53 protein-coding genes and 1 pseudogene (2 of these 54 running past the window's edge) are annotated in these 55,238 nt (G+C 66.2%); 30 read left to right on the top strand and 24 right to left on the bottom strand.

Translation table 11 applies throughout. The annotated features are described in order from the left end of the window. The 4 genes in view from C4S73_RS17045 to C4S73_RS17030 are tightly spaced (at most 51 nt apart) and all read right to left on the bottom strand, a layout consistent with a single transcriptional unit that may run on beyond the window. Window positions 1-137 carry the 5' end (the start) of a glycosyltransferase family 4 protein gene (locus tag C4S73_RS17045; RefSeq protein WP_103873720.1) on the bottom strand. 931 nt of this gene lie to the left of the window's left edge, so the window shows 137 of its 1,068 coding nt (coding positions 1-137); it begins with the start codon at window positions 135-137; the stop codon falls past the left edge of the window. After that, complete coding sequence (locus tag C4S73_RS17040; protein WP_103873719.1) at window positions 134-535, bottom strand: 6-pyruvoyl trahydropterin synthase family protein; 402 nt, start codon at window positions 533-535, stop codon at window positions 134-136. The genes C4S73_RS17045 and C4S73_RS17040 overlap by 4 nt, the downstream gene beginning before the upstream one ends. A gap of 51 nt (window positions 536-586) precedes the next feature. Next, entirely contained in the window at window positions 587-1,045 is a 459-nt protein-coding gene (locus C4S73_RS17035) for a bleomycin resistance protein (RefSeq protein WP_200828035.1), read from the bottom strand. Further along, on the bottom strand, window positions 1,042-2,010 hold the full coding sequence (locus C4S73_RS17030) for a zinc-dependent alcohol dehydrogenase (RefSeq protein ID WP_103873717.1): 969 nt from the start codon (window positions 2,008-2,010) through the stop codon (window positions 1,042-1,044). Before C4S73_RS17030 ends, C4S73_RS17035 begins: the two co-directional genes overlap by 4 nt. A gap of 137 nt (window positions 2,011-2,147) precedes the next feature. On the opposite strand from C4S73_RS17030, the gene mdoH reads away from it, so the two are divergent. From mdoH to C4S73_RS17005, 5 genes are all read left to right on the top strand, one after another. Next, a complete protein-coding gene (gene mdoH / locus C4S73_RS17025) occupies window positions 2,148-3,965 on the top strand; it encodes a glucans biosynthesis glucosyltransferase MdoH (RefSeq protein WP_103873944.1) in 1,818 nt (605 codons plus the stop codon). Beyond that, window positions 3,962-4,720 carry an FkbM family methyltransferase gene (locus C4S73_RS17020; RefSeq protein ID WP_103873716.1) on the top strand — a complete coding sequence of 253 codons (759 nt, stop codon included), beginning with the start codon at window positions 3,962-3,964 and terminating at the stop codon, window positions 4,718-4,720. The genes mdoH and C4S73_RS17020 overlap by 4 nt, the downstream gene beginning before the upstream one ends. A 5-nt stretch (window positions 4,721-4,725) precedes the next feature. Then, window positions 4,726-5,712: a hypothetical protein gene (locus tag C4S73_RS17015; protein ID WP_103873715.1), complete on the top strand. Its 987-nt coding sequence runs from the start codon at window positions 4,726-4,728 to the stop codon at window positions 5,710-5,712. A gap of 283 nt (window positions 5,713-5,995) precedes the next feature. Then, window positions 5,996-6,775 carry a 2-oxo-tetronate isomerase gene (gene otnI / locus C4S73_RS17010; RefSeq protein WP_103873714.1) on the top strand — a complete coding sequence of 260 codons (780 nt, stop codon included), beginning with the start codon at window positions 5,996-5,998 and terminating at the stop codon, window positions 6,773-6,775. Beyond that, the gene (locus C4S73_RS17005; protein WP_103873713.1) at window positions 6,775-7,779 is read left to right on the top strand and encodes a glucokinase; all 1,005 of its coding nucleotides are present in this window, start codon (window positions 6,775-6,777) and stop codon (window positions 7,777-7,779) included. The genes otnI and C4S73_RS17005 overlap by 1 nt, the downstream gene beginning before the upstream one ends. A 303-nt stretch (window positions 7,780-8,082) precedes the next feature. Here C4S73_RS17005 and C4S73_RS17000 read toward each other — a convergent pair whose 3' ends face one another. Then, the gene (locus C4S73_RS17000; protein ID WP_244595638.1) at window positions 8,083-8,478 is read right to left on the bottom strand and encodes a hypothetical protein; all 396 of its coding nucleotides are present in this window, start codon (window positions 8,476-8,478) and stop codon (window positions 8,083-8,085) included. A gap of 176 nt (window positions 8,479-8,654) precedes the next feature. Between C4S73_RS17000 and C4S73_RS16995 the strand changes: the two genes are divergently transcribed. Together C4S73_RS16995 and C4S73_RS16990 are read left to right on the top strand one after the other, a co-directional pair. Next, on the top strand, window positions 8,655-10,478 hold the full coding sequence (locus C4S73_RS16995) for an ABC-F family ATP-binding cassette domain-containing protein (RefSeq protein WP_103873712.1): 1,824 nt from the start codon (window positions 8,655-8,657) through the stop codon (window positions 10,476-10,478). A 133-nt stretch (window positions 10,479-10,611) separates the two neighbouring features. Then, entirely contained in the window at window positions 10,612-11,358 is a 747-nt protein-coding gene (locus tag C4S73_RS16990; protein ID WP_103873711.1) for an SDR family oxidoreductase, read from the top strand. 229 nt (window positions 11,359-11,587) lie between these two features. Here the strand turns inward: C4S73_RS16990 and C4S73_RS16985 are convergent, their stop codons facing one another. Continuing rightward, the gene (locus C4S73_RS16985; protein WP_103873710.1) at window positions 11,588-12,481 is read right to left on the bottom strand and encodes a metallophosphoesterase family protein; all 894 of its coding nucleotides are present in this window, start codon (window positions 12,479-12,481) and stop codon (window positions 11,588-11,590) included. A gap of 92 nt (window positions 12,482-12,573) precedes the next feature. After that, window positions 12,574-12,810, bottom strand: coding sequence for a hypothetical protein (locus tag C4S73_RS29065; protein ID WP_425290355.1), 237 nt, complete (start codon window positions 12,808-12,810; stop codon window positions 12,574-12,576). Between the two features lie 300 nt (window positions 12,811-13,110). Here C4S73_RS29065 and C4S73_RS16975 point away from each other — a divergent pair, with 300 nt between their 5' ends. After that, window positions 13,111-13,623, top strand: coding sequence for an NUDIX domain-containing protein (locus tag C4S73_RS16975; RefSeq protein WP_103873708.1), 513 nt, complete (start codon window positions 13,111-13,113; stop codon window positions 13,621-13,623). Window positions 13,624-13,656: 33 nt separating this feature from the next. Here C4S73_RS16975 and C4S73_RS16970 read toward each other — a convergent pair whose 3' ends face one another. Next, window positions 13,657-14,703, bottom strand: coding sequence for a DUF1254 domain-containing protein (locus tag C4S73_RS16970; RefSeq protein WP_103873707.1), 1,047 nt, complete (start codon window positions 14,701-14,703; stop codon window positions 13,657-13,659). Between the two features lie 387 nt (window positions 14,704-15,090). Between C4S73_RS16970 and C4S73_RS16965 the strand changes: the two genes are divergently transcribed. Continuing rightward, window positions 15,091-15,597, top strand: a complete 507-nt coding sequence (locus C4S73_RS16965; protein WP_103873706.1) for a GNAT family N-acetyltransferase — start codon at window positions 15,091-15,093, stop codon at window positions 15,595-15,597. Between the two features lie 115 nt (window positions 15,598-15,712). Here C4S73_RS16965 and C4S73_RS16960 read toward each other — a convergent pair whose 3' ends face one another. The 4 genes from C4S73_RS16960 to C4S73_RS16945 all read right to left on the bottom strand — a co-directional run bounded on the left by C4S73_RS16960 (window position 15,713) and on the right by C4S73_RS16945 (window position 23,011). Beyond that, on the bottom strand, window positions 15,713-17,806 hold the full coding sequence (locus C4S73_RS16960; RefSeq protein ID WP_103873942.1) for a hypothetical protein: 2,094 nt from the start codon (window positions 17,804-17,806) through the stop codon (window positions 15,713-15,715). A 232-nt stretch (window positions 17,807-18,038) separates the two neighbouring features. Continuing rightward, entirely contained in the window at window positions 18,039-20,855 is a 2,817-nt protein-coding gene (locus C4S73_RS16955; RefSeq protein WP_425290354.1) for a DUF4159 domain-containing protein, read from the bottom strand. Window positions 20,856-21,027: 172 nt separating this feature from the next. After that, on the bottom strand, window positions 21,028-21,948 hold the full coding sequence (locus C4S73_RS16950) for a DUF58 domain-containing protein (RefSeq protein ID WP_103873705.1): 921 nt from the start codon (window positions 21,946-21,948) through the stop codon (window positions 21,028-21,030). Between the two features lie 28 nt (window positions 21,949-21,976). Then, complete coding sequence (locus C4S73_RS16945; protein ID WP_103873940.1) at window positions 21,977-23,011, bottom strand: AAA family ATPase; 1,035 nt, start codon at window positions 23,009-23,011, stop codon at window positions 21,977-21,979. Window positions 23,012-23,214: 203 nt separating this feature from the next. Here C4S73_RS16945 and C4S73_RS16940 point away from each other — a divergent pair, with 203 nt between their 5' ends. Genes C4S73_RS16940 through C4S73_RS16925 form a run of 4 tightly spaced genes read left to right on the top strand, consistent with a single transcriptional unit; the run spans window position 23,215 to window position 25,986 of the window. Further along, complete coding sequence (locus C4S73_RS16940) at window positions 23,215-23,805, top strand: DUF1285 domain-containing protein (RefSeq protein ID WP_103873939.1); 591 nt, start codon at window positions 23,215-23,217, stop codon at window positions 23,803-23,805. Next, window positions 23,802-24,470 carry a CoA pyrophosphatase gene (locus C4S73_RS16935; protein ID WP_103873704.1) on the top strand — a complete coding sequence of 223 codons (669 nt, stop codon included), beginning with the start codon at window positions 23,802-23,804 and terminating at the stop codon, window positions 24,468-24,470. Before C4S73_RS16940 ends, C4S73_RS16935 begins: the two co-directional genes overlap by 4 nt. Window positions 24,471-24,490: 20 nt before the next feature. After that, window positions 24,491-24,748, top strand: coding sequence for a DUF6111 family protein (locus C4S73_RS16930; protein ID WP_103873703.1), 258 nt, complete (start codon window positions 24,491-24,493; stop codon window positions 24,746-24,748). Continuing rightward, window positions 24,745-25,986 (top strand): CCA tRNA nucleotidyltransferase, encoded by a 1,242-nt coding sequence (locus tag C4S73_RS16925; protein WP_103873702.1) that lies wholly within the window; start codon window positions 24,745-24,747, stop codon window positions 25,984-25,986. Before C4S73_RS16930 ends, C4S73_RS16925 begins: the two co-directional genes overlap by 4 nt. Window positions 25,987-25,993: 7 nt before the next feature. On the opposite strand, the gene hemF is transcribed toward C4S73_RS16925, so the two are convergent. After that, window positions 25,994-26,884, bottom strand: a complete 891-nt coding sequence (hemF, locus tag C4S73_RS16920) for an oxygen-dependent coproporphyrinogen oxidase (RefSeq protein ID WP_103873701.1) — start codon at window positions 26,882-26,884, stop codon at window positions 25,994-25,996. Window positions 26,885-26,918: 34 nt separating this feature from the next. Next, window positions 26,919-27,416 (bottom strand): tRNA (cytidine(34)-2'-O)-methyltransferase, encoded by a 498-nt coding sequence (locus C4S73_RS16915; protein WP_103873938.1) that lies wholly within the window; start codon window positions 27,414-27,416, stop codon window positions 26,919-26,921. A 337-nt stretch (window positions 27,417-27,753) separates the two neighbouring features. Here C4S73_RS16915 and C4S73_RS16910 point away from each other — a divergent pair. The 10 genes and pseudogenes from C4S73_RS16910 to C4S73_RS16865 form a co-directional block, all read left to right on the top strand. Continuing rightward, window positions 27,754-27,939, top strand: a pseudogene (locus C4S73_RS16910) (helix-turn-helix domain-containing protein); the annotation flags it as partial. 162 nt (window positions 27,940-28,101) lie between these two features. Beyond that, window positions 28,102-29,340, top strand: coding sequence for an MFS transporter (locus tag C4S73_RS16905; RefSeq protein WP_103873699.1), 1,239 nt, complete (start codon window positions 28,102-28,104; stop codon window positions 29,338-29,340). 261 nt (window positions 29,341-29,601) lie between these two features. Beyond that, a complete protein-coding gene (locus C4S73_RS16900) occupies window positions 29,602-31,467 on the top strand; it encodes an ABC transporter ATP-binding protein (protein ID WP_103873698.1) in 1,866 nt (621 codons plus the stop codon). Window positions 31,468-31,658: 191 nt separating this feature from the next. After that, on the top strand, window positions 31,659-32,210 hold the full coding sequence (petA, locus tag C4S73_RS16895) for a ubiquinol-cytochrome c reductase iron-sulfur subunit (protein ID WP_280177611.1): 552 nt from the start codon (window positions 31,659-31,661) through the stop codon (window positions 32,208-32,210). A gap of 56 nt (window positions 32,211-32,266) precedes the next feature. Beyond that, on the top strand, window positions 32,267-33,550 hold the full coding sequence (locus tag C4S73_RS16890) for a cytochrome b (RefSeq protein ID WP_103873697.1): 1,284 nt from the start codon (window positions 32,267-32,269) through the stop codon (window positions 33,548-33,550). 6 nt (window positions 33,551-33,556) lie between these two features. Then, a complete protein-coding gene (locus C4S73_RS16885; protein WP_103873696.1) occupies window positions 33,557-34,441 on the top strand; it encodes a cytochrome c1 in 885 nt (294 codons plus the stop codon). A gap of 132 nt (window positions 34,442-34,573) precedes the next feature. Then, window positions 34,574-35,452, top strand: a complete 879-nt coding sequence (locus C4S73_RS16880) for an S-methyl-5'-thioadenosine phosphorylase (RefSeq protein ID WP_103873695.1) — start codon at window positions 34,574-34,576, stop codon at window positions 35,450-35,452. Window positions 35,453-35,526: 74 nt separating this feature from the next. After that, on the top strand, window positions 35,527-36,054 hold the full coding sequence (locus C4S73_RS16875; RefSeq protein WP_103873936.1) for an adenine phosphoribosyltransferase: 528 nt from the start codon (window positions 35,527-35,529) through the stop codon (window positions 36,052-36,054). A gap of 162 nt (window positions 36,055-36,216) precedes the next feature. After that, window positions 36,217-37,320 carry an S-methyl-5-thioribose-1-phosphate isomerase gene (mtnA, locus tag C4S73_RS16870; RefSeq protein WP_103873694.1) on the top strand — a complete coding sequence of 368 codons (1,104 nt, stop codon included), beginning with the start codon at window positions 36,217-36,219 and terminating at the stop codon, window positions 37,318-37,320. Then, window positions 37,320-37,964, top strand: a complete 645-nt coding sequence (locus C4S73_RS16865) for a class II aldolase/adducin family protein (RefSeq protein ID WP_103873935.1) — start codon at window positions 37,320-37,322, stop codon at window positions 37,962-37,964. Before mtnA ends, C4S73_RS16865 begins: the two co-directional genes overlap by 1 nt. 344 nt (window positions 37,965-38,308) lie before the next feature. Here C4S73_RS16865 and C4S73_RS16860 read toward each other — a convergent pair whose 3' ends face one another. The 3 genes from C4S73_RS16860 to ychF all read right to left on the bottom strand — a co-directional run bounded on the left by C4S73_RS16860 (window position 38,309) and on the right by ychF (window position 43,626). Next, window positions 38,309-40,930, bottom strand: a complete 2,622-nt coding sequence (locus tag C4S73_RS16860; RefSeq protein WP_103873693.1) for a glycerophosphodiester phosphodiesterase family protein — start codon at window positions 40,928-40,930, stop codon at window positions 38,309-38,311. A 489-nt stretch (window positions 40,931-41,419) separates the two neighbouring features. After that, on the bottom strand, window positions 41,420-42,433 hold the full coding sequence (locus C4S73_RS16855) for a MaoC family dehydratase (RefSeq protein ID WP_103873692.1): 1,014 nt from the start codon (window positions 42,431-42,433) through the stop codon (window positions 41,420-41,422). 95 nt (window positions 42,434-42,528) lie between these two features. Then, complete coding sequence (gene ychF, locus C4S73_RS16850) at window positions 42,529-43,626, bottom strand: redox-regulated ATPase YchF (RefSeq protein WP_103873691.1); 1,098 nt, start codon at window positions 43,624-43,626, stop codon at window positions 42,529-42,531. Window positions 43,627-43,841: 215 nt separating this feature from the next. Here ychF and C4S73_RS16845 point away from each other — a divergent pair, with 215 nt between their 5' ends. Beyond that, window positions 43,842-44,462 carry a DUF5666 domain-containing protein gene (locus C4S73_RS16845; protein WP_103873690.1) on the top strand — a complete coding sequence of 207 codons (621 nt, stop codon included), beginning with the start codon at window positions 43,842-43,844 and terminating at the stop codon, window positions 44,460-44,462. Window positions 44,463-45,228: 766 nt separating this feature from the next. Continuing rightward, entirely contained in the window at window positions 45,229-45,729 is a 501-nt protein-coding gene (locus C4S73_RS28680; RefSeq protein ID WP_425290353.1) for a cell wall hydrolase, read from the top strand. A 248-nt stretch (window positions 45,730-45,977) separates the two neighbouring features. On the opposite strand, the gene pth is transcribed toward C4S73_RS28680, so the two are convergent. The 7 genes from pth to C4S73_RS16805 all read right to left on the bottom strand — a co-directional run bounded on the left by pth (window position 45,978) and on the right by C4S73_RS16805 (window position 51,821). After that, window positions 45,978-46,592 (bottom strand): aminoacyl-tRNA hydrolase, encoded by a 615-nt coding sequence (gene pth, locus C4S73_RS16835; protein ID WP_103873688.1) that lies wholly within the window; start codon window positions 46,590-46,592, stop codon window positions 45,978-45,980. A 122-nt stretch (window positions 46,593-46,714) separates the two neighbouring features. Next, window positions 46,715-47,338: a 50S ribosomal protein L25/general stress protein Ctc gene (locus C4S73_RS16830; RefSeq protein WP_103873687.1), complete on the bottom strand. Its 624-nt coding sequence runs from the start codon at window positions 47,336-47,338 to the stop codon at window positions 46,715-46,717. A gap of 155 nt (window positions 47,339-47,493) precedes the next feature. Continuing rightward, window positions 47,494-48,057 (bottom strand): VUT family protein, encoded by a 564-nt coding sequence (locus C4S73_RS16825; RefSeq protein ID WP_103873686.1) that lies wholly within the window; start codon window positions 48,055-48,057, stop codon window positions 47,494-47,496. After that, complete coding sequence (gene queC, locus C4S73_RS16820; protein WP_103873685.1) at window positions 48,054-48,776, bottom strand: 7-cyano-7-deazaguanine synthase QueC; 723 nt, start codon at window positions 48,774-48,776, stop codon at window positions 48,054-48,056. The genes C4S73_RS16825 and queC overlap by 4 nt, the downstream gene beginning before the upstream one ends. 165 nt (window positions 48,777-48,941) lie before the next feature. Next, window positions 48,942-49,886, bottom strand: coding sequence for a ribose-phosphate pyrophosphokinase (locus C4S73_RS16815; RefSeq protein WP_103873684.1), 945 nt, complete (start codon window positions 49,884-49,886; stop codon window positions 48,942-48,944). Window positions 49,887-50,044: 158 nt separating this feature from the next. Next, window positions 50,045-50,605 carry a hypothetical protein gene (locus C4S73_RS16810; protein WP_146071375.1) on the bottom strand — a complete coding sequence of 187 codons (561 nt, stop codon included), beginning with the start codon at window positions 50,603-50,605 and terminating at the stop codon, window positions 50,045-50,047. 64 nt (window positions 50,606-50,669) lie between these two features. Beyond that, the gene (locus tag C4S73_RS16805; protein ID WP_103873682.1) at window positions 50,670-51,821 is read right to left on the bottom strand and encodes a M24 family metallopeptidase; all 1,152 of its coding nucleotides are present in this window, start codon (window positions 51,819-51,821) and stop codon (window positions 50,670-50,672) included. 167 nt (window positions 51,822-51,988) lie between these two features. Here C4S73_RS16805 and C4S73_RS16800 point away from each other — a divergent pair, with 167 nt between their 5' ends. From C4S73_RS16800 to C4S73_RS16780, 5 genes are all read left to right on the top strand, one after another. After that, complete coding sequence (locus C4S73_RS16800; protein WP_103873681.1) at window positions 51,989-52,243, top strand: accessory factor UbiK family protein; 255 nt, start codon at window positions 51,989-51,991, stop codon at window positions 52,241-52,243. Between the two features lie 319 nt (window positions 52,244-52,562). After that, on the top strand, window positions 52,563-53,069 hold the full coding sequence (locus tag C4S73_RS16795) for a type III secretion system chaperone family protein (RefSeq protein WP_103873680.1): 507 nt from the start codon (window positions 52,563-52,565) through the stop codon (window positions 53,067-53,069). Window positions 53,070-53,181: 112 nt separating this feature from the next. Further along, a complete protein-coding gene (gene proC / locus C4S73_RS16790; protein ID WP_103873679.1) occupies window positions 53,182-54,003 on the top strand; it encodes a pyrroline-5-carboxylate reductase in 822 nt (273 codons plus the stop codon). Between the two features lie 66 nt (window positions 54,004-54,069). Then, complete coding sequence (locus tag C4S73_RS16785) at window positions 54,070-54,807, top strand: TetR family transcriptional regulator (protein WP_103873678.1); 738 nt, start codon at window positions 54,070-54,072, stop codon at window positions 54,805-54,807. 106 nt (window positions 54,808-54,913) lie between these two features. Next, window positions 54,914-55,238: the 5' portion of a methyl-accepting chemotaxis protein gene (locus tag C4S73_RS16780; RefSeq protein WP_103873677.1), read on the top strand. Its footprint extends 1,694 nt past the window's final position; 325 of the gene's 2,019 nt are visible here — the first part of the coding sequence; its start codon is at window positions 54,914-54,916; the stop codon falls past the right edge of the window.

The raw sequence follows: 55,238 nt of genomic DNA, 5'->3' as shown, positions 1-55,238 counted from the left end.
GGGAAGGAGCCGGGCAGCGCGAGATGGCGGGCCTCGACGCCCGTTTCCTGCCATTCCGCCAGCAGCCTGCGGTCATAGCCGTATCCGCCGGTCGGGAGATCGATGTCGCCGGGGATGGCGAATACGATACGGCTCACGCGAGCGCGCCCTCGTAGGTCGCACGGGCGAGATCGGTCTCGTGCAGGGTGACGCGGATGCGGGCGAGCCCGGCGCCATCCTCGCCCAATGCGCCCGATGTCGCGGCGGCGGCCATGGCGTCGAAAATGTACCGGCAGAGGAATTCGGTCGTGGTGAGCACGCCTGCGAATTGCGGCAGCGCGTCGAGGTTCTGGTAGTTCAGGGGCTTCAGCGTCCTGTTCAGCACGTCGAGGGCCGCGCCGATATCGACCACGACGTTCTGGCGCGTCAGCTTCTCACGGAAGAAGGCGACGTCCACGACGAAGGTCGCGCCATGCATGTTCTGGGCGGGGCCGAAGAACGGATCGGGCAGGGAGTGGCCGATCATGATGCGGTCGCGGACTTCGACGGAGAACATGGGGAGATTCCAGTCAGAGAATTCGTGTGTTCGGAATTGGAGTTCGTGCCGTCAGGATTGACCGACAGGTCGACGGCCGATCGATTGCGAGAAGCGCAATAGATAGCCGTCAGGAGCCTGAACGAGAAATTGCCGGACGCCGGTCTCATGATCGCCGGCGCGATACCAGCGTTCTTCCGGGCCGAAGAAGATCGGGTAGCCCGCGCGGCTCAAAGCATCGAGCAGGGGCGTCAGTGCCGCGACGGTGATCTCGAAATTGATGCCGCGACCATAGGGCTTTTCGCGAGCGCCGGTGTCCCAGATGCCGCGCCGCTCGGCTGAACCGGTGTCGTATTCCTCGAGCATGAACTCGACGCCTTCGCGCTCGATCGCGGCAAAACCCTGCTCGGGGCGGTCGTAGACGATGCGGAAGCCGAGCAGGTCGCGCCAGAAGGCGAGGCTCGCCGGCAGCGAATCGATGTTCAGTTCGGGCACCAGCGCCGGGCGGGGCATGGCTCTCAAGGATGTCATGCGGGCGACTTATAGCGGAGTACTGCCGTCAGGCCAGCGCCACCGGAGCCGAGAAGGGCAGGCAATCGGCTCGGTGCATCCTCGAACGCGATCTCATCGCTAATGAGGCGATCCAGTCGGTCGTCCGCCAGCAGAGCCATCGCGGCGGCGCTGCGGCGCGCATAGTCCCAGCGCGGACGGCGCGACGGGGCGACCTGCCCGACCTGCGACGAAATCAGCTGTAGGCGCCTGGCATGGAAGGCGCCGCCGAGCGGAGCGGCGATCGCCCCATCGCCATACCAGCTGAGCTCGACGATCTTCGCCTCGGCGCCCGCGGCGGCGATCGCGGCTGCGAGACCGGCGGCCGTCGCGCTGGCGTGGAAAACGAGATCGGCTTCAGTCGGGGCGTTTTCCGGCAGGGCGAAGCCGAAGCCGAGCGCTGCGGCGATGTCTGCGCGCGACGGTTCCACATCGACCAGCGTGACCTCCGCGCCGGGCAGCCGCGCAGCGAGCCAGGCGACCAGCAGGCCCAGCACGCCGCCGCCGACCACGACGATGCGATCGGCCGGGCCTGAGCCCGCGTCCCAATGGGCATTGAGCGCGGTTTCCATATTGGCCGCCAGCACCGCGCGACGCGGCGGCAGGGCGTCCGGCACAAGGGTCAGGCGGTCGCGCGGCGCGACGAAACGATCCTGATGGGGATGCAGGCAGAACACGGTCCTGCCGATCATGTCGGAGGGGCCGGCTTCGACGGTTCCCACGGCGCAGTAGCCGTATTTGACCGGAAACGGGAAGGCGCCCTGCTGGAAGGGTGCGCGCATGCGCTCATGCTCGGACACCGGCACGCGCCCTTCGAAGACGAGCCGTTCGGTGCCGCGGCTGATGCCGCTCCAGAGCGTACGGACGAGACAGTCCTGCGGCCCCGGTTCAGGCAATTCGGCCTCGTTCAGGGCGCATTCACGCGCAGCTACATACCAAAGGGCCATGGCAGTCGAACTTGCGCTAGGCCGCAATGCCGGCTTTAGCTCCTGCACCATTTCAGCTCCTGCGCCATCTCGCAGCCTCCAGCCCGTCCTGTTGCCTTGCCCGCCACTTGCAGACTGATCGCATGACAGAGACCGCCATGAACCAGCGCCCCGCTCCGACCACGTTCCAGCCGGCAGCGCAAGGGGCCGAGGAATTGCGCGGTCTCACGCCGGCCGGCCTGCAGATGCGCGCGACGCTGAGCGCGCGGCGCTGGCTCGTGCTGGCGCTCAATCTCGTGACGTTCGCCGGCTTGCTCTACGGGCTGTCGCATGTGCTGCGCGCGGGCGGCTGGACGATGGCTGATATCGTCATCTTCGTCGCCTTCCTGTTCGGCGCGCCCTGGACGGTGCTCGGCTTCTGGAATGCCGTGATCGGGCTGTGGCTGCTGCATGCCACCGATGACGGGCTCGATCAGGTCGCGCCCTTTGCCGCTGCCGGCGAAGCTGCGGCGCCGATCGCGATCCGCACGGCGGTTCTGATGACCTTGCGCAATGAGGATCCCGAGCGTGCCTTCCGCCGGCTGCGCGTGGTCAAGGACAGTCTCGACGCGACGGGCGAGGGCGTCTGGTTCGACTATTTCGTGCTCTCCGACACCAATGATCCCGTCGTCGCGGCATCGGAGGAGCTGCTTGCGGCGGAGTGGGCAAGGGAAATCGGCGGTCCGGCCCGCGTCACCTATCGCCGCCGCATCGACAATGCCGGCTTCAAGGCTGGCAATGTCCGCGATTTTTGCGAGCGCTGGGGCGACCGCTATGAGCTGATGCTGCCGCTTGACGCCGACAGCGTGATGTCTGGCCCTGCGATCGTGAAGCTGGCGCGAATGATGCAGGCGTATCCGAAGCTCGGCATCCTGCAGAGCCTGGTCGTGGGTATGCCGAGCCAGTCCGCCTTCGCACGCATCTTCCAGTTCGGCATGCGGCAGGGCATGCGGCCCTACACCATGGGCTCGGCCTGGTGGATTGGCGAATGCGGCCCCTTCTGGGGGCATAACGCGATGGTTCGCATCGCGCCCTTCCGCGACGAATGCCATTTGCCGGTTCTGCCCGGCGGGCCGCCGCTCGGCGGGGCCGTCATGAGCCACGATCAGGTCGAGGCCACGTTGATGCGCCGCGCCGGCTACGAGGTCCGGGTGTTGCCGCAGGAGATGGGGAGCTGGGAGGAAAACCCGCCGACCATGCTCGAATTCGCCAAGCGCGATCTGCGCTGGTGCCTCGGCAACCTGCAATATCTCAAATTGCTCGACCTGCCCGGCCTGAAGCCGATGAGCCGCTTCCAGCTCATCTGGGCGATCCTGATGTTCTTGGGGTTGCCGGCCTGGACGCTGATGATCGCGCTTTTGCCGCTGAAGGTGATCGAGGATCGCGGGCTCGCGGATTATCCGGCCGGGCTTGCCGCCTTCCTCTATGTGCTGTTCTTCGCGATGTATCTCTCGCCCAAGCTCGCGGGCTTTGCCGATATCATGCTGACCAGGGGCGGAACGGCGCGCTATGGCGGCACTGTGCGCTTCATCGCGTCGGCGCTGATCGAGATCGTGTTCGCTTTCCTGCAGGGCGCGGTCTCCACCTTCCGGACCACGCTGTTCATGATCGGGCTTGCTTTCGGCCGCGCGAAGATCGGTTGGAACGGCCAGTCGCGCGATGCGCATGCGCTGTCCTTCGCGACGGCCTTCGCCGGCCTTTGGCCGCATCTCTTATTCGGGATCTATATCTTCGCGACGCTGCTCGTGCTGTCGCCGGCCGTGCTGATCTGGTCGCTGCCTTTGACCGCAGGCTATGTGCTGGCCATTCCCTTTGCCATGCTGACCGCGTGGCCCGCCCTTGGCGGCTGGCTCGCGCGTCGCGGGCTTTGCGGCATTCCCGAGGATTTCGAGCCACCAGCCGAGCTTGTGGCGATCACGACGGAGCCACGCGCATGAACGCCGTCGCCTATCCCAAGGGGACGGCAAAGGCACTCTCGCGCAGCCTGCGGGTCTATCACGGCGACAAGGCGCGCAATGCGGCGATGGACCGGCTCTATGCCGGCTTCCTGCGGCCGGGCGATCTCGCCTTCGACATCGGGGCCCATGTCGGCGATCGCATCTCGTCCTTCCGCCGGCTGGGAGCGCGGGTCGTCGCGCTGGAGCCGCAGCCCGGCCCGGCGCGCGCCATTCGGCTGATCCATGGGCGCGACCCGCAGGTGACGCTGCTCAAGGCGGCCTGCGGCGATCATGAGGGCACGATCACGCTGAAGATCAACAGCGCCAACCCGACGGTATCGACGGCATCCGCCGCCTTCATCGGCGCTGCCGCAGGCGCCGGAGGCTGGGAGGGGCAGGTCTGGGACCATGAGATCGCGGTACCCTGCACCACGCTGGACAACCTGATCGCGCGCCACGGTTTTCCATCCCTGCTCAAGATCGACGTGGAGGGTTTCGAGGCCCATGTCCTGGCGGGCTTGACCAAGGCCGTGCCGACGATCTCCTTCGAGTTCACCACGATCCAGCGCGATGTCGCCGAGGCGTGCCTCGCCCTGCTTGAAACGCTCGGCCCCTATCGCTTCAATGTCGCGCTGGGGGAAAGCCAGCGGCTTGAACTCGACGAACCCGCCAGTGCCGAAGCCATGGGCGGCTATCTGCGCGATCTGCCTCACTCCGCCAACTCCGGCGATGTCTACGCCATATTGAAGAGCTGAACCTGATGTCGAACTTCGCCTTCCCGCTTCGCGCCATCGCCCTGACGCTGACCCTCGCCTGCCATGCCCTGCCGGCACTGGCGGCGAGCGATGTCGCGGTCGAGGTCAAGAACGAGTCCGAGCCGGTACTCTGCGCCGAGAAGGACAACGTCACCATCAAGGCGATCTCGCCCGAGGTGCGGCGCTTCCAGATCGAGGCGGCCCATCCCGCCTATATCGCCGGGCTGACGCGTGACAATTGGGACGCCGACTGGACCGATTGCGACATGAAGGGTGATCCCGCCTTCGCCGCGCCCGTGCCGCCGCGCCGCGTGACCTTCTATGAGAGCATCGACTACTGGCTGGTCGGTTACACCTTCCCGACCTTCTGGCGCCCGGCCGATACAACTTTCCGCGTCGGCGACAGGGTCGAGAAGGGGCTGCATCTCGTGCAGCTCTGGAAGCTCGGCAAGGACAAGTCCTACGAGGTGCTGGTGGTTTATCCGCAGGATGGCTACTGGCGCGCCCGCCCGATGCCGCCGACCGGCCTCGGCTTCTCCTCCTACGGCTCGTCCTTCCTGTTCGGGCCGATCGAGACCGACGGCCGCCCCGTGGTGAACATCAAGGAGATCGAGTTCGATCCCAAGACGACCTCGTTCAAGATGAATTTCAAGGACGGTTCGGCCGGGACGCTCAAGCTCGACAGCGTCGACGAGAACCGCATGGTGCTCGACGCCGTGCTCGACAAGCCGGTGACCGGCGGCAAGGCCTTCATCGCGCTGCGCTCGATGTATGTCACCGAGTTCAACAACGACGTCGCCCGCATCGCCGTCCGCGAGCCCGGCGCCAAGGGCTGGCGCGAGGAGAAGCTGATGCCGTTCGCAGGCGGGAAGGCGACCGACATCTGGATGGGGCGCACGACGCATTCGCGGCACAACACCTCTTCGCCGGACATGGTCTTCCGCAATTTCTCGAAGGACCCGAACCCGCCGGCAAAGTCCGAGAAGAAATAGCGGCGCGCGCAATAGCGGTTCCGAGACCGTTTGATATCGTCCTCAGCCCTCATCCTGAGGAGCGTCGCAGGCGCGTCTCGAAGGATGGTCCAGATGGTTCGGGAGCCGCCTGAAGCATCCTTCGAGACGCCCGCTTCGCGGCTCCTTAGGATGAGGGCTCACGTCTCAAACGGTCTCCTGGGCATCTCGTGGCCGGAACGCATCGCGCCTCTGTCGCGTTGGTCAATGACGTGGGCGGCGCATCGCGCTAGCTTGCGGGTCCTGATCCAGCCTTGAGGCCGCTATGCCGCGTTTTGCCGCCAATCTTTCGATGATGTTCACCGAATGGGAGTTCCTCGACCGCTTCAAGGCCGCGGCCGAAGCCGGCTTCGAGGCCGTGGAGTTCCTGTTTCCCTATGAGCATGCCCCGGAGAAGGTCGGTCTTGCGCTGGCTGGCGGCGAGCTTGAGCAGGCGCTGTTCAACCTGCCGCCGGGCGATTTCGCCGGGGGGGAGCGCGGGATTGCCGCGCTCGTCGGCCGCGAGGATGAATTCCGCGCCTCGATCGAGACCGCGCTCGCCTATGTGCATGAGACCGGCGTCAAGCGGCTCCACATGATGGCCGGGCTGGTCGATCCGAAGGACCCGGCGGCGCAGGCGACCTACCGCGCCTCGATCGCCTATGCCGCCGACAAGCTGGCGGAGCACGATATCGACCTGCTGCTGGAGCCGATCAACGGCCGGGACATGCCGGGCTATTTCCTGAACGATTTCGATGCGGCGGCTGCCTATATCCGCGAGTCCGGGCGGCCCAACGTCAAGCTGCAGTTCGACATGTACCATTGCGAGCTGATCCATGGCGACGTTTCGGGCAAGCTGAAGGCACTGTATCCGCTCGTCGGACATGTGCAGATCGCGCGTGCGAACGGCCGCCACGAGCCCGACGCGTCGGGGCCGGATTATCCGCGTCTCTTCGCTGAGCTCGACGGGCTCGGCTATGACGGCTTCGTCGGCTGCGAATATCGCCCCGAAGCTGGGACTCTCGAAGGGCTGGGCTGGTTTTCCGAGTGGCGGAAGCCAGAGTGATGCGGCCGCCCATGATCTCCTACCCGGTTCTGGTCGCCGATATCGGCGGGACCAATTGCCGACTCTCGCTGGTTTCCGAACCCGGCGCGTCGCATCAGCCGCTGGCCCGGATCAGCACGGGCGGCCACCCGACGCCGGAAGCGGCGCTGGAAGCCGTGCTGACGACGCTGAGCCAGCGGCCGCGCGCCGCTGTCCTGGCCGTGGCCGGTCCGCTCGAAGGACGCCGCGCGCAGCTCACCAACGCCAACTGGCATTTCGACGGTCCGGAGCTCGCCAAGGCGCTGGGGCTGGAGCAAGGGCTGTTGGTCAATGATTTCGAGGCGCTTGCGGCTTCGCTGGCAGTGCTGGGTGATGGCGATCTGACGACGCTGGTGCCGGGCAAGCCCGATGCCGACGGCATCAAGCTGGTGCTGGGACCCGGCACGGGCTTCGGCGCGGCCGCTCTCCTGACGCGCGGCCATCGCGGCGTGCTGATCCCGACCGAGGCCGGGCACATCGGCATCGGCCCGGAAGATCCGACGGAAGAGAAGATCTGGCCGGCGCTGACCGCGGGCCTGCCGCGCGTCACGGTCGAGAGCCTGCTCAGCGGCGATGGCGTGGTGCGCTTCCACCGCGCGATCGCGCAAAGTTCGGGCATGCTGGAGGCCGATGTCAGCGCTGCCGATGTGACGAGGCTGGCGCTCGATGGCGATCCCGCTGCGCTGATGGCCGTGGTCTGCTTCTGGCGCCTGCTGGCGCGGGTCGCGGGCGATCTTGCACTGACGTTCAAGGCGACTGGCGGGGTCTATATCGCCGGCGGCATCGTGCCGCGCCTGCTGCCGCTCGCCGACCTTGCGACGGTTCAGGCGGTTTTCGCAGGCAAGCCGCCTATGGAGGATCTGGCCGCCGGTTTCGCGCTCCATGTCATCACGGCGCAGGATGCAGCCGAGCAGGGGCTTGCCGCGATCGCGGAGACACCTCAGCGCTTCGGCCTCGACGATCCCAGGCGGTTGTGGTTCGGCTGAAGCCAGAGCGCGATGATTTGATCTGGAAAGAGCGCCGTCATCCCGGACAAGCGGCTTTAGCCGCGCAGATCCGGGATCCATCATAGGGAGCAGAGCTCTAGGATGGATCCCGGGTCGACCTGCGGTCGCCCAGGATGACGGCGCGTTTCCAAGCAAAATCATCAAGCTTGAGGCCGCTGAAGCCTTGCACATCCCGCCTACAGCATCGGACCAAATACCGTATTCGGTCCGATGCTGTAGGTCTTTGATTTTGCATCGGCTTCTTCCGAAAACCGCGTTCCACTTTTCGGGCCGATGCTCTAGCTATTTCAGGCGTTGCGCCTTCAGGGACTGGCCGACAACGCCGCCCGCGCGCCGTCGTGCCGGCCGCTTGGCCTTGATCGCGGCGACATCCTCCGGCTGGGGATGAGCGCCGCGCTCTATGAGTTCGAGCGTGTATTCCTCATAGGTCAGGCCGAGCGCCTCGGCGCGCTCCTGGCGGCGCAGGGCAATCGCAGGTGGCTTGCGCCAGGCCTTGCGGTATGCGGTCCGCCACTCGAAATAGCGATTGATCTCGCCCTTGCCCCATTCGGGCTCATGCGGCGGCGTCTCTTCAAGCGGTGGTCCGCCATTGTCGCCGATCGTCGCGCGGTCTTGGCCGCGTCTTTGGCCGCGCTTTTGGCCCCGTCCCTGGCCTCCCGGCCTATTCTGTTTGGTCACGGAAGGCTCGCTGATCAAGGAAGGCTCGCTGGTCACGGAAGGCTCGCTCGAAAAGGGCTCGTGAAGCGAGCATAATATCGCTCGGGCAGCGCACCAAGTTCGGTGCTGCGGCCCCGTCGCGCGTGACATGGCGGCTGCGCCGGTCTATCCCGCCTGCACTCCCTCACGGAAACATCATGGCTCCTTTGCTTCACCTGCGCGATGTCGCGCTTACTTTCGGCGGTCAGCCCTTGCTGGAGGCCGCGGAAATCGCGGTCTCGGCCGGCGAGCGCGTCTGCCTCGTCGGGCGCAACGGCTCGGGCAAATCGACCCTGCTGAAGATCGTGGCGGGACTTGTCGAGGCTGACAGCGCCGACCGTTTCGTGCAGCCGGGCTGCACGGTGCGCTATCTGCCGCAGGAACCCGATTTCACCGGCTACCGCACCTCGCTCGCTTATGTCGAGGCAGGCCTGGGACCGGGGGACGACGCCTATCGCGCGCAATATCTCATCGACGAGCTCGGCCTTACCGGCCAGGAGGACCCTGCCACCATGTCGGGCGGCGAGTCCCGCAGGGCGGCGCTGGCCCGCGTGCTAGCGCCCGAGCCCGATATTCTGTTGCTCGACGAGCCGACCAACCATCTCGACCTGCCGGTGATCGAATGGCTCGAGCAGGAGTTGAAGTCGCTGCGCTCGGCCATGGTGCTGATCAGCCATGACAGGCGCTTCCTGACCTCGCTGTCGCGCGCCACGATCTGGCTCGATCGCGGCCTGACGAGGCGCATGGACAAGGGTTTCGGCGAGTTCGAAGCCTGGCGCGACGAGGTGTTGGCGCAGGAGGAACTCGACCGCCACAAGCTCGACCGCAAGATCGCCCGCGAGGAGGACTGGCTGCGCTATGGCGTCAGCGCGCGCCGCACCCGCAACCAGCGCCGTCTCGGCGAATTGCACGGCCTGCGCGAGCAGCGCCGCACCGCCCGCAATGTCGTCGGCAGCGTCAAGTTCGAGGCGAGCGAGGCGCAGACCTCGGGCAAGCTGGTGATCGAGGCCGTCGATGTCGCCAAGGCCTATGGCGACAATGTCGTGGTCAAGAGCCTGTCGCTGCGGGTGGCGCGTGGCGACCGGATCGGCATCGTCGGCCCCAACGGTGCCGGCAAGACGACGCTGATCAACCTGCTGACGGGCCAGCTCGCGCCCGATTCCGGCAAGGTGAAGCTCGGCGTCTCGCTCAACATGGTGACGCTCGACCAGCGCCGCGAGAGCCTCGACCCGTCGACGCCGCTGGGCGACGTGCTGACCGGCGGCGGCTCCGACCAGGTCATGGTGGGCGACACGCCGCGCCATGTCATCGCCTATATGAAGGACTTCCTGTTCCAGCCGATCCAGCGGCGCACGCCGGTGGGCGCGCTGTCGGGCGGTGAGCGCGGCCGGCTCATGCTGGCGCGCGCGCTGGCAAAGCCGTCGAACCTGCTGGTGCTGGACGAGCCGACCAACGATCTCGACCTCGAGACGCTCGATCTGCTGCAGGAACTTCTGGCCGATTATCAGGGCACGGTGCTGCTGGTCAGCCATGATCGCGACTTCATCGACCGCGTCGTCTCGGCGACGCTGATCTCGGATGGCGACGGCGTCTGGACGGAGTTCGCCGGTGGCTATTCCGACATGATCGCCCAGCGCGGACGCGGTGTCGGCGCGAAGGTCCGTGTGGTGGCGGGCAAAACTCCTCCCGGCGAACCTGCTCCCGGCGAGCCGGCGTCGGCTGCAGCCACGCCGGCCCCCGTTAACAAGCGCAAGCTCTCCTTCAACGAGAAGCACGCGCTGGAGACGCTGCCCAAGCGCATCGAGGTGTTGCAGGCGGAAGCGGCCAAGTTGAGCACGGCCATGGCGGGCGACCTCTACACCCGCGACCCCAAGCTCTTCGCCAAGGCGACGACGCGTCTCGAAGAGGTGACGCGTGAAATCGGGCAGGCCGAGGAGCGCTGGCTGGCGCTTGAGATGCTGCAGGAAGAGATCGGGGCCTGAAGGCTGGCGGGGAGGCGTCGTCATCGCGACAACCGCCATACAATTTCCGTCTCCGCCCGATCGCGAAAACGCATTTGTTGCCCGTGGCAAATCCAACCAAAGATCGCCGGACAGACAATAACAGGGAAACACCATGAGACTGAAGGGCAAGACGGCGCTGATCACTGGCGGCGCGCAGGGCTTCGGCCTGGGCATCGCCGAGACTTTCGTGCGCGAGGGTGCGCGGGTCGCAGTGCTCGACATCAACGGCGACAAGGCGGCGGAAGCCGCCAAGGCGATCGGCGACAAGGCCATCGCGGTCCCCTGCGACGTCGCCAAGGGCGATAGCGTCGACAAGGCCGTCGCGCAGGTACTGGCCGCCTTCGGCCGGCTCGACATCGTCGTCAACAATGCCGGCATCAGCCATCGCAACCAGCCGATGCTCGATGTCTCCGAGGAGGAGTTCGACCGCGTCTTCGCTGTGAACGTGAAGTCGATCTACCTGATGGCGAAAGCGACCGTGCCGCATTTCCGCGAGCATGGCGGCGGCGTGATCCTCAATATCGGCTCGACGGCCGGCATCCGCCCGCGTCCGGGCCTGACCTGGTATAACGGCTCGAAGGGGGCGGCGAACCTCATCTCGAAATCGATGGCCGTGGAACTTGCGCCCGACCGTATCCGCGTCAACGCCATTGCCCCGGTCGCCGGCGAGACGCCGCTGCTGGCAACCTTCATGGGCGAGGACACTCCCGAGAAGCGCGCCCAGTTCAAGGCGACGATTCCGTGGGGCCGGCTTTCGACGCCGCAGGACATGGCCAATGCGGCACTGTTCCTGTGTTCGGACGAGGCGGAGATGGTGACGGGCAGCGTGCTTGCCGTCGATGGCGGCCGCTGCATCTGAGCGCACCCGCCAATCGGCCATCGCGGCCGTCTGACGCGGTGTTCTGTGCTTCCGGTGCTCACGGACAGGCAGCGTGCCGTCGATGGCGGCCGCTGCGTCTGACTGTTAGGTCGTCATGCTCGGGCGAAGCGAAGCGCAGACCCGAGCATCTTTGAGACCAGTGTCCTCGCGTCATGAGGTTCTCGGGTCAGCGCTTCGCGCAGCCCGAGAATGACGGCCAGCGAGTACGTCAAACCGGCTTCGCGTGCAGCGCGATCTCCTGGCGCAGCATGACCGTGCCGTCGAGCTCGAAGCCGCGCTGTTCCAGCGTGATCTGGGGAGATTTCGCATCACCCTCGATCCTGAACAGGTGCCAGGTCGCCATCTCGCCATGACCGAGCGGACCGGTCGAGGCTGACGGCACGCCGATGATGGGCACGTCATGGCCTTGTCCCGGGCGCCAGGCCAGCGAAAAGCGGTGGTTGTGGCCATGGACGACGAGATCGGCGCCCTTGCGCTTCAGCATGGCCTCGAAAGCCTCGGCATCGACCAGTTCGCGCGAGCGCCGGGCTCCACCGACATAAGGCGGGTGGTGGATCAGGATGACGCGGATCAGGCCCTCGTCGCGGGCCCGGTCGAGCAGCTGCCCGGTTGCGGCGATCTGCGCGGCGCCGATACGGCCTGTGGCCATCAGAGGAAGGGTCGGGATGCCGCTGTTGAGCCCGATCAGCGCGACAGGGCCCTGGCGGCGATACCAGGGATAGCCGACGGCGCCACCGTCGCTGGCGCACCAGGGGCCGAGATGGCTGGCGAGCGCCTTCAGCGAAGAGCGGGCATAGGCATCGTGATTGCCCGGCACGAAGCTGACCGCGTCGCGCGGGCCGAGCGTGTCGAGGAAGGTGACGGCCGTCTTGAACTCGTCGGGCAGGCCGATATGGGCGACATCGCCGGTGCAGGCGACATGGTCGGGCGCCTGGGCACGGATATCTGCGACGATCAGCGCCAGGATAGCCATGTCATGAGCATGCCGACGCTTGCGCCGCCAGTTGACATAGCCGGTCGCTCGCTTGCCGAGCAGCTGATGCAGCGAGAAGCCCGCGAGCGGGCCGAGATGCGGGTCGGACAGATGCGCGAGCTTGAACACGCCTGAGCGCTTGCCCTTGCGGGCCCCTATCCGTCAAGTCTGGAGAAGCAGCGGTGGACCCAAGGCGCGGGCAAGGAGGCCTGATGCCGCGGCTAGTCCGGCTTCCGGCCCATCGCGCCAGCGTAAAGAATAACGCAAATACCGGCGACGAGAGCATAGGCGACCGGAGGCAGCCAGAGCGGAGACAGCACCAACCACCAGGGCCAGGACAGGCTCCCGGTCAGCTTCAGAACAATCAGGATCCCCGCCAGTAACCCGACGAGGGGCAGAATTGCGCGAGACATAGGCACACACCGCCAGCAGGCCGAAAAACGAGCCCGCTGAAACAGTATTCTATGGCTATAACTTGATCAAGCTGGCTAAAGATTAACCAAGATCAGTTGGCGGCGCCGGTCAGTTCGGACACGATCCGGGAATCGGTCATGGTGACGTCGGGCTTCCAGACGTAAGCGGGCTTGGCGCGCAGGCGAGCGATGATGAAAGACAGAAGCATGGTGGTATCCTCAGCGGTGTGCCGTCTTAATCTGCCTCGTTTGCGGCGCGTTTGTGACGTAACGGAACTCAAAACAAGTGTCCGCCATGCGTTATTTGCATAGACAATTAAGCCTTCGTTGGGAGTTTCAGGAAACATGCCGCCCGATCCGCATGGCGACGCCCGGAATAAGTCGGCCGAGGGGCTATCGACGCTGGAACGGCTGAAGGTCCGGCTGCTGCATGTCTACTTCCGGATCGTGCGCGGGCTGACGCTGGGCGTGCGTATCGCGGTGCTGAACGACAGGGGTGAGGTCTTCCTGGTGCGCCATACCTATACGCCGGGCTGGCATCTGCCGGGCGGAGGCGTTGAGGTCGGTGAGACGCTGGAGGAGGCGCTGGCGAAGGAACTGCGCGAGGAGGCTCTGATCAGTCTGACCGGACCGGCGCAATTCCAGGGCATCTTCTTCAATCGTGGCGTCTCGCGCCGCGACCATATCGCGCTCTATATCGTGCGTGATTTTGCCGTTGATGGGGTCAAGCAACCCGATCGCGAAATCGCGCAAGCTGGCTTCTTCCCGCTCGCGGCGCTGCCCGAGGGGCTGACGCCGGCGACACGGCGGCGGCTGGACGAAATCGTCCAGGGCAAGCCGCCTTCTGCGGATTGGTAGGCGTCCCGCCGTCGCGGGGCACCGGTTTTCTCGTCAGTTCACAGGCTGCGGTTGCGGGAAGCTCCACTTGCCGCTTAGCACCTCCGGGCGCGGACGGTAGAGGCGCACCAGATAGTTCCAGCCCTTCATTGTCGGCAGGCAATTGGGGATCTTGCCGTCGCAGCCGCCAAACTGGACTGCAATCGAACCATCGTCGCTCTTCTTCGCCGTGAGATTGTTGAGCGAATAGGCGTTGTAGGGGTTCTTCTCGTAATAGCCGTCGGCATTGTAGAGACTGATCGACCAGAAGCCGTCGACCGGCACGGATTTAACGTTGAGCCTGTAGACCGTCGTGCCGTCGTTCCTGGGCGGTATGACATTGAGATACATCGCTTCCTTGTCGGGGTTGCCGCCCCAGGCGGAGGCTGCTCCGATCAGTCTGCGAACCGGGTCGACCTGCGCCTTGGTGCCGAACATGCGGTTCGTGTCGGGCAGCGTCGATGCCAGGACGAGGAGCGCGTCGCGCACCTTCTTCTGGCTGGCAAGGTCCCAATGCGGCACTGCGAATGTGCCGGCGCTCTTCTGGCTGACCTTGATTGCGTCCTGCAGCGCGTGAACCTGCTGGACATCTTTGGGATCGGCCGGATCGACCAGGGTGCGGACCGCCGCCACGACATAGCGCGTGCCGATCTGCTTTCGCGTCAGGGTATGGCTTCCGGCACCGTAACTGACCTGCGGCGTGTACTGGTCCTCGTTGATGATCTGCAGCGACATGAAGCGCTTGCCGGCATCGGGCAACGTGATCGTCACCGGGCCGGCGTCGAGATCGAAGATCGCGGCCGAATAGAGCGTGTCGCGGTTGAGGCGAATGACCGTCTGGTTGTCGACCGCCGCCGGCTCGCGGCGATGAACGAATTTGCCGAGACCACCGTCCTTGACGATGTTGCTGAAGTACAGATCCGATTCCGCGCGGACGAAATTGTCGGGCGTCACCGGGATGGCGGCGCCTGTCGCGGTGCTCGGGGGCGCAGATTGCGCCAGAGCCGCGCCTCCCGCAGCCAGCAAGACGACAAGGGTCCGTATTGCGAGCTTCGCAGCCATAGAGCTTTCCTCTCACGCCGGGCCGTGGCGCCAGCGCGCAACGGCAAAATCGAACCACGACGGGAGATCGGCCTCAGGCCGGCAGAACCGCCGCATGAAGCAGCCTCCCTGATAACGAGGCGGTCCGGTATCAGGGAAAACCCGAGATCATCCGCCTGATCGATCAGGCACGCAGCGTGGGAGGGGGAACGCGCTGATCCAGGCAGGCGCATCCGGTGGACGACCGCAGGCGGCTCTGCTACAGCGCGCCATCATGACTGACGGGCTTCATCTTTCCCTGCTGCGACGACCGGCGCGCTGAACGCGCTCCCGGCATGGCCGCCTGCGCGCTGGCCCATGTCTTCATCGTTCCAGATCGCTGCCCGTCCGCAGGTTTTACGCGCCGTCATGACTTCGCTTCCGCTGACCATTCGCCATGAGCTTCCGGCTGACGCAGCCGCCATCGAACGCCTGCACGAGCGCGCCTTCGGGCCGGGGCGTTTCGCCCGCACGGCTTTTCGCCTGCGCGAGGGCGCGGCGCCTGCAGCCGACCTGACCTTCGCCTCTCATGTCGGCACGTTCCTGGTCGGCTCGGTCAGGGTGACGCCTGTTTCGGCCGGGGGAAGTCCTGCGCTGATGCTGGGGCCTTTGACGGTCGACCCCGCTTTCGAGGGGCGCGGGATCGGCGCAGCGCTGATGAACCGCTCGATCGATGCCGCCCGCGAAGCGGGGCATGATCTGATCATGCTGATCGGCGATGCGCCCTATTATGCCCGTTTCGGCTTCAAGCCGATCCGGCCGGGCCAGCTCGTGCTGCCCGGGCCAGCGGACCCGGCGCGCTTCCTGGCGCTGGAACTGGTCGAGGGCGTGCTGGCGCAGCGCAGCGGGGCTGTGATGCCATTGCGGGCGGGATGAAGGGCTCGACGTCATGCTCGCCCTTGTGGCGAGCACCCACGTCTTGAACTCAGGCCTCGACATGCGAAGTCGTGGATGGTCGGGACAAGCCCGACCATGACGGCAAAGGGCCCTGTCAGCCTTCAGCGGTCCGCTTGAAGCGGCGGCCGCTTTCACCGATCCAGCCTGCGACCAGCGCACCGAAGAGCAGGGCCAGGCCCAGAAGCCCGATGAAGAGCGGCGAGATCGAAACACCGCGCACGATGCCGGAATCGCTGATGCGCAGGCCGATCCAGTCCGCGCCGGCGAACTGGCTGCCGGAGCGCACGGGAACGATGCGTGGCACGTTCACGGCCGAACCGCTTTCCTGGCCGATGCGGCGCGACGAGCCGCCGGTCGCCTCCGCCAGGGCCTGAAGCTCGACGGGGTTGCTGACCACCTCCATCAGCTCGCGCGGATTGTCGGGGCCGACGCTGGCGAAAGCGGTCAGGTTGTCGGCGGAGATGCGGTGCAGGCCGAACTCACTGCTTGGAATGCGGGCGGTGAACAGGCCGGGGCGGCCGGCTTCCAGCGGCACGGTGCGCGACTGGCCGTCCGGTCCGGTGATCGTCACAGGGGAGGGCGTATCGCCCAAGGTCTGGCGCTCGATCTCGATGACACCATTGCGCGCGCTGGCGCGCAGGGCCTCTTCCTCGAGTTCGGGCTCCTTCATCAGCCAGTGGCTGAGCCGCCGCAGCAGATCGAGATGGGGGCCGCCGTCACGGAAACCGCGCGCCCAGAGCCAGGCATGGTCCGACAGGAAGAGCGCGACGCGGCCCTTCTGCTCGCGCGACAGCATCAGTAGGGGACGCTCGCCGGGGCCGGTCATAACGGCCGAGCCGGTGCGCGCGCGGGCGCCGACCATGCGCAGCCATTCGCCCCAGCGCGGCGGCTCGACCTCGGAACCCGGCAGGTCGCGGGTGACGGGGTGGCGGCGGCCGGGCTCGCTGACGCGGGCGCGATAGGCCTCGTCGATGACGCTGCCATCGGGCAGCGCGGGAAGGATCTGGCCCAGCGGCGTGCGCGAGAGAGACTGCGAGCCCGCATATTCCGGCCCGGCGGCGACCAGCAGCGCACCGCCATCGCGGACATAGCGCACGATGTTCTCGAAATAGAGCAGCGGCAGGATCGACTGGTTGGCGTAACGGTCGAAGATGATCAGGTCGAATTCCTTGATCTTGACCTGGAACAGCTCGCGCGTCGGGAACGCGATCAGCGAGAGCTCGTTGATCGGCGTGCCGTCCTGCTTCTCCGGCGGGCGCAGGATGGTGAAATGCACGAGGTCGATATTGGCGTCGGCCTTGAGCAGGTTGCGCCAGGTGCGCTCGCCGGGATGCGGCTCGCCCGAGACCAGCAATACACGCAGCTTGTCCCTGACGCCTTCGATCGTGATGACGGCGCGGTTGTTGGCAAGCGTCAGTTCGTTGTCGAGCGGTGCAGCCTCGATCTCGACGACGTTGGGCCCGCCGCGATCGATCCTGACCGGTACCTGCACGATCTCGCCCGCCGTGACCTCGCGACGCGCGATGATCTCGCCGTCACGCCTGATCGTCAGCCCGGCCCGGCCCGGCCCGCCCTTCTCGATGACGCGCAGGCGCACGACCTGGTCCTTGCCGACGATGCCGAAGCGCGGCGAATCGACGAGCACGATGCGGCGGTCGATCTCGGCGTTGCGCCCGGTCGTCAGCACATGCAGCGGTGCACGCAGGCCCAGCGCCTCGGCATTGGCAGGCGCGTCATGGGCCAGCCCGTCCGTGATCATGATCGCGCCGGCGACGCGTTCCGAGGGGACGTCGGCGAGGCTTGCCGCCATCGCCTCGAACAGGCGCGTGCCGTCGCCCGACCCTTGCGCATCGCGCACCTCGACGACGCGCGGCTCGACATTGCTCATGCCGCGCAGCTGGCGCTCGACCTCGGCCTGTGCGGTCTGGGTCTGTGCGCTACGGTCGGCAAGCTGGTTCGAGCCCGAACGGTCGACGACGATGGAGACGACGTCCTTGACCGGCTCGCGGTCCTCGAAGACGAGCGAGGGGTCGGCGAGCGTCACGGTCAGCACGACGAGCGCGAGCGCGCGCAGGATGGCGCTGCGGCCCGCCAGCACGAGCGCGGCGCCAGCTGCCAGCGCGGCCAGCAGACTCAGCCCGATCAGGATCGGCAGGGGTACGAGCGGCGCGAAAGAGAGGCTCCACATCAGATCGATGTCCCGTTCCAATTCGGCTCATTGCGCCCTGTGAGGCGCTGCCGATCATCGTAGGCGCACCGTGACTCCCTCCGCCCGCTTGCGGTGGGGAGGGCTGGGGTGGGGGGCAGTTCCGCTTGGGGTTGACGGCCAAGGACGGTGCTCAGGCTTTCCGGCCCCCCATCCCTAACCCTTCCCCACCGCAAGCGGGGGGAAGGGGACCGGTTGCCGTCGTGCAAGAGGCTCACTGCCCCAGCCTTTCCAGCAATGCCGGGACATGGACCTGGTCGGCCTTGTAGTTGCCGGTCAGCGCGTACATCACGAGGTTGACGCCCGCCCGGAGCGCCATTTCGCGCTGGCGCGGATCGGAGCCCGAGAGCGGCACCAATCCTTCGCCGCGCCGGTTCACAGCCCAGGCGGCGGCGAGATCGTTCGAGGTAATCACGATCGGCGAGACGCTATCGCCGGCCCGCGCCGGGCGGCGGCCGTCCTCGCCGGCGGGCGGAAGGATCTCGACCCAGGTTGTGCCCGTGTCGTAGCGGCCGACGAAACCGTCGAGGATATAGAAGGTCTTGGTCAGGACGTGGTCGCGCGGCAGCGGCTCGAGCTCGGGAATGTCGAGGGTCTGGAGCATACGGCGCAGCTGTTCGCCTTCCGGCGTCGTGCCGCCGCCGGGCCGCGCGCTCATGGCATCGCGCGTGTCGAAGATCACGAGCCCGCCGCCCTTCATATAGGCTTCGAGCTTGCGCAGGGTCTCGGGTGGTGGAATGGGGCGGCCGGCGACGATCGGCCAGTACAACACCGGGAAGAAGGCGAGTTCGTCGCGGTCCGCATTGACGCCGACAGCATCGCCCGGTTCCAGCGCGGTGCGGGCGCTGAGCACCGTATTCAAGCCGGTCAGACCTGCCTTCGACATGTCGTCGACTGCCTTGTCGCCGGTGACGACATAGGCCAGCCGCGTCACGGCGCCGGCTGCGAAGAGTTCGCGCGGGATCGGCGGCCGCTCATCGACGGGTGCGGCCGGGACCGGCTGGGCGTGAGCCTGATCCGGAGCTCCGGCGAGGCCAAGCGCCAGCGCGACCAGGATCGCGGCGGGAGCGGCGCGGCGGAAGCGGGCGAGGTTCAGCCTGCCGCCAAGCCACAGCGTCGCGATCGTGTCGGCGACGAGCAGCAGCAGCGCCAGCACCAGCAGTTGCGGCCGGATGTCCTGCGCGACGGGTTTATCGACCGGCAGGATCGGGGCGCCGAACGCCGCCAGATCGATCGTGCCCAGCGCATCCGTAGCGTTCAGCGCGTTGACGGCGAGCGAGCCGTCGGCCGGGCCGTAGATGCCGGGCGGATGGGCAAGCGTGGCGCGCCCAGCGAAGTTGCGGGCGACAGGCTGGGCGGTTGCGGGCGGCGCACGGAAAGCGCCCTGGCCGTCGAGCACGCGGGTCGGCGACAGGGTTTCCACGCGCGCATCCTCTCCCTGGGCCTCGGCAGGCCCGGTTCCGGCAAGACCGACGATCTTGCGCAGCATTTCGACGAAGAGGCCCGACAGCGGCAGGTTGGACCATGTCGTGTCTGCCGTGACATGCATCATCGCGATCATGCCGTCGCCACGGCGTTCGCCGGTGACGACGGGCGTGCCATCCTCCAGCGCAGCCCAGGTCTTGCGCGCAAGATCGGCCTCGGGCTCGGCCAGGATCTGCCGGTTGACGCGGACATCGTCGGTGATCGGCGTTCCGAAGAAGGGGCTACCGCGAGTGAAGGGCGCGAGCTTGCGGGGGGTTTCCCAGGAGAGGCCGCCGCCGAGCGTGCGACCGCCGCGACGCAGGCGCACGGGGGTCAAATCGTCGGAGGCAGCGGCAAGGCGCGCCCCGGCGAAGCGCAGCAGCACGCCACCGCGCGCGATGAAGCTGTCGATCTTCGCCACCGTGTCGCGATCGAGTGCGCCGATATCGGCCAGCACCAGCACCGACAGGTTCTGCGTCAGCAATTCGCCGACAGGGTCGGTCGAACCCGGACGCGGCTCGCGGATCTCGGCGAAAGGGGAAAGTGCCCGCGAGACGTAATAGGTCGGGGAGAGCAGAGGTTGGGCGGTGTCCGTCGTGGCGCCCGAGACGATGCCGACGCGACGGCGCTTGGCGCGGTCGTCGAGAAGCGCGACGGCGGCTGCGCTGCGCTCGGCCACGATCTCCAGCCGGGAGACGGCGTTGCGGACCTCGATCGGCAGCGTCAGCCGCGCCGTCGTCTGCAACTCGGAGCCGTTGAAAATGAAGGGGGCGTCGCCCAGCGGCAGGCCCTTGAGATCGAGCGCGCGAACCTGCCCGCTCGCGGCTGCATTGGTATTGGGGCGCAGCACCTTGACGGCAAGCGCGCCGGCGAGGTTTTCGGGCGCGGCCAGCGCCAGCTGGTCGGCGGGGCTGGTATGGATCGACAGGCGACGGGCATCGGCCAGCTGCTTCAGGCGGGCAAGGAACGCCGTGTCGTCCGCCACCGAGAGCCCGTCCGCGATCCAGACGATCTCGGCCTCCGGTGCCGCGCCGAGAAAGGCGTCGATGCGCTGGAGATGCGCGCCACGGTCGGGCGCATGGGGCTGCAATGCCAAAGCGCGCAGGCGGTCGAGCGCTGCGCGCGGTTCGGACAAGGCGATCTCGGCCGGGTTCTCGGCCAGGCCGAGGATGGCCACCGGGCGGCCTTCACGGGCTGCGGCGGCGACGCGGGATTCGCCGACGGCGAGCCGTTCGGGCCAGTCGGTTGCCGCGCCAAAGCCATTGTCGATCAGCAGCAGCATCGGTCCACGCGCCGGCCCGGCGACCTGCGGCGGATTCCAGACCGGGCCGGCCACTGCGAGGATGGCGAGCGCGGCGATCGCCATGCGCATGGCGAGCAGCCACCAGGGCGTGTGCGCCGGCAGCTCGCGCTTGGCGATCAGGTCCGCCATGATCTTCAGCGGCGGGAAATCGATGCGGCGCGGGCGCGGCGGCGTCACCCGCAGGATCAGCCAGAGCGCCGGCAGCAGCGCCAGCGCCGTGAGCACGAACGGGGCGGAGAAGGCGATGGGCAGGGAGTTCAGCATCGGGGGGGCTCCCTCCGAAGCGCTTTGACGCACTCAGCCGTCATCCCGGGCGACCGCAGGGAGACCCGGGATCCATGCCGGAGCTTCGCAATGTTGGCGTTCAGGCCTGGATCCCGGGTCTCCGCTTCGCTTCGCCCGGGATGACGGCGGTGGGGAACGAGAGCGCGCATCGTCATCGCCCTCCGTCGACGCCGCGCGAGGCGGCAACGAGGCTGGCGATGCGCAGGACGCCTTCGCTGGCGGGCCGGTCGGTGCGATGCAGCGTCAGGGTCCAGCCGACCTTGCGGCAGGCTTCCTTGATCGCGTCGCGATGGGCTTCCAGCCGCTGGCGGTATTCCTCGCCCCAGGCGCCGGCATCGCCGACGCGCAGGGAGAGGCCGTCCTCGAGGTCGAAGAGCTCCGCCTGACCGGTGAAGGGGAAGGTCTCCTCGATCGGGTCGGCGATGAGCAGGACATGGCCGCGCGCGCCCGAGGACGCCATGGTGGCGATGCGCTTGGCGAGCGAGGCGGCAGGCGATAGCCCGTCCGTGATGATGATCGCGTCGGCGAGGCGCGGCAGCGGGGCGTCAGGCGGCAGATTGGCCACCGCGCCCTTGCTGTCGACCAGGATGGCCTGGGCCAGCAATTCGACGATCCGGCGCGAAGCCAGCGCCCGTGTCAGCCCGAGATGGCCGACACGCTCGCCGCCCTCGACCATCGTTTCGGCCAGAGCGAAGCCTGCGATCAAAGCGCGGTCCACCTTCGAGGCCATGGCCAGCGAGGAGGCGAAGCCCATGGAGGCAGAGCGGTCGATCCAGAGCCAGATCGCGTGGGAGGCTTCCCATTCGCGCTCGCGGACGAACAGATGGCCGTCGCGGGCCGAGCGGCGCCAGTCGATGCGCGAGGCGGCTTCGCCCGCGACCAGCGGCCGGTACTGCCAGAAGGTTTCGCCGGGGCCGGCGCGCCTGCGGCCATGGATGCCGTGCACGCTGGCCGAGACCCGGCGCGCTTCCAGGATCAGCCGAGGCAACCGCGCCGCGAGATCGAGCGATGCCGTGACGACCGGCCGGGCGGGTTGGCGTTCGGTTGGCCCCAGGACGCGCGTGCGCAGCATCAGCGTTGTCCCCTCATCAGGCTGGCCACTATCCCAGCCGTTCCACGAGCTTGCCGATGATGCCCTCGACCGTTTCACCATCGGCGCGCGCGGCGAAGGTCAGCGCGACGCGATGCTTCAGAACGGGGAGCGCCAGCGCCGCGACATCGTCGACGGAGGGCGCGAGGCGGCCCTCGACGAGGGCGCGGGCGCGGGCTGCGAGCGTCAGCGACTGGCTGGCGCGGGGGCCGGGACCCCAGGCGAGCTTGTTGGTGATCGCGGGATCGCCGTCGCCGGGCCGGGCCGAGCGGACGAGATCGAGGATCGCGTCGACGACGTTCTCGCCGACGGGGAGGCGGCGGACGAGGCGCTGCGTCGACATCAGCGTTTCCGCCGTCATCGCCTGCACGGGCGTGTGCTCGCTCGCGCCGGTGGTCTCGAGCAGGATGCGGCGCTCGGCCTCGCGGTCGGGATAGGCGACGTCGATCTCGAGCAGGAAGCGGTCGAGCTGGGCCTCGGGCAGCGGATAGGTGCCCTCCTGCTCGATCGGATTCTGAGTGGCGAGGACATGGAACGGGGCGGGCAGGTCGTAGCGCTCGCCGGCCACCGTGACGTGATGCTCCTGCATCGCCTGAAGCAGGGCGGACTGGGTGCGCGGGCTGGCGCGGTTGATCTCGTCGGCCATCAGCAGCTGGGCGAAGACCGGCCCCTTGATGAAGCGGAAATGGCGCTTGCCGTCGGCGCTCTCGTCGAGCACCTCGGAGCCGAGAATGTCGGAGGGCATCAGGTCGGGGGTGAACTGGACGCGCCGGGCGCTCATGCCCAGCACGGTGCCCATGGCCTCGACCAGCTTGGTTTTGGCGAGGCCGGGCACGCCGACGAGCAGGCCGTGGCCGCCGGCAAGCAGCGTGATCAGCGAGAGGTCGACGACCTTCTGCTGGCCGAAAATGACCAGGCCGATTTCCTTGCGCGCTGCGCCGATGGCTCCGAGAGCAGCTTCCGCCGCCTCGACGATGCCGGTATCGAGATTGATCGGCGGGTTGGATTCGGCCCTGGTCTCCGTCGCACGGACTTGCGCCACCATGTCGATCTCCTTCACCCTCGTCGTCACGCCTCGCACCGTCCGAACCTGCAACGGTCTCAGCCGTTGAGTGTGGACGGGTGGCGATGCAGGCTCAAGGGCCCCTATGGCCCGGTGCACAGAACTCGGCTTCACGATTATGTGGAGTTCAAGGCAGAGGACGCGATGCAACCAATATGCCGCATGCGGTTCCAGCGGGCTTTTCGATGAATAATGCCAGTTCTGCGATGACCCGCCTGATGTCGGCGCTGGGAGACGGAAAGGCCCGCGGCCTGCCGCCTGTCGAGCGCTGGAACCCGCCTTTTTGCGGCGATATCGACATGCGCATCGCCGCCGACGGCACCTGGTTCTATCTGGGCACGCCGATCGGCCGGCCGGCGCTCGTCAAGCTTTTCTCCTCGGTGCTGCGCCGGGACGGGGACGATTACTTTCTCGTGACCCCGGTCGAGAAGGTTGGAATTGTCGTCGAGGACGCGCCCTTCCAGGCGGTCGAGATGGAAGTGGCCGGCGAGGGCGATGCCCGTTCGATCGCTTTTCGCACCCAGGTCGACGATCTCGTCAGCGTGGGCGCCGACAATCCGATTCGTTTCGAGCGGGCGGCGAAGGATGGGCTCAAGCCCTATATCCATGTCCGACGCGGGCTCTGGGCCCGGGTCACGCGGGCGCTTACCTATGACCTGCTGGCGCTCGGCGAGGTGCGCGAGGTCGAGGGCATCGCCATGTTCGGCATCGCCGTGGCCGGCGGTTTCCACCCCGCCGTGCCGGCGAGCGAGATCGGAGACGGCGAATTCGCATGACATCGATGCAGACGACAGCGCTGCCGGCGTTGAACCTGACCGCCGAGGCGTTCGCGGCGTTGGCGCTGCGGCGCCTGCGGGCCGAGCCCCCGGCCTTCGGCGACGTGATCAGCCGGCCGCGTGGCGACCATGAGCTGCAGCCGGCGCCGATGTCGCAGCCCGACGAGGCGGCGGCGATCCCGGCCGCCGTGCTGATCGCGATCGTACCGAGGCCCGAGGGGCCGACCGTGCTGCTGACCCAGCGTGCTGCAGCCCTGCGCAACCACTCCGCCCAGATCGCCTTTCCGGGCGGGCGGGTCGATGCGGTCGATGGCTCGCCGGTGATCACGGCATTGCGGGAGACGGAGGAGGAGATCGGCCTGGCGCGCGAACGCATCCGGACGCTCGGCTTCCTCGACGCCTATCTGACCGGGACGGGCTATCGCATCGTGCCGGTCGTCGCGCTGGTGGAGCCGCCCTTTTCCCTGACGATCAACACCCATGAGGTGGATGAGGCGTTCGAGACGCCCTTGTCATTCCTGCTCGACCCGGCCAATCACCGGCGCGAGGGCCGCGAGTGGAAGGGCCTCTATCGCACCTACTATGCGATGCCCTTCGGGGATCGCTATATCTGGGGCGCAACCGCCGGCATGATCCGCAATCTCTATGAGCGGCTCGTCGGCTAACGGAACTGGATGATGCCTTCATGTGGCGTTCGCTGATCGAGGAGTTCCTGCTCTTCGTACTGCCTTTCTGCGTATTCGCGGGCTATCTGATCATCCAGCGCCGCAACCCGCTGGATGTGGAACACTGGAGCAAGCACGTCTTCTGGCTCTCCATCGTCGGGCTCGGCTTCGTGATCGCGCTGGTGGCCTATGGCGGCTGGAAAGCCCCGCAGCAGCAGGGCGCCTATGAGCCGCCGCATATGGAGCACGGGACGCTGGTGCCCGGCCGCTTCAAATGACCTCCGCCGAGGCAAGGCGGATCGCCGCACTGCTGGCGCGGCCGGGATTGGCCCGCGTTCTTGCCGCGCTGAACGGGGAGGGCGAGGAAACCCGGATCATTGGCGGCGCGGTGCGCAACCTTTTGCTCGACGAGCTGATCAGCGACATCGATCTCGCCACCACGGCCTTGCCGCAGGAGACGATCAGGCGGGCCAAGGCCGCCGGCTTCAAGGCGGTTCCGACCGGGATCGAGCACGGCACGGTGACGCTGATCCACGATGGCGAAAGCTTCGAGGTGACGACGCTGCGCCGCGACATCGAGACCGATGGACGCCGTGCCAAGGTCGCGTTCGGGCGCGATTTCGTCGTGGACGCAATGAGGCGCGACTTCACCATCAACGCGCTGGCGCTCGACCGCGACGGCGCCCTTCACGATCATTGCGGTGGGCTTGCCGATCTGGCGGCGCGGCGCATCCGCTTCATCGGCGATGCCGGCAGCCGTATCCGCGAGGACTATCTGCGCATCCTGCGCTTCTTTCGCTTTCACGCCCGCTATGGTCGAGCTGCGCCCGATCCTGATGGGCTTACGGCCTGCATTGCGGGGCGGGCCGGCCTGGACGGGCTGTCGCGCGAACGCGTCCGCGCTGAATTGCTGAAGCTGCTGGTCGCGCCCGGAGCCGCGGAGGTCGTGGCCGCGATGGCCGGCGCCGGCCTGTTGATGCCGGTGATCGGCTGCGTGCCGATGGTGTCGCGTTTCGCTGCGATAGCGGAGCGCGATGACGCTGAGGGCGTCTATCCGGCATTCAGACTGGCGGCGCTGACGGTGGCGGTGCGCGAGGACGCGATCAGGCTGCGCGAGCGTTTGCGGCTGTCCAATGACGAGTTCGACAGGATCGAGCGTTTGGCCGGCGCGCTGGAGGGCATCTTGGGGCGTGTGGCAGTGCCGAGCATCGCGAACTTGCGCCATCTGGCGCTGCGGGTCGGTGCCGATGCGGTGGCGGCAGCGCTGGTGCTCCTGACCGCGCATGCGGATGAGATGCGCAAGGTGGAGGCGCAGGCGCTGATCGCCGAACTGGGCCGCACGCCGCCTTTCCTGCCGGGTGGCCGCGACGTGCTGGCGCGTGGCGTGACTGCGGGGCGGGATGTGGGGCGCGCTCTGGAACTGGCGCGGGAGGGCTGGATCGAGGCCGGATGCCCCGCTGCCGCATCCGAGCAGATGGCGTTTCTCGATGCCGCTATCGCGGCGGTTTCGCGATAGCGCGAGGCTACGGCCACCTCACCGTGGGCGGCAGCGAGGACAGGATCGAATCGACATTGCCGCCGGTTTTCAGGCCGAAGATCGTGCCGCGGTCGTGGAGCAGGTTGAACTCGACATAGCGACCGCGCCGCACCTGCTGCTCATGGCGCTCGGCCTCGCTCCAGGGCTTGCCGATATTGGCGCGCAGGATGTCGGGATAGGCGGCCAGGAACGCCTCGCCGACCGCCTGGGTGAAGGCGAAATCGCCCTCCGGCTCGCCGGACCAGATATAGTCGTAGAAGATGCCGCCGATGCCGCGCGGCTCGTTGCGGTGCTTCAGGAAGAAGTATTCGTCGCACCAGCGCTTGAAGCGATCATAATCGGCGATCGGCGCGAAGCGCTCGCACGGGCCCTGCATCGCGGTGTGGAAGGCGATCGCATCGGGATCGTCCTGGTTGCGCCGGGCGTTCAGCACCGGCGTCAGGTCCGCCCCGCCGCCGAACCAGGGCTTCGTGGTCACGACGAAGCGCGTGTTCATGTGCACGGTCGGCGCATGCGGGTTCCAGGGATGGGCGATCAGCGAGATGCCCGTCGCGTGAAAGCGCGGGTCTTCGCCCGCGCCGGGGATCTGTCCGGCGAATTCGGGCTGGAAGGTGCCGAAGACGGTCGAGACATGCACGCCGACCTTCTCGAAAACCCGGCCATGCATCACCGACATCACGCCGCCGCCACCTGGCGCGCCGTCATGGTTCTTGCGCTGCCAGGGCGTGCGAACGAAGCGGCCGGGCGTTTTCGTCTCGGGCGGGAAGGGGCCTGAGGCCTCGTCCTCAACGGCCTCGAAGGCTGCGCAGATCCGGTCGCGCAGGCTCGCGAACCACTCGGCCGCGCGGGGCTTCATCGCCTCAGCCTGCGCGTTCATGATCGCGGTTGCTTCGGGGGAGGCGGGTGCGGTTTCACCTGATTGGGGCTGGCTCATCATCTGTTCCGTCGCGGCGCGGATAGCCGCCTGTCTGTCTCAGGGCTTCACCCATTACCATCGCCGCAGCCAGAGCGACATTGAGCGAGCGCAATCCCGCGCGCATGGGCACATGAACGACCGCATCGGCGGCGGCGTAGACCTCTGGCGCGACACCGGCCGATTCCCGGCCGACCATGACGATGTCGCCGGGTCCGAAGACGAAATCGACATGGGACGCCGCGCCATCCGTCTCCGCCAGGATGAGGCGGCGGCCGGCACCCCGTCGCCATGTCTCGAAGGCAGCGAAGGAATCGTGGCGCGTCACGGCCGCGCGTTCGAGATAATCCATGCCGGAGCGGCGGAAATGCCGGTCGGACACGTCGAAGGCCGCCGGCTCGACGATATCCACGGCGACACCGAGGCAGGCCGCCATGCGGATCATCGTGCCGGCGTTCTGCGGGATGTCGGGCTGGTAGAGGGCGAGGCGCAGCATGGCTGCCCTCATGGAGCGGCGACGCGACCAGCGTCAAGCAGGCTAAAAGTGATTCGCAGCGGGGCGAACTCGCAGATGCGGAGCCGAAGGCCCAGCGTAAAGCCTCAAGTTGACGATCCATCGGGGCGAGCCAAAGGCCCATGATTTAACGCTGGAACCGCCGCATAATTGGCAAGATCGCGCTTTCTATTCAGCCGCTCGGGGCTGTGTGCTCCTTCGTTTAACCAAGCGTTAACCGTTTTCTCTGCCTCATCCTGTTCTTCTGAGCTGGAGCTGGGGGCTTACGAAGGATAATGCGATGCACGATTTCAACCCCGATCCGCATGCGGCCGACCATCTTGTCGGGCGCCCGGTTGCCGATGTTGAACGTGACCTGATTCTGGCCACGCTGAGAGAGACCGGCGGCAACCGCACCCATGCGGCGAATATGCTCTGCATCTCGATAAGGACGCTGCGCAACAGGCTCAGCGCCTATGCGTCTGATGGCTATGACGTGCCCGAGCCCGGGCAGGCGCCGCATTAGCGCGGGCGATCGCGAACAGGCGTTCGCTCGGACAACTGGCGCATCGATGCGTCGGAGGCATTCGGGCTGCGCCCGTCCGCCTCATATCAAAATGGGAGCAGGGGATCAGCGAAGGGCCGGTTACCAGCCATTTGCCCCCTGCTCCAGAGGAAGGCTTTGCCTATGTTCGTCCAGATCGGGACACTCATCGTCGCCACGAGCCTGATCCAGCTCGCCAATGGCTTCTTCGTGACCTTCCTGTCGCTGCGCCTGACCAGCCTGGATTTCGGCACGGTTCTCACTGGACTCGTACTCAGCGCGTATTTCGCGGGTTTCACTGTCGGTGCGATCGGCTGCGGGCGGGTGATCGAGCGTATCGGTCATATCCGCGCCTATGCCGCCTTTGCCGGCACGGTCGTCGTGGCGACGGCGGTGATGTCTCTGATCGTTTCGCCCTGGGCCTGGATCGCCTGCCGCGCCGCCATCGGCATGGGCTGCGTCGGCCTGTTCATCACCACCGAAAGCTGGCTCAACGCCAAGGCCCAGCCCGACCAGCGCGGGCGCGTGTTCTCCACTTACATGGTCGGAACCTTCCTGGCGCTGGCGATCGGGCAGCTGTTGATCGGCAAGCTGGCGATGGATTCCGCCGTGCCGTTCAACATCATCACGGTGCTCTTCGCCCTGGCCCTGGTGATGGTGAGCACGACGCGGGCAGAGGCGCCGCGCATCGCTCCGGAAAGCGAGCTGCGCTATGGCGAACTCGCGCGGCAGGCCCCCGTCGCGGTCGTCGGCTGCGCCATCAGCGGCATGGTCAGCAGTGCCTTCTACGCGCTGGTTCCGGCGTGGATGCTGACCAACGGCATCGCGCAGGGCACCATCGCGCTGTTCATGCTCGTCGCCGTGCTCGGCGGGCTGGCCTTTCAGGTTCCGGTCGGTCGCCTTTCGGACCGGGGTGACCGGCGTCTCGTGCTGGCGGCGCTCTCGCTGGGTTTCGCCATTGCCGCGGTGCTGCTCGTGATGGTTCCGCCCAGCCTGCTTACGGTCCTGCCGGTCGCGGCCATGCTCGGCGGCTTCATGTCGACGCTCTATCCGGTCTGCGTCGCCCATGCGCTCGACCGGATGCCGGCCGATCGTGTCGTGGCCGTCAGCGGGCGATTGATTCTGGTGAGCGGCTTCGGCTCGGCGCTGGGGCCGTTGCTGGGGGCCGGCATCATGGCGCGGTTCGATATCAACGGACTGCTCTACTTCGTGGCTGCGGCGACGATCCTGCTCGCAGTGGTGGCTGGGCTGCGCGTGCTGGTGCGGTCGTCGCCGGAGCATGTCGAGCGGCCCTTTGAAGTCCTCGACCCGCTGACCGCTCCGATCTCGCACGAGCCGGAGGCGACCGAGGCGGATGGCACGCCTCGTGCGGTCGCCGCCTGATCGGGCACGCGAGCATCGACGCCCTCAGCAACTCCAGGCTGCGTTCGTGATGTCACGGCGGAGTTGTATTGGGCTCGGCCGGACAACACATTGCGAATCAGAAGATGCCGGCAGCGAGCGCTGCGCAGTCGGCTCCTGACGTAATTGGCCGTCCGCTAACCGATAGTCGAGAGCCCCGATTCGCCACGCGTCGGGGCAAGCGGTTTTCGCGGAACCGATTGGGCCTTAATTTCAAAGATATGCGGGATTAATCGAACGATCATGTTTGCCGCCCTGTTCCGCTATCTCGAAACCCGGGTCGATGTCTTCGCGCCCTTCGACGAGCGCGAGACGCCGCCGCGCGGCGTCTGGCCGTTCATGTGGCATCACATCAAGGGCGTGAAGGGCTGGATGGCCCTGATCATGCTGACCGGACTGGGCTTCAGCGGCATCGAGGCGCTGATGTATCTGATGGTCGGCTGGTTCGTCGACCTGCTCTCGACCCAATCGCCGCAGACGATCTTCCGCGACCATGGCTGGCTGCTGGCGGGCGCAGCCTTCCTGCTCGTCGTCGTCAGGCCGCTGATCTATTTCGCCAATCACGCCATCGTCGACCAGGTCGTGGTGCCGCAGATCACCAACCAGATCCGCTGGCGCAACCACGTCTACACGCTCGGGCACGCGCTCGGCTATTTCCAGAACGATTTCGCCGGCCGGCTGTCCTCGCGGGTCATCCAGGCCGGCCAGTCGATCCGCGGCGCCACGATCGAGATCATCGACGATCTCTGGTACGCCCTGATCTTCGTCGCGGTCGCGATCGGTTTCTTCGGCTCGACGAGCCTGTGGCTGATGCTGCCCGTGCTGGTGTGGCTGGCGGCCTATATCGCGCTGCTGGTCTATTTCGTGCCGCGCGCCAAGAAGCGCTCGGAGGCCAATTCGCTCGGCCGCTCTTCGACGACAGGGCGGATCGTCGATTCCTACACCAATATCCTCACGGTCAAGCTGTTCGCCCGCGCCGATGCCGAGCGCTCGGCCGTGCGCGATTCGCTGACGCGCTGGAACGCAGCCTTCCTCAATTTGTCCCGGCTGATCACCGGCGTCAGCGTGATCCTGCAGACGATGAACAGCCTGCTAGTCGTTGCGACGGCCGGGCTGAGCCTGCTGCTCTGGAGCCATGGCAGCATGACGCCCGGCGCGGTCGCAGCTACGATCGGGCTCGTGCTGCGCCTCGTGCAGATGTCGGGCTGGCTGATCCATCTCGTCCGCGGCGTGTTCGAGAATATCGGCTCGGTGCAGGAGAGCATGGAGACCATCGCCAAGCCGCATGACCTCACCGATGCGCCCGATGCCGTGCCGCTGGTCGTCGACAAGGGCGGCATCCGCTTCGAACATGTGCGCTTCAACTACGGCAAGGGCGGCGGCCTGTTCGAAGGGCTCGATCTCGCGATCGCTCCGGGCGAGAAGATCGGGCTCGTCGGGCCGTCTGGCGCCGGCAAGTCGACGCTGGTCAACCTGCTGCTGCGGCTCTACCCGCTGGAGGGCGGGCGCATCCTGATCGACGGGCAGGACATCGCCCAGGTCACCCAGGATTCGCTTCGCGCGCAGATCGGCATGGTGACGCAGGACAATTCGCTGCTGCACCGCTCGATCGGCGACAATATCGCCTATGGCCGGATCGGCTCCACCGAGGACGAGATCGCCCGTGCCGCGCGACAGGCATCGGCGCATGATTTCGTGCTGGGCCTCAGCGACCAGGACGGGCGCCAGGGCTTCGATTCGCGGGTCGGCGAGCGCGGCGTGAAGCTGTCGGGCGGCCAGCGCCAGCGCATCGCGATTGCCCGCGTGCTGCTGAAGGATGCGCCGATCCTGATTCTGGACGAGGCCACCTCGGCGCTCGATTCGGAGGTCGAGGCGACGATCCAGGAGCAGCTCAGCGCGCTGATGCAGGGCAAGACCGTGATCGCCATCGCGCACCGGCTCTCGACCATCGCCGCGCTCGACCGTTTGATCGTGCTCGACAAGGGGCGTGTCGTCGATATCGGCAGCCATGCCGAGCTCGTGGCGCGCGGCGGGCTTTATGCCCGGCTCTGGTCGCGGCAGTCGGGGGGATTCCTCGCAGCCACCGACCCGGAAATGGTTCCGGCCTGAGCCCTGCCGCGCGACTGTGCGCCATGCGTCGCAGTCCCTCGTGCAACAGTAGACTTCGTCCAAACTGCATGCCAAAGAGCGCGACAGTGACGTGCCGCCGCATTGCGGCAGCGACGACGCGCCCCTAAGACGGGTGCGAGGCCCTATTTTTGAGCCGTTCCAGGCTTGAGTGAAGTGCAGAGGATTGGATCGTGGCTCACGCGACCGATACGAAATCGACCGAAACCACACGCCGCGATTTCCTGATGCTGGCTACCGGTGCTGCCGGTGTCGTCGGCATTGGCGGCGTGCTCATTCCGCTGATCAGCCAGCTCGCTCCCGACGCGCAGACGATCGCCGCCGGCGCGCCGATGGATGTCGATCTCGCCCCGATCGCGGAAGGGATGGCGATCAAGCTGTTCTGGCGCGGCAAGCTGATCTTCGTGCGTCACCGTACCAAGAAAGAGATCGACGAGGCGCTTGCCGTGGATATCGCTACGCTGCGCGATCCGCAGACCGACCAGCAGCGCACCAAGGCCGGCCACGAGCCTTTCCTCGTCGTCTACGGCAACTGCACCCATCTCGGCTGCGTGCCGCTCGGCAATTCGCCCGGCGATCCGAAGGGCGATTTCGACGGCTGGTTCTGCCCCTGCCACGGCTCGCATTACGATTCCTCCGGCCGCATCCGCAAGGGTCCGGCGCCGCTCAACCTGCCGGTGCCGCCCTATGCGTTCAGCACCGACACCAAGATCAGGATCGGTTGAGCCGTGCGCGACTCGACGTTCTCCCGCGATGATCTGACAGCCCTGAGGCATTCTTCATGAGTGGTCATAGCTCCTACGTCCCGAAAACGGGCATCGAACGCTGGCTGGACGCTCGTCTGCCGATCGTGCGCCTCATGCATGATTCCGCGGTGTCTTATCCTGTGCCGCGCAACCTGAACTATTTCTGGACCTTCGGCGGCATCCTCGTGTTCATGCTGGTGGCTCAGATCGTCACCGGCATCATCCTGGCGATGCATTACACGCCGCATTCGACCATGGCGTTCAACTCCGTCGAGCACATCATGCGCGACGTGAATTTCGGCTGGCTGCTGCGCTACCTGCACGCCAACGGCGCCTCGATGTTCTTCGTCGCGGTCTACGTCCACATCTTCCGCGGGCTCTATTACGGCTCGTACAAGGCACCCCGCGAGGTGCTCTGGATCCTCGGCGTGATCATCTTCCTGCTGATGATGGCGACGGCGTTCATGGGCTATGTCCTGCCCTGGGGCCAGATGTCCTTCTGGGGCGCGACCGTCATCACCAACCTGTTCTCGGCCCTGCCGGTGATCGGCGAGACGATCGTGACCTTCCTGTGGGGCGGCTACTCGGTCGACAATCCGACGCTGAACCGCTTCTTCTCGCTGCATTACCTGCTGCCGTTCATGATCTTCGGCGTGGTGATCCTGCACATCTGGGCGCTGCATGTCGTCGGGCAGAACAACCCGACCGGCGTCGAGGTGAAGAACGTCGCCAAGGACACGGTGCCGTTCACGCCCTACGCGACCATCAAAGACATCTTCGGGATGGTCTGCTTCATCTTCGTGTTCTCCTATTTCGTGTTCTATCAGCCCAACTTCATGGGCCATGCCGACAACTACATCCCGGCCAACCCGGCGGTGACGCCGACGCATATCGTGCCCGAATGGTACTTCCTGCCGTTCTACGCGATCCTGCGCGCCATTCCCGACAAGCTCGGCGGCGTGCTCGCCATGGGCGCTGCCATCGTCGTGCTCGCCTTCCTGCCCTGGATCGACACGTCCAAGGTCAAGTCGATGACCTATCGTCCGGTGGCGCGCGTGCTGTTCTGGGCCTTCCTCGTCACCTGCATCGTGCTCGGCTATCTCGGCGCCATGCCGGCGGAAGAGCCCTTCGTGACCTATTCGCGAATCTTCACGGTGCTGTATTTCGGCTTCTTCGTGGCCCTGTTCGTCGTGGGCCTGTTCGAGAAGCCCAAGCCGCTGCCGAGCTCGATCGCCGATTCGGTGCTGGGATCCCTCAAGGGCGGTTCGGGCGCGCGTCTTGCGACTGCCACCGCTGCTGAACCGAACGCCAAGGGCTGACGAAAGATGAGCACGATTTCGTTTCGTCTGGCCCTGACGGGTCTTGCCACCGGGCTTTCGCTCTCGCTCTCCGTGCCCTCGGCGCAGGCAGCCGAAGGGCGGGTCATCCCGCCGCAGATGAGCTGGTCCTTCTCCGGGCCGTTCGGCAAGTTCGACCGAGCCCAGCTCCAGCGCGGCTTCAAGGTCGTCAAGGAAGTCTGCGCCAACTGCCATTCGATGTCGCTGCTGCGCATCCGCAACCTGGCCCAGCCTGGTGGTCCGGAGTTCACGCCGGGACAGGTGAATGCGCTGGCCGCGACCTATACGGTCAAGGACGGCCCCAACGACCAGGGCGAGATGTTCGACCGTCCGGGCCGGGCCGCCGATCCCTTCCCGGCGCCGTTCCCCAACGAGCAGGCGGCGCGCGCGGCCAATGGCGGCGCGCTTCCGGTCGATCTCTCGGTGATCGCCAAGGCGCGCACCTATGAGCGCGGCTTCCCGCAGTTCATCTTCGACATCTTCACCCAGTATCAGGAGCAGGGACCCGACTACATCCATGCCCTCATGACCGGCTACAAGGACCCGCCGCCCGAGGGCACGCCGCCTTTGCTGCCGGGCCAGTACTTCAACACCTATATGCCCGGTCACCTGATCGCGATGCCCAAGCCGATCTCCGACGGGCAGGTCGAATATCCCAAGGGCGCGGATGGCAAGTCGCCGGTGCCCGAGACTGTCGATCAGTATGGCAAGGACGTGGCGGCCTTCCTGGTCTGGGCGGCCGAGCCGCATATGGAGGCGCGCAAGCGCACCGGCCTGCAGGTCATGGTCTTCCTGCTGATCTTCGGCAGCCTGCTCTACTACACCAAGAAGAAGGTCTGGGCCCGCATGCCCGACGGTTCGGCGGCTCACTAAGCAGCCGAGATATCAGGAAGGGGCCCCGGAAACGGGGCCTTTTTCGTTTTGCCGGATCGGTGGCCATGACGGCGACGTCGTTAAAACCGTCACATAAAGCTGATCTGTCCGGTGCTCACGAAGGAATCACGCATGAGCGAAGCCGTTCTCGGAATCATCGGCGGATCGGGCATCTACGATCTGCCGGGTCTGACCGATCTGCGCGAAGAGCGCATCACCAGCCCCTGGGGCGAGCCATCGGACGTCCTGCGCATCGGCCGGATCGGCAAGACCAAGATCGTCTTCCTGCCGCGCCATGGCCGCGGCCACGTGCTGCCCCCCTCCGAAATCAATTATCGCGCCAATATCGACGTTCTGAAGCGTGCGGGCGTGACCGATCTGGTCTCGCTCTCGGCCTGCGGCTCCTACAAGTCCGAGCTTTATCCCGGCCTGTTCGTGCTGGTCGACCAGTTCGTCGACCGCACGGTGAGGCGCGAGAGCTCCTTCTTCGGCAAGGGCTGTGTCGCGCATGTCTCCTTCGCCCGCCCGGTCGGTCCGGCATTGCAGGCGCGGCTGGCGGAAGCCGCCACCGCCGAAGAGCTGCCCTTCGTCCGCGGTGGCACGCTGGTAACGATGGAAGGCCCGCAATTCTCGACCTATGCGGAATCGCTGTCCTACAAGGCGCTGGGCTATGATCTGATCGGCATGACGGCGATGCCTGAGGCCAAGCTCGCCCGCGAGGCCGAGATCACCTATGCGACGGTCGCGATGGTGACGGATTTCGATTGCTGGCACCCGGAGCAGTCGACTGTCGATGTCGCCTCTGTGGTCGCGGTGCTGCATGAGAATGCCGAGAAGGCACGCCGCCTGGTCGCGCGGCTGGCGGCAGACTTCCCTGCACAGCGCGAGGATTGCCCAGTCGGCTCGCACAAAGCGCTCGACAGCGCCATCATCACCGCGCCGGACTTCCGCGACCCTGCTTTGCTGGCGAAGCTCGATGCGGTGGCCGGCCGGGTGCTGAGGGCAAGGTGACGAGCCCGCCCTTGACGAAGCGCCGCGCAGGTCCGACCAAGGCGGCCGACGCTTCCGTGCCCGAGAGCCATGCGATGAACCTCGCCGACACCATCCGCGCGATCCCGGACTATCCCAAGCCCGGGATCACCTTTCGCGACATCACCACGCTGCTTGGCGATGCGCGGGCGTTTCGCCGTGCCGTCGACGAGCTGGTGCAGCCCTTTGCCGGGCTGAAGATCGCCAAGATCGCCGGCATCGAGGCGCGCGGCTTCATCCTCGGCGGGGCGGTGGCGCATCAGCTTTCGGCCGGGTTCATCCCCGTCCGCAAGAAGGGCAAGCTGCCGCATGAAACAGTCAGCATCACCTATTCGCTCGAATACGGCACCGACGAGATCGAGGTGCACAAGGATGCGGTCAAGCGCGGCGAGCGCGTGCTCCTGGTCGACGACCTGATCGCGACGGGCGGCACGGCGGAGGGCGCGGTCAACCTGCTGTCGGGCCTCGGTGCCGAGGTCGTTGCGGCCTGCTTCATCGTCGACCTGCCCGATCTCGGCGGCGCGGACAAGATCAGGCGGCTCGGGGTCCCCGTGCGCACGCTGGTCTCCTTCGCCGGGCATTGAGGCCGTGAATTCGCCCTCAGCCCTCATCCTGAGGAGCGGACGCAGTCCGCGTCTCGAAGGTTGTTTCAGCGTGCTCTGGATCATCCTTCGAGACGCCGCCGTGCGGCTCCTCAGGATGAGGGCTGAGGTTATCACGGCCTTTCTCTACGAGGGCATGCAGGCATGAAGATCAACGGTCAGGCCTATCGCACGATCTGGCTCGCCCAGGACGGCTGGCGCGTCTGCGTCATCGACCAGACCCGGCTGCCTTTCCGCTTCGAGACGCTGACGCTCGGCTCGACCGGGCAGGCGGCGGAGGCGATCCGCAGCATGGTCGTGCGCGGGGCGCCGCTGATCGGTGCGACCGCGGCCTATGGCGTGGCGCTGGCGATGCGCGAAGACCCCTCCGATGCGGGGCTGGAGGCCGCCCTGGCGCTGCTGGGGGCGACGCGACCGACGGCAGTCAACCTGCACTGGGCCTTGAGCCGGATGCGTGCCCGGCTCATCGGCCTGAAGGCCCGGTCGCGGGCCCAGGCGGCCTATGCCGAGGCTGCTCTGCTCTGCGACGAGGATGTCGCGCTCTGTCGCGCCATCGGCGAGCACGGGCTGACCGTAATCAGCGGGATCGCCGCGCGCAAACCGGCTGGCGAACCCATCAACATCCTGACGCATTGCAATGCCGGCTGGCTCGCGACGGTCGATTGGGGCACGGCGCTCGCGCCGATCTACATGGCCCATGATGCCGGGATACCCGTGCATGTCTGGGTCGACGAGACCCGGCCACGCAATCAGGGCGCGGCGCTGACGGCCTATGAGCTCGGCGGCCATGGCGTGCCGCATACGGTAATCTCGGACAATGCCGGCGGGCATCTGATGCAGCACGGTCAGGTCGACATGGTCATCGTCGGCACCGACCGCACGACGGCCACCGGCGACGTCGCCAACAAGATCGGCACCTATCTCAAGGCGTTGGCGGCGCATGACAACGGCGTGCCGTTCTATGTCGCGCTGCCCTCGCCGACGATCGACTGGAGCCTGCGCGACGGCCTGCGCGAGATCCCGATCGAGGAGCGCTCCTCCCGCGAGGTCACGCATCTCTCAGGCCTGAGCGAGACGGGCGAGGTCGAACAGGTCCGCGTCGTCGCGCCCGGCAGCAACGCCGCCAACCCCGCCTTCGACGTCACGCCAGCGCGACTGGTGACGGGCCTGATCACCGAGCGCGGTATCGCGCCTGCCAGCAGCGAGGGGCTGGCGAAACTCTTTCCCGATCTGGCTGGAGCCGCATGATGACTGAAGCAGTGTTGCGGGCCGAAATCGTCGCGGTCGCACAGGCGATCGACAAGGCCGGGTTCTGCCCCTCGAAATCGGGCAATGTCTCAGCGCGCAGCGGCGAGGGCTTCCTGATCACACCGTCAGTGCTGCCCTATGCCCAGACGAAGCCAGAGGATCTGATCCATCTGTCGCTCGAAGGCGCAGTTCTGGAGGGCGCGCGCAAGCCGTCCTCCGAATGGCCGTTCCATGCGGCGATCTACAAGGCGCGGCCCGATGCGCAGGCGATCGTGCACACCCATTCGCCGCGCGCGACTGCTCTCGCCTGCACGCGGCGCGGCATCCCGGCCTTCCACTACATGATCGCGCTCTGCGGTGGCGCGGACGTGCGCTGTGCCGAATACGCCACCTTCGGCTCCCCCGAGCTCGCCAGCAACGCCGTGAAGGCTCTGGAGGGGCGCAAGGCGGTGCTGCTCGCCAATCACGGCGTCATCGCGCTCGGGAGCTCGCTTGCCGGCGCGCACAACATCGCCGGCGAAGTCGAGAACCTCGCGGGAGAGTATCTCGATATTCTCGCATCGGGCCTCGATCCGGTCATTCTCGACGAGGCGGAGATGGCGCGTGTCTCGGCGAAATTCGCGGGCTATGGCAGGGTTGGCTAAAGGACCTTGCCGATAGCGACGTTAGGTGGTTGCTGAGCCTGCTGTTTTCGCGCGGAACCACGCCGTCATTCCGGGGCGGCCCGCAGGGTCGAGCCCGGAACCCATAACCACTGCTGGTTCAGGACGAAGCGGGGCGCTTCCGGCTTTGCCTGCTGAAACCTGAGGTTATGGGTTCCGGGCTCTTCGCTGTCGCGAAGCCCCGGAATGACAGAGCATTTCCGTCAAAACGAAACAGGCTTCGGAACCGCCTGCCAAGCGTATCCACTACCGGTTTCTTGCCTCTGCTCCACGAGAAAAGGGCGCCTTGCGGCGCCCTTTCCATGTGTCTGGCTGTCGTCTGTCGATCAAACGAAGCGGAAGTCGTCCTGCGCAAGGCTGGTGAGCTGGATGCCTTTGAGGGTCAGCATCGTGTCGGCGTCGACGGTGAGGACGGTGTCGGCGCCAATCTGCTGGCCGGCCGCGATCGCCGCGTTGAAATCGGCGAAGACCGCTGCCGAGAACTCCAGAACGTCGGCATTCGCGCCCGACAGGCGGAAATCGCGGACCGTGTCCTTGCCGAAGCCAGCCCCGAAGACGAAGGCGTCCTGACCCGAACCGCCATCGAGCACGTCGTTGCCGGCGCCGCCCTCGATGCGATCCGCGCCCGAGCCGGCGTCGATGACGTCGTCGCCTTCGCCGCCGAACACCTTGTCGTCGCCCGAGCCGGCGTCGATCACGTCGTTGCCCGCGCCGCCCTCGACGACGTCGTTGCCCGAGCCCGCCCTGAGCTTGTCGTTGCCGAGACCGCCGACGAGCAGGTCGTCGTTCGAGCCGCCGTCGATGGTATCGTTGCCGGCGCCGCCCCACAGGTTGTCATTGCCCGCGCCGCCGTTGAGCTTGTCGTTGCCGGCGCCGCCATCGAAGGCGTCGACGCCATCGCCGCCGCTGACGACGTCGTCAGTCGCGCCGAAGGCCAGCTTCTCGATGCCGCGCACAGTGTCGTTGCCGATGCCCGCGCCGGCGATCTTACCCGCTTTGAGATCGACCGAGACAGGACCCGTCGCAGCCGAGAGATCGAGCGTGTCGAAGCCCTCGCCGCCATCGATGATATCGTCGCCGAGGCCGGCGAGGATCACATCGTCGCCCGCGCCGCCTTCCAGCGTGTCGTTATCCGCGCCGCCGTCGAGCATGTCATCGCCCGCGCCGCCCTTGAGCACGTCCTTGCCGAGGCCGCCCTGGAGACGGTTGGCCGCATCGTCGCCGACCAGCACGTCATCGCCCGCGCCACCGATCACGTTCTCGATCGAGACCAGATCGTCTTCGCCACTCTCGTTGCCCAGCGTCTTGCCGGCCACCAGATCGACCGTCACGCCGGACTTGTCGTCGGCATAATCGACTGTGTCGACGCCTTCGCCGCCATCGAGCTCGTCGTCGCCGATGCCGCCCGAAAGCGTATCGTCGCCCGCGCCGCCCTTGACGATGTCGTCGCCGTCGCCGCCCCTGAGCATATCGTTGCCGTCGCCGCCATCGAGCTCGTCATCGCCCTTGCCGCCATCGACCGTGTCGTTGCCGGCGCCGGCCAGGACGGTGTTGTCGCCGACATTGCCGAGGATCACGTTGTCGAGCGCGTTGCCGACGACTTCGGTGTCGCTGATGCCGTTGAGGCGCAGGTCTTCGACATTGGCAGGCAGTTCGATGATGCCGTCGCCGTAATAGACGGCGAGATCGCGGGCACCGGTCCCCTTGGCCTCGGTCAGGCCATCGGCGTCGCGCACCAGAATGTCGTTGCCGCCGCGGGTGTTGCGGGCGGCGATGGCGCCGTCGCCCGCCTTATATTGATCGGCGATGGCGCGGCCGATATCGGGGGAATCGGTGAACACGGCGTCGAGACCGAGGTCGAACAGCTTCACGAATTCCTCGACCGGCAGCTGAACCGTGCCGTCGGGGTTGAGCGCCATAAAGGATTCTTCCGTGCGCAGCGTCCAGAGGATGACTTCGAGGCCGGCGTCCCGCGCCATCTTCGGAAGATCGATCAGGCCGTTGACCTTGCTGCGGACTTCGGCCTTTCCGTTGCCGTCGGCATCAACGGCCGGGCTCACGCCCTGGCGTGGCAGGATGTAGCCCGTCCAAGGCGAATAGACGTCGGCGTAGAGTGCCTTCATCGCCTTCATCGCTTCGGGCTGCAACAGGTCGCTGTTGGTGGCGCTGGCGCGCGTCAGCGGGAAGGCGAAGTCCTTATAGAGAGCCGGATTCGCGCCCAGAGCGGCGTTCTCCGGATTGAAATGGAAAGCGATGTCGGCAGCGCCGCCGATCAGCTGGACGAGTTTGAAGTCCACGCCGGCCTTCGGCATGATGTCGGTGCCGAGCTGGATCAGGTTCAGCACGTCGAAGGACTGGATATAGACGCGGTCGCGGTCGGTGAGGCCGCTCTGCACAAGCTTGTCGACGAGCAGCTTGCTCATATCGACGTTGATGTAAGAACCGTCGATATATTTGCCGCTATACATGAAATGGGTCGGATGCTTCGTCTCGGGCGCGATGGCGATCTTCCTGCCGGTATCGGCTTCCACCTGCTTTACGAGCGCGATGACCTCTTCGATCGTCGGAATCCGGAACTGATCGTTGAATGCCGCGCTTTCGGGGCGTGTGCCGGGAATGCGCTCACGCGCATAAAGCGTCTTGATCTCGGCGAGCGTGAAGTCTTCGGCAAACCAGCCCGAGACCATCTGGCCGTCGATGTCCTTTGTCGTGTAGAGGTGCTTGAATTCGGCCCGGTCCTTGACGTCGGTGGTGCCGTCCAGCAGATTCTCGTGGCGCGCGATCAGCTGGCCGTCCTTGGTGACGACCATATCGGGCTCGATGACATCGGCACCCTGCTCGATTGCCAGCTTGTAGGCTTCCAGCGTGTGCTCGGGGCGATAGGCGCTGGCACCGCGATGGGCGATGATCAGCGGAGCCTTGGTCATGGTGTTGGAATTTTCCGACATTTTACTCACCTGAGAATTGGTTTCGATGAATTCGGGCGCAAATCTTCGATCACGCCGAAGCGCGCCAAAAACTTTTCGGGCTTTGCTTACGTAAGGTTAACTGCGTTTCGGCAATGACATGGCGATGACAGAATGGCCTCGTCGTGCATGCGGCGAAGGCGGCCGAGCGATGCGGCTTGTTCAAGCAAGCCGTTTGCAGCCTGTCTCCGAGCGCGCCGTTAGGGGCTTTCCTGATCTGGCATGATCCGATCGCAAGCGCTCCGGAATGGATCCCGGGTCAAGCCCGGGATGACGGCGTGTTTCCGAGTGAAATCAGCGCGCTCTAGATGCGATTTTACTCGGAAACACGCCGTCATCCCGGACAAGCGGCTTTTGCCGCGCAGATCAGGGATCCATCATAGAGAACCGAGCTCTACGATAGATCCCGGAGCGACCTTCGGTCGTCCAGGATGACGGCGTGTTTTCGCGCTAAATCGTCACGCTCCACAGCTAGCTCGGCCGGCGCTCCACGAAGGCGCAGCCATCGAAGCTGAACACCTCTTCGCCATGCTGGTTCACGCCGGTATTGTGGTGGAAGAACAGGCCCCATTGCGGGCGCGAGGCGCTGGCGCGCGTCTGCGTCACCACCGAATGATAGGTGATGCGGTCGCCGGCGAAGACAGGCTTCGACCAGCGCAGATTGGTGAAGCCGGGCGAGGGACCTAGCCGGGGCGCGCGAGCCGGCGCGCCCGCCGCGACCTGGCGCTTGCGATGGGCGACCATCGCCGCCATCCACACGGAGGCGGTATGCCAGCCCGAGGCCGCCAGCCGGCCAAAGGATGAGTTGCGCGCGGCGGCCTCGTCCATGTGGAAGGGCTGCGGATCGAAAGCGCGGGCGAAGGCGACGATCTCCTCGGCCGTGAAGACGAAGCTGCCGAGTTCGAAGCTGCGGCCGATCTCAAGCTCCTCGAAGAAGCGCGCCGGCTCGGCTGCCTCCGCAGGGGGCTCCAGCGGGCTTTGCATCGCGGGGAGGGCGTAATGGGGCGGGTGGGAGAGCCAATTGCCGGGCTGGGGTGCAATTCCTGAACCCTTGCGGCCGAACATGATCCAGTTGGTCTGTTCGAGCACCGGCTCGTCGCGTTGATTGAGCAGTTCGAAGCGGAACCGCACCAGCCCCATCTCCGGCCGCGAGCGCGAGGCCTTGGTCTCCAGCACGGTGCGGCGGGCACTGAGCGCGTCGCCCGGCTTGACCGGGCGCAGCCATTTGACCTCCTCGATGCCCGGCGCTCCCATGCCGGTGGAGTCGAGAATGAAGCTCTCCGCAATCAGGCGCATCAGCAGCGAGCAGCTGTGCCAGCCCGAGGCGATCAGCGTGCCGACGAAGCTCGCCTTGGCGGCGTCTGGGTCCGTATGGAAATCCTGTGCGTCGAAGCGCGTCGCATAGGCGAGGATGTCGGCTTGCGAGACCGCGACGCTGCCCGCCTGAGCCGTATCGCCGGCGACGAAATCCTCGAAACACAGCATGGTCGACCTCGATTCAGACAAGCGCGCTCGCAGCCCTCATCCTTCGAGACGCCGCTATCCGGCTCCCCGGGATGAGGGCTGCTTGATGGTTGGCCTCAGTTGGCGAAGCGGAAGTGGAGCACGTCGCCATCGGCCACGACGTATTCCTTGCCTTCGAGCCGGAACTTGCCGGCTTCGCGCGCACCCGCCTCGCCCTTGTTGGCGATGTAGTCGGGATAGGCGATCGTCTCGGCGCGGATATAGCCCTTCTCGAAATCGCTATGGATCACGCCGGCGGCGGCGGGGCCCTTGGTGCCCTGCTCGATGGTCCAGGCACGGGCTTCCTTCGGGCCGACGGTGAAGTAGGTCACGAGGTTCAGGAGCGCGTAGCCAGCGCGGATGACGCGGTTGAGGCCGGGCTCGGCCAGGCCGACGGCTTCGAGATAATCCTTCTGGTCGGCTGGCGGCAGCACCGCGATCTCGCTCTCGATCTTGGCGGAAACGACAACCGCGACGGCGCCTTCCTCGGCGGCGCGTGCCTTGACCTGCTCGGAGAAGGCATTGCCCTTGTCGGCGCTGGCTTCCTCGACATTGCAGACATAGAGCACGGGCTTGGACGAGAGCAGGCCGAGCGTCTCGAAGGTCCGGCGCTCGTCGGCGGCAACCTGGACGAGGCGGGCGGGCTTGCCCTCGCGCAGCAGCACGAGGCAGCGATTCACCAGATCGGCCAGTTCCTTGGCCTCCTTGTCGCCGGTCTTGGCCTTCTTCTCGAGCGGCAGCACGCGCTTCTCGAGGCTTTCGAGATCGGCCAGCATCAGCTCGGTCTCGATGATCTCGATGTCGTTGATCGGGGCGACCTTGCCCTCGACATGGGTGATGTCGCCATCCTCGAAGCAGCGCACGACATGGGCGATGGCGTCGCATTCGCGGATATTGGCGAGGAACTGGTTGCCCAGGCCTTCACCCTTCGAGGCGCCGCGCACGAGGCCGGCGATGTCGACGAATGTCAGCCGCGTCGGGATGATCTCCTTCGAGCCGGCGATCTTGGCCAGCAGTTCCAGCCGGTCATCGGGCACTGCGACGTCGCCGACATTCGGCTCGATCGTGCAGAACGGGTAATTCGCGGCCTGAGCCGCCGCCGTCTGCGTGAGTGCGTTGAACAGGGTCGACTTGCCGACATTCGGCAGTCCGACGATACCGCATTTGAAACCCATGACCGCCAGTCCGTTGCGTCGCCACCCAGCAGGGCGGTCGCGCCAGTGTTTTCGTGAAGAGTTCGCGCCTTATTGGGGGCGGGGCGCGATAAACACAAGATGGCGCGCTGCGACACGGCGCGCGGCGGCTCACGCGAACGTGCATGGCGACGGGCGCGGGGGCATGTCGACATGGGGTGCGCGGCGATTAGCCGAGCCTGTTTTCGGAGCGTCCCATGCGCCTTGTTCCCGCAAGCCTTGCGTCTGCCGGCCTGTTTGCCTTCGGCCTTGTCCTCGCCTCCAGCGTCGTGCAGGCACAGGCACCCTCGACGCGTGTCCGGGGCACCGTCGAGCGGCTCGATGGAGCGGCCCTCAGCGTCAAGACGTCAACGGGCGAGGCCGTCACCGTGGCGCTGGCGCCGGGCTATTCGGTCGGCGGCGTGGTCAAGGCCACCGCGGCCGACATCAAGAAGGGCAGCTATATCGGCGTCGGCGCCCGGCCGCAGGCTGATGGCACGCTGATGGCGGTGCAGGTCTTCATCTTCCCCGAGGCGATGCGCGGCACCGGAGAAGGCCACAGGCCATGGGGCGTCCTGCCTGAATCGACCATGACCAACGCCACGGTGGCCGACACCGTATCGCGGGTCGACGGGGCCAATCTCGTGCTGAGCTATCCCGGCGGCGAGCAGAAGGTGACGATCACGCCCGACGCCAACATCATCATGGCGACGCCTGCGCAGTCCTCGGAACTCGCCGCAGGCGCGCAGGTCGCGATGACCGCGAGCAAGGCCGCGGATGGAAGCCTGACCGCCAGCCGCATCACCATCGCCAAGGCGGGCGCCCAGCTGCCGATGTAGGCGTGAGCCCAAAGCGGGTTCCGGCTTGTCCCGCCTGCAGATAGAACAGGTCACAAAGCTGCCGAAGTCTCTCTCCATATAGCGCGCATCACGATACGCAACGCCGCAGGGCTGGAGATTGAAGACCGTTGACGGACAGTAACAAGGCCATAGCCTTGCACAACATTTTTTCGAGACACTACGTATGGCTGCGGTCTACGCGCTTGCGATCGGAAATTTTTATTATTTGACGCGATCGCGCGCTGCTGAAGGCGATACGCTCATCGTTCCGGCGTCACGGTAAATCTCAAAAGGTTCGGCGCACCACAGCGTGCCCCTTACACGGTCCCGCCGCGGCGAATGGCCTGCGCTACGTCGCAGGCTCGCGGCTTTCCAGAGAGTTGGTTGCAAGAAAACATCCCGCTTGATGCCGTAATGGCGCGATCGCCCGGTCATCGCGAAGGCTGAAGCCCTAGCGCTCGCCCCGACCCAAGCCCCAAACAGACCAGGTCAAAAGAGCTGCTGATCCTGCCGCCGATCTTTCGGCGCCGCGAGCGCTCGGCTCGGCCCTTCCCTCGGAGTACACCACATGAAGCGCATCGCCCCGGCGGCGTTGCTCGCGCTCACGGCCTTTGTCGTGTTGCCCGCCAATTCCAAGCCAATCCCGTCGCCAATGCCCTCTGGCGCTGCCGGCGGTATCGACGGCGACACGCCGCGCTCGCTCGCACTCCAGCAAAGCGGAGATGGAGCAACTCCAGCATCCACAGTGCGAAGCTCGGCCACGCCAATGAGCGGACGCTCCGTCGTTGCCGCGTTGACGCCGTCTGTTCTGCCGGGATTGCGCGCGAGCGAACCCGAGCCGCTGCAGATCTATGCCGGGCTGATCAAGCCCGAGAGCATGGCGGGCGAAAAGCGTTGCTTGGCCGAGGCAATCTATTTCGAGGCCCGCTCGGAAGGGGAGGACGGGCGCGCGGCCGTCGCCCAGGTCGTGCTCAACCGGGTCAAGAGCGGGAAATATCCGGGTTCGGTCTGCGGCGTCGTCTACCAGAACCGGCACCGCAAGCTCGCCTGCCAATTTTCATTCGCTTGCGAGGGCAAGTCACTGCGCGTCACCGAGCCCGAGCCATGGGAGGCGGCCGAGCGCATCGCCGGAGACGTCTACGAGGGTAGGATTTACCTGGCCGAGGTTGGTGCCTCGACGCATTACCATGCCGACTATGTCCGGCCTCACTGGGCCAGGAAGCTGAAGAAAATGGACGTGATCGGCCGGCACGTCTTCTACAGCTGAGGTCAGGGCAGGTTTTTGCCGGCGTTGCGGCGCGAAGCCTGAGATGGCCGCGGCCACCGCCTCTGCTGACTATGTCTCGACCTAGTCCGCGACGATTTGATCTGGAAATGCGGCGTCATCCTGGACAAGCGGCTTTAGCCGCGCCGATCCGGGATCCATCGTAGAGCTCAGTTCCCTCCGATGGATTCCGGGTCGACTGCGGTCGCCCAGGATGACGGCGTGTTTCCACGCACAATCATCAAGCTCATCTAATCCGCGGCCTTCTCCCCCAGCCGTTTCACCGCGCCGTGGCCGCGAGCATCCATGAACAGGTGGACCTTGTTCTGGAAGCCGGCGTCGTCATGGCCGGCGAGCAGGGCGGCATTGTCGGCGCAGGCTGTGCAGAGATCCTCGACCCAGGGGTGCTCGGCCTTGCCGAAATCGCTCAGCACATAGGCGTGAACGAGCTCTTTCAGGCCGGGATGGCCGATGCCCATCCGCACGCGGCGGTACTCGTTGCCGATCGCGGCGGTGGTCGAACGCAGGCCGTTATGGCCGGCATTGCCGCCGCCGAGCTTCATGCGCAGTTTTGCGGGAGCGAGATCGAGCTCGTCATGGAAGACGATGACGTCCTCGGGCGCGATCTTGAAGAAGCGCGCGGCCTCGCCGATCGCGCGGCCGGATTCGTTCATATAGGTCTGCGGCTTCAGCAGGACGATTTTTTCGCCCCCGATTGTCGCCTCGCAGGCCAGCGCCTGGAAGCGTGAACGCCAGGGCGAGGCGCGGTGCGCATGCGCGATCGTATCCACCGCCATGAAGCCGATGTTGTGGCGGTTATGGGCATAACGCGTGCCCGGATTGCCGAGCCCGGCGAAGATCAGCATGGCAGGTCGCTCCGGCGGCGAGGCCTGCACATCCTGCAGGCCGCCTCAACGCAAGACGGCCGGGAAACCCGGCCGTCTTGTCTCGATACAGAGGAAGACGGCGCAGGCGCGCCGCGCATTCCTTACGCCTTGGCGTCGGCAGCCGGCGCAGCGGCGGCTTCAACGACAGGCTCGGCTTCCTCGGCCATCGGCGGAACGATGGTGGCGATGGTCGCGTCGGAGCCGATGGTCAGCTTGGCGCCGGCCGGGAGCTTGATGGCGCTGGCGTCGACCGAGCCGCCGATTTCGAGGCCGGCGACCGAAACCTCGAAGAATTCGGGGATCAGCTCGGGCTCGACGTCGATTTCAAGCGAATGCTCGACGATCTGCACTGCGCCGCCGTTCTTGATGCCGGGGCTGGCATCCTGACCGATGACATGGATCGGCACCTCGACCTTGACGGTCTGGCCGGCTGCCACGCGCAGGAAGTCGACATGGATGGGGAAATCCTTGACCGGGTCGAGCTGGTAGTCGCGCGGGATGACGCGCGTCTTCTTGCCCCCGACGCTGATCTCGAACAGCGTGGTCAGGAAGTGTCCGCCGTAAATCAGCAGGCGGGTCTTGTTGGAGTCGAGCGCGATCGCTTCGGGAGCGTCGCCTCCGCCATAGATCACGGCGGGTGTCAGGCCTTGACGACGAACTGCACGGGCGGCCCCCTTGCCGACCTGTGCGCGCGCCGAAGCCTCGATTTGCTTCACGGCGGTCATGGTATGTCCTTACTGCAAATAACAAGGCCGCCTGCTGGCGGCCGTTTCGGTATGCGCCCGTGCCTCCAAGGGTGTCAGTCGGGCGCGAGAAGGCTCATACGGGAAATGGGCGGCAATCTCAAGCCCGGATGCCGCAACCTTCCCGCCTTCAGGCCTCAGGCTGCCATCAGCCCGAGGCGTTCGTCGCGGCGGCGCAGCAGATGCATCAGCGGCAGGGCCAGCAGCACCATCCAGGCCTTGCCGATGATCTGGCCGGCGACGAAATCGAGATTGCCGAAGGCGAGGTGCAGGAACACGACGCTGTCGACGATGAGGCCGACGACGCTCGAGGCGAAGACGGCGGTGACGAAGCGGCGGCGCTGAAGCGGCGTATAGACCGCGAAATCAGCGAGCTCCGACAGGAGGAAGGCCGCAACTGAGGCCACGACGATGGCGGGAGGCGCCAGGAAAGCCGAGATGATGGCGCCGACGACGATCGCGCCAAAGCCGGCCAGCGGTCCCAGGCGGCGCTGGACGATGTCGCGCAGCACGAGCGCCAGGCCGATCATCAACACGCCGCTGGGCGCCGAGATTCCCGGCGCGACCGGAACGAGGCAGGGGCCATTGGGCACGCAGACCGTGCCGATATTGCCGATCAGCCAGTTGGCGGCCGGGATGGTCAGGGCGAAGAGGGCGAGTGCGACAAGCCCTTCGGTGCGGCGTTGCTGGTCGAGGCTCACTGGGAAGGTCCACTGTCTTCAGGTGAAATCAAATAGGCACCGTAGCCCTTGGCGCGCAAGTCGCAGGCCGGGCAATGGCCGCAGCCGAAGCCCCAGTCATGGCGCCGGGTGCGGTCACCGAGGTAACAGCTGTGGCTGTCCTCGATCACGAGATCAAGCAAGGGCTGGCCACCAACCGCCTTGGCGAGTGCGAAGGTCTGCGCCTTGTCGCGCCACATCAGCGGTGTGTGCAGCACGAGCCGGCGGTCGAGCCCGAGGCCCAGCGCGACCTGCATCGCCTTGATGGTGTCGTCGCGGCAGTCCGGATAGCCGGAATAATCGGTCTCGCAGACGCCGAGCACGATGTGCCGCGCATCGCGCCGATAGGCCAGGGCGGCTGCGAAGGTCAGGAAGATCAGGTTGCGGCCGGGCACGAAGGTGGTGGGCAGGCCGGCATCGGTGAAAGCGATCTCCGTCTCGCGGGTAAGCGCCGTGTCGGAGATCGCGCCCAGCGCCTTCAGGTCGACGACGTGGTCGGGGCCGAGCCGGTCCGCATAGCGCCGGGAGAGGCCCGGAAGCTTGTCGCGAATGATCTGGCGGCATTCCAGCTCGACGCGATGGCGCTGGCCATAGTCGAAGCCGACGGTCTCGACGACCTCGAAGCGCTCCAGCGCCCAGGCAAGCGCGACGGTCGAGTCCTGCCCGCCCGAGAACAGGACGAGGGCGCGCGATGTGTTCATGGCAAATCGCTCACAACATTCGCGCGGTCATCCTGGACGCAGCGAAGCGGAGCTCCGGGATCCATCGTCGAGCGCCGCCGCCCTTCGATGGATCCCGGGTCGACCTTCGGCCGCCCGGGATGACGTCGCGTATGATCATATCCGTCTCGCAGAACGACAGCGTCCTCAGTCGAACAGGCTGGAGACGCTCGACTCGCTCGCGGTGCGTTCGATCGCCTCGGCCATCAGCTGCGCTATCGAGATGACGCGGATGTTGCGCGCCACCTTCACGGCCTCGGTCGGCATGATCGAATCGGTGATCACCAGTTCCTTGAGCTTGGAATTGGCGATGCGCGCGACTGCGCCGCCCGAGAGCACGCCATGGGTGATGTAGGCGTAAACCTCGAGCGCGCCTTCATCGAGCAGGGCCTCGGCGGCGTTGCAGAGCGTGCCGCCGGAATCGACGATATCGTCGAGCAGGATGCAGGAGCGGCCCTCGACCGAGCCGATGATGTTCATGACCTCGGATTCGCCGGGCCGGTCGCGGCGTTTGTCGACGATGGCCAGAGGCGCATCGATCCGCTTGGCGAGCGCACGGGCGCGCACCACGCCGCCGACGTCGGGCGAGACGACCATGGCGTTCTTGTAGTCCAGCCGCTCCTTGATATCGCGAGACATCAGCGGAGCGCCGAAGAGGTTGTCGGTGGGGATGTCGAAGAAACCCTGGATCTGGCCGGCATGCAGGTCGAGCGTCAGAACGCGGTCGACGCCGGCATGGGTGATCAGGTTGGAGACGAGCTTGGCCGAGATCGGCGTGCGGCCCGATGCCCGGCGATCCTGCCGCGCATAGCCGAAATAGGGGATCACCGCCGTGATGCGGCGCGCCGAGGAGCGGCGCAGCGCATCGGTGATGATCAGCAATTCCATCAGATGGTCATTGGTCGGGAAGGAGGTGGACTGGATGATGAAGACATCCTGCCCGCGCACATTCTCCTGAATCTCGACGAAGACCTCCATATCGGCGAAGCGCCGGACGGAGGCTTTTGCGAGCGGAATTCCAATATGGGCGCAAATCGCTTCCGCGAGCGGCCGGTTGGAGTTGCCGGCGACGATTTTGATCGAGGAAGGCATGCCAGGGCGCACCGTTAAGTCTTGCTGAGCGGGAGCCGCAAGAAGCTGGCTCATTTCGCAGGGCTCTTAACAGCGAGATGACAGTGAGTCGACCGCTGCACCGCAACAGAGCCCTGCAAAAGCCGCCTATCCTCAACGCTTTTCGCGCAAGGGGGCATTCAAAGCCGTTTGGGCGGGGTCGCCTGGGCTGTTTTGGCGGCCGGCTTGGCCTCCGTCTTCGTCTTGGTGTCGGCTTTCGGCTCGACGGCCGGGGTGGTCACGAGGAAGCCCGCGATCGCGTCCATCGATTCCGAGGCTGCCTTGGCGACGATGGTCTGGTCGATGCCGGCCCAGGGGTCGGAGCCGCTGCTGCGCCGGCCCAGGCTCTCGCCCTGCACGCGCTGGGCGCGCTGCTTGGTGGAATCATAGACGTCCCAGACGAAGGCAAGCGCCGTCTGGCCATCTTCCGTCGGCTGCGCCGTGAGATAGCCGCGCACCCGGAAGCGTGCGGGCTTGTCGCCGGCCACGATTTCCATCTTGCGCTCGGCCGCCGCCTCGCCGAGCAGGCTGGCGAAGCTCGCCGTCACCGCTTCCGGCGCGCCGGAAATGCTTTGTACCGAGACCGGCACGCCGGGCGCATCGACACGGGGCCGAGACGCGGTCGCGGTGGTTTCCTGGCAGCCGGCGAGCGCAAGCGCGACGGCCGGCCCCAGAGCGAGGCCGCTCAAACGTTGGATCATGACGCCTCCCGCCCTTTGTGGGCTGTGGACTGCTTAACGTATTCCCTGCGCCGCCTTTCTAGGCTCAACGGATGGCAAGGTCCAGATCGGGCAGGTTCAGCGGTTCCGCCCCTGTTTCTCCGACGAGATAGGTGCGGCCCAGGCACATCGCGGTTTCGCTGGCCGAATCCATCAGGATCATGTGGGCGAACATCACCATGCCCGGTTCGAGCGGCCAGTCATTGGCCTCGTAGAACATCGGCCAGTCCATCCAGGACGGCGTGAACTTGGCGCCCAGCGAATAGCCGCAGGCGTTGAGTCGGTGGTGGGAGAGGCCGTGTTCGTCGAAGATTCGGGCGTGGGCAGCGAAGACGTCGCCCGCCGTGCGGCCGGGTTTCAGTTCCGATTCGCAAGCGAGCAGGGCGGCCTTGGCGGCGGCGTGATAGCTCAGATGCAGCGGGCGCGGCTCGCCCACGACGACGGTGCGCATGATCGCGGCGTGGTAGTGCTTGTCGACCCCGGCGAATTCCAGCGTGATCTGATCCTGAGGGTCGAGCTTGCGCCGGCCGGCCTTGTAGCGGCAGAGCAGCGCGTCGCGACCCGAGCCGATGATGAATTCGTTGGCCGGATAGTCGCCGCCGCCCGAAAAGATCGCATTGTGCTGCGCGGCCAGGATGTCGCCTTCGTCCGCGCCGGCGCGAATCGCATCGAGCCCCGCCCGATCGGCCGCGTCGGAAAGGACAGCGGCGCGCCTGACATAGGCGATCTCCTCGGCTGATTTCACGGCGCGCAGGCGTGTGACGAGCAGGGAGGCATCGACGAGTTCGCCCGCTCCGGCAAAAGCCGCCTCCAGCTTGCGACCGTTGGCTGCGACCAGCCCATAGGATTCGAACTCGACGCCGATGCGCTTGCCGGCCAGCCCGAGATCGGAGGCGAGCGCCAGCAGGTCTCGGGCGGGATTGGCGTCGCCGCCATCCTTCCAGATGCGGATGTCACTGAGGTTGGAGGTGTGCTGGGCCTGGCGCAGATCGGCCGAGCGCGTCAGCAGCGCCATCGTGCCATCGGCCTTCACCACGAGGCACTGGAAGAAGCAAAAACCGAATGTGTCATAGCCCGTCAGCCAGAACATCGATTCCTGCTGGAACAGGAACATCGCGTCGAGGCGGTCGCGTCGCATCGCGGTCAGGAGCGCGTCGCGGCGGCGGGCGAATTCGGTCGGGCTGAAATGCAGGGCCATGAGCGAGATCCGAAGGGCAGGGGCCCGGAGCCTAGGCCGCGGCTCCCCCGGCGGTAAAGCCATGCAGCCGGTGTCGCGAGGCAGTTGGCCTCGGCAATTGCGGGTTTGACCCGGCTCGCCCATATATCCCGCTTGAATTCGCCGCCACGCCCGATCGGGAGAGACCCATGGTCACCACCAGCAGCCGTATCCTCGACGACATCGCCCGCCTCGCCACTGACGCCGCCGGCGCGGCACAGGGCGTGCGCCGCGAGGTCGAGACCGTGGTCAAGACCCAGATCGAGCGCCTGCTCCGCGATCTCGACGTGGTCACGCGCGAGGAATTCGAGGCGGTGCGCGAGATGGCTTTGCTGGCGCGCGAGGAGAACGACAAGCTCGCCGCCCGGCTGGCCGTGCTCGAGGCCGCCCAGAAGAAGTCTTGAGCATCCGCAGCCAAGGCATCCACAGCCGAAGCATCCACAGGCATGTGCTGTGGACAGAGCTTCGGGGGGATTGAGCCTTGTCCCCGAATCCGGGGAGCCTTGCACCGTGTTGGGAGCGTCACAGCGCCTGCGCTATCGTCGATGGAAGAGATGATTCGTCGGCCGGACCCATCCCAGGGTTCGCCGCCGGAACAGGGGTTGGGTCCGTAGCGACCTTGAGAGTGGTGTTGCGTCCCTGAAAGCTTTCCTGTCGCCGTGTTCCCGTTCTCGAACGCGCCGGATGCGCCATCAGCGCGAATCGGCAGTTGGACCTAAGGGCATGATGGACCTTGATATGGATGCCGAGCACGATCGGCCTTCCAACCCGCTCGACCTGATTGAACGTTTAGCCGCCTTCAACAACTGGACCTTCGACCGCGACAGCGACGACGAACTCTCCGTCTCGGTAACCGGCGGATGGTCGGACTATCACGTCGCCATCACCTGGCTGGCCGAGGTCGAGGCGGTGCATATCGCCTGCGCCTTCGATCTGAAGGTGCCGGACCGGCGTCGCAACGAAGTCCTCCAGCTCGTCAGCCTCGTCAACGAGCAGCTCTGGCTCGGGCATTTCGATCTCTGGAGCACGGAGAATGTGGTGATGTATCGCCACGCTCTCCTGCTCTCCGGCGGCGCCGAGCCGACGGAGGAGCAGGCCGCCGCCCTGATCAAGGCGGCGATCGACGCCTGCGAGCGCTATTTCCAGGCTTTCCAGTTCGTGGTCTGGGCCGGAAAGTCCGCCAAGGAGGGGCTGGAAGGCTCGATGCTCGAGACGGTCGGGGAAGCCTGAGCCGTCCTCTGCGTCATGGTCGGGCTTGACCCGACCAGCTCCGGCAGGAGACGTTCCTGATCATGAGATTCCCGGGGCAACCCCGGGAATGATGCTTTGCGAAAGACCGTCCATGACCAGCTCCCTGCCGCAGTCGCTTGTTCTTTTCGGTGCGGGCAAGATGGGCGGAGCCATGCTGGAGGGCTGGTTGCGCATCGGCATGAACCCAGCCGGCATCAGCCTGATCGACCCCAAACCGTCCGACGAGCTGGTGACGCTGGCCGCCGAAAACGGCATGCGCCTCAACCCGTCGCCGCAGGAGGTCGGGCTGGTCGAGGTTCTGGTGCTCGCGACCAAGCCGCAGATGCTCGATACGGCGGCGCCGGCCGTTCAGGCCTTCATTCACCCCAAGACATTGCTGATCTCGATCCTGGCCGGCAAGACGCTGGGCGATCTCTCGGCGCGCCTGCCCAATGCCACCGCGCTGATCCGCGCCATGCCCAACCTGCCGGCCTCGGTGCAGCGCGGCGTCACGGCGGCCGCGCCCGGTCCCGGCGTCAGCGCAGCGCAGCGCGCGATGACCGACGCCCTGCTCGGAAGCATCGGCAAGGTCGAATGGCTCGACGACGAGAACCTGATCGACGCCGTCACGGCGGTTTCGGGCTCGGGGCCGGCCTATGTGTTTCATCTGGTCGAATGCCTCGCGGCGGCAGGCACAGCAGCTGGTTTACCTGCCGATATTGCCGAGCGTCTGGCACGCGCCACGATCGAGGGTGCCGGCGAGATGCTGTTCCAGTCGCCGCTGTCGCCGGCGACGCTGCGCCAGAACGTGACCTCGCCCGCCGGCACCACGGCTGCGGCCCTTGAAGTGCTCATGGCCGATGACGGGCTGAAGCCCCTGATGGGCCGGGCGGTGGCTGCTGCCAAACGTCGCGCCGAAGAGCTTTCCGGCTGAACGGCCTTTCATAGGCCGCGTTCGGGGCCTAACTTCCTCTGATCGCGTCGCGAGAGGAGAAGTCCAATGGCCCGCACACCCGTTTCCCCCCAGACCGAGGCCGCCGCGCCATCGACCGATCCGCGCAAGCAGGTGGTCGATGCGCTGATGCGGCTTGCCGCCAGCCGGTCATGGAGCCAGATCGAGCTCGGCGATATCGCCACAGAGGCCGGGATTTCGCTGTCCGCGCTGCGCGGGCTCTTTCCGTCCAAGCTCGCTATGCTCGGCGGCCTGACCCGCATCGTCGACGACGCCGTGCTGGCGGGCATGTCGGATGATCTCGCGGGCGAGTCCATCCGCGAGCAGATGTTCGACCTGGTGATGCGCCGTCTCGATGCTCTGGCGCCCTATAAGGAAGCGCTGCGCCGGATCGTCCCGGTCATCCGGCGCGATCCGTTGACGCTGGCGGCGCTCAATCGCGGTGCGGTCAACTCCTGGCGCTACATGCTCGCTTCCATCGGGGTCGCGACCGAGGATGCGCTGGGGTCGCTCCGGGTGCAGGGAGCGGTGCTGCTGATGGCGCGCGTCTCCGAGGTCTGGCTCGACGACCACGAGCCTGAAATGTCGAGGACGATGGCGCGGCTCGACCGCGAGCTGAAGATCGCCGGCGGCATCATGGCGCGTGTCGAGGACGTGCACCGGTTGACCGCGCCGCTGCGCGGGCTCGCCCGCGCGCTCTGCTCAGGCAGACGTCCGCGCGTGCGCCGGCGGGAGCGCTCCGAGGATCGCGGCGGCGAAAACGAGGATTACGCGCCGGCGATCTGAATTTTGTCCCCTCCCGGCGGAAAATGCGGCGGGAATGCGACATCGTTAATCGGGTCTTAGACATTGCGTTGGACTGTGCGGAATCGCCATTCCGCAGGGGCTACGCATGTCGCCGACTAAGAAATTCGCCACATTGTCGATCGGGCGCTCCTTTGCGCTGATCGCAGCCCTTGCTGTCGTCATCGCGGTCGGGAGTGTCGGTTATACGCTCCTGAAGGCGCGCGATCAGATGATCGAGCTGAAGCGCGCCGAGATGAAGAACGCCGTCGAAGCTGCGGCCACCACGGTCAACAGCTATCTCGCGCGCGTCGAGAAGGGCGAGCTGAAGGAAGCGGATGCAAAGAAGATGGCGATCGATGCCATTTCCAACGCCCGCTTCGACAACGGCAACTACTATTTCATCATCAATTATGATGGCATCAGCGTCTCCC

It is taken from the genome of Allobosea lathyri (genome assembly GCF_900108245.1).
GTDB classification, from domain to species: Bacteria; Pseudomonadota; Alphaproteobacteria; order Rhizobiales; family Beijerinckiaceae; genus Allobosea; species Allobosea lathyri.
The sequence above is the reverse complement of the archived record's forward strand: the minus strand, read 5'-3'. Positions and strand labels throughout refer to the sequence as shown.

What these genes read in the sequence shown, in the direction of transcription:
- C4S73_RS17040 (WP_103873719.1), bottom strand. Translation starts at nt 535, where the DNA reads ATGTTCTCCGTCGAAGTCCGCGACCGCATCATGATCGGCCACTCCCTG.
- C4S73_RS17035 (WP_200828035.1), bottom strand. Translation starts at nt 1,045, where the DNA reads ATGACATCCTTGAGAGCCATGCCCCGCCCGGCGCTGGTGCCCGAACTG.
- C4S73_RS17030 (WP_103873717.1), bottom strand. Translation starts at nt 2,010, where the DNA reads ATGGCCCTTTGGTATGTAGCTGCGCGTGAATGCGCCCTGAACGAGGCC.
- mdoH (WP_103873944.1), top strand. Translation starts at nt 2,148, where the DNA reads ATGAACCAGCGCCCCGCTCCGACCACGTTCCAGCCGGCAGCGCAAGGG.
- C4S73_RS17020 (WP_103873716.1), top strand. Translation starts at nt 3,962, where the DNA reads ATGAACGCCGTCGCCTATCCCAAGGGGACGGCAAAGGCACTCTCGCGC.
- C4S73_RS17015 (WP_103873715.1), top strand. Translation starts at nt 4,726, where the DNA reads ATGTCGAACTTCGCCTTCCCGCTTCGCGCCATCGCCCTGACGCTGACC.
- otnI (WP_103873714.1), top strand. Translation starts at nt 5,996, where the DNA reads ATGCCGCGTTTTGCCGCCAATCTTTCGATGATGTTCACCGAATGGGAG.
- C4S73_RS17005 (WP_103873713.1), top strand. Translation starts at nt 6,775, where the DNA reads ATGCGGCCGCCCATGATCTCCTACCCGGTTCTGGTCGCCGATATCGGC.
- C4S73_RS16995 (WP_103873712.1), top strand. Translation starts at nt 8,655, where the DNA reads ATGGCTCCTTTGCTTCACCTGCGCGATGTCGCGCTTACTTTCGGCGGT.
- C4S73_RS16990 (WP_103873711.1), top strand. Translation starts at nt 10,612, where the DNA reads ATGAGACTGAAGGGCAAGACGGCGCTGATCACTGGCGGCGCGCAGGGC.
- C4S73_RS16975 (WP_103873708.1), top strand. Translation starts at nt 13,111, where the DNA reads ATGCCGCCCGATCCGCATGGCGACGCCCGGAATAAGTCGGCCGAGGGG.
- C4S73_RS16970 (WP_103873707.1), bottom strand. Translation starts at nt 14,703, where the DNA reads ATGGCTGCGAAGCTCGCAATACGGACCCTTGTCGTCTTGCTGGCTGCG.
- C4S73_RS16965 (WP_103873706.1), top strand. Translation starts at nt 15,091, where the DNA reads ATGACTTCGCTTCCGCTGACCATTCGCCATGAGCTTCCGGCTGACGCA.
- C4S73_RS16960 (WP_103873942.1), bottom strand. Translation starts at nt 17,806, where the DNA reads ATGTGGAGCCTCTCTTTCGCGCCGCTCGTACCCCTGCCGATCCTGATC.
- C4S73_RS16955 (WP_425290354.1), bottom strand. Translation starts at nt 20,855, where the DNA reads ATGCTGAACTCCCTGCCCATCGCCTTCTCCGCCCCGTTCGTGCTCACG.
- C4S73_RS16950 (WP_103873705.1), bottom strand. Translation starts at nt 21,948, where the DNA reads ATGCTGCGCACGCGCGTCCTGGGGCCAACCGAACGCCAACCCGCCCGG.
- C4S73_RS16945 (WP_103873940.1), bottom strand. Translation starts at nt 23,011, where the DNA reads ATGGTGGCGCAAGTCCGTGCGACGGAGACCAGGGCCGAATCCAACCCG.
- C4S73_RS16940 (WP_103873939.1), top strand. Translation starts at nt 23,215, where the DNA reads ATGAATAATGCCAGTTCTGCGATGACCCGCCTGATGTCGGCGCTGGGA.
- C4S73_RS16935 (WP_103873704.1), top strand. Translation starts at nt 23,802, where the DNA reads ATGACATCGATGCAGACGACAGCGCTGCCGGCGTTGAACCTGACCGCC.
- C4S73_RS16930 (WP_103873703.1), top strand. Translation starts at nt 24,491, where the DNA reads ATGTGGCGTTCGCTGATCGAGGAGTTCCTGCTCTTCGTACTGCCTTTC.
- C4S73_RS16925 (WP_103873702.1), top strand. Translation starts at nt 24,745, where the DNA reads ATGACCTCCGCCGAGGCAAGGCGGATCGCCGCACTGCTGGCGCGGCCG.
- hemF (WP_103873701.1), bottom strand. Translation starts at nt 26,884, where the DNA reads ATGAACGCGCAGGCTGAGGCGATGAAGCCCCGCGCGGCCGAGTGGTTC.
- C4S73_RS16915 (WP_103873938.1), bottom strand. Translation starts at nt 27,416, where the DNA reads ATGCTGCGCCTCGCCCTCTACCAGCCCGACATCCCGCAGAACGCCGGC.
- C4S73_RS16905 (WP_103873699.1), top strand. Translation starts at nt 28,102, where the DNA reads ATGTTCGTCCAGATCGGGACACTCATCGTCGCCACGAGCCTGATCCAG.
- C4S73_RS16900 (WP_103873698.1), top strand. Translation starts at nt 29,602, where the DNA reads ATGTTTGCCGCCCTGTTCCGCTATCTCGAAACCCGGGTCGATGTCTTC.
- C4S73_RS16890 (WP_103873697.1), top strand. Translation starts at nt 32,267, where the DNA reads ATGAGTGGTCATAGCTCCTACGTCCCGAAAACGGGCATCGAACGCTGG.
- C4S73_RS16885 (WP_103873696.1), top strand. Translation starts at nt 33,557, where the DNA reads ATGAGCACGATTTCGTTTCGTCTGGCCCTGACGGGTCTTGCCACCGGG.
- C4S73_RS16880 (WP_103873695.1), top strand. Translation starts at nt 34,574, where the DNA reads ATGAGCGAAGCCGTTCTCGGAATCATCGGCGGATCGGGCATCTACGAT.
- C4S73_RS16875 (WP_103873936.1), top strand. Translation starts at nt 35,527, where the DNA reads ATGAACCTCGCCGACACCATCCGCGCGATCCCGGACTATCCCAAGCCC.
- mtnA (WP_103873694.1), top strand. Translation starts at nt 36,217, where the DNA reads ATGAAGATCAACGGTCAGGCCTATCGCACGATCTGGCTCGCCCAGGAC.
- C4S73_RS16865 (WP_103873935.1), top strand. Translation starts at nt 37,320, where the DNA reads ATGACTGAAGCAGTGTTGCGGGCCGAAATCGTCGCGGTCGCACAGGCG.
- C4S73_RS16860 (WP_103873693.1), bottom strand. Translation starts at nt 40,930, where the DNA reads ATGTCGGAAAATTCCAACACCATGACCAAGGCTCCGCTGATCATCGCC.
- C4S73_RS16855 (WP_103873692.1), bottom strand. Translation starts at nt 42,433, where the DNA reads ATGCTGTGTTTCGAGGATTTCGTCGCCGGCGATACGGCTCAGGCGGGC.
- ychF (WP_103873691.1), bottom strand. Translation starts at nt 43,626, where the DNA reads ATGGGTTTCAAATGCGGTATCGTCGGACTGCCGAATGTCGGCAAGTCG.
- C4S73_RS16845 (WP_103873690.1), top strand. Translation starts at nt 43,842, where the DNA reads ATGCGCCTTGTTCCCGCAAGCCTTGCGTCTGCCGGCCTGTTTGCCTTC.
- C4S73_RS28680 (WP_425290353.1), top strand. Translation starts at nt 45,229, where the DNA reads ATGAGCGGACGCTCCGTCGTTGCCGCGTTGACGCCGTCTGTTCTGCCG.
- pth (WP_103873688.1), bottom strand. Translation starts at nt 46,592, where the DNA reads ATGCTGATCTTCGCCGGGCTCGGCAATCCGGGCACGCGTTATGCCCAT.
- C4S73_RS16830 (WP_103873687.1), bottom strand. Translation starts at nt 47,338, where the DNA reads ATGACCGCCGTGAAGCAAATCGAGGCTTCGGCGCGCGCACAGGTCGGC.
- queC (WP_103873685.1), bottom strand. Translation starts at nt 48,776, where the DNA reads ATGAACACATCGCGCGCCCTCGTCCTGTTCTCGGGCGGGCAGGACTCG.
- C4S73_RS16815 (WP_103873684.1), bottom strand. Translation starts at nt 49,886, where the DNA reads ATGCCTTCCTCGATCAAAATCGTCGCCGGCAACTCCAACCGGCCGCTC.
- C4S73_RS16810 (WP_146071375.1), bottom strand. Translation starts at nt 50,605, where the DNA reads ATGATCCAACGTTTGAGCGGCCTCGCTCTGGGGCCGGCCGTCGCGCTT.
- C4S73_RS16805 (WP_103873682.1), bottom strand. Translation starts at nt 51,821, where the DNA reads ATGGCCCTGCATTTCAGCCCGACCGAATTCGCCCGCCGCCGCGACGCG.
- C4S73_RS16800 (WP_103873681.1), top strand. Translation starts at nt 51,989, where the DNA reads ATGGTCACCACCAGCAGCCGTATCCTCGACGACATCGCCCGCCTCGCC.
- C4S73_RS16795 (WP_103873680.1), top strand. Translation starts at nt 52,563, where the DNA reads ATGATGGACCTTGATATGGATGCCGAGCACGATCGGCCTTCCAACCCG.
- proC (WP_103873679.1), top strand. Translation starts at nt 53,182, where the DNA reads ATGACCAGCTCCCTGCCGCAGTCGCTTGTTCTTTTCGGTGCGGGCAAG.
- C4S73_RS16785 (WP_103873678.1), top strand. Translation starts at nt 54,070, where the DNA reads ATGGCCCGCACACCCGTTTCCCCCCAGACCGAGGCCGCCGCGCCATCG.